At 51.8% G+C, this 57,671-nt stretch carries 47 protein-coding genes, 1 other RNA gene and 9 pseudogenes (2 of these 57 cut by a window edge); 15 read left to right on the top strand and 42 right to left on the bottom strand.

Annotation, left to right across the window (positions count from 1 at the left end; translation table 11 throughout):
• Positions 1–658: the 3' portion of an N-acetyl-gamma-glutamyl-phosphate reductase gene (gene argC, locus DO97_RS00560; RefSeq protein WP_036530259.1), read on the top strand. 401 nt of this gene lie to the left of the window's left edge; only the last 658 of its 1,059 coding nucleotides appear in the window; the start codon falls outside the window, past its left edge; the stop codon is at positions 656–658.
• Between the two features lie 5 nt (positions 659–663).
• Here argC and DO97_RS00555 read toward each other — a convergent pair whose 3' ends face one another.
• The 10 genes and pseudogenes from DO97_RS00555 to hpf all read right to left on the bottom strand — a co-directional run bounded on the left by DO97_RS00555 (position 664) and on the right by hpf (position 10,914).
• Positions 664–948, bottom strand: coding sequence for an RNA recognition motif domain-containing protein (locus tag DO97_RS00555; protein ID WP_036530258.1), 285 nt, complete (start codon positions 946–948; stop codon positions 664–666).
• Positions 949–1,252: 304 nt separating this feature from the next.
• Positions 1,253–2,485 (bottom strand): 4-hydroxy-3-methylbut-2-enyl diphosphate reductase, encoded by a 1,233-nt coding sequence (locus DO97_RS00550; RefSeq protein ID WP_036530257.1) that lies wholly within the window; start codon positions 2,483–2,485, stop codon positions 1,253–1,255.
• A 213-nt stretch (positions 2,486–2,698) separates the two neighbouring features.
• Positions 2,699–4,047, bottom strand: a pseudogene (locus tag DO97_RS30515) (ammonium transporter).
• Positions 4,048–4,361: 314 nt separating this feature from the next.
• A complete protein-coding gene (locus DO97_RS00540) occupies positions 4,362–5,930 on the bottom strand; it encodes an ammonium transporter (RefSeq protein ID WP_036530249.1) in 1,569 nt (522 codons plus the stop codon).
• 471 nt (positions 5,931–6,401) lie between these two features.
• On the bottom strand, positions 6,402–7,028 hold the full coding sequence (locus DO97_RS00535) for a DedA family protein (RefSeq protein ID WP_036530246.1): 627 nt from the start codon (positions 7,026–7,028) through the stop codon (positions 6,402–6,404).
• Positions 7,029–7,095: 67 nt separating this feature from the next.
• The gene (locus tag DO97_RS00530) at positions 7,096–7,593 is read right to left on the bottom strand and encodes an Npun_F5560 family protein (protein ID WP_052128197.1); all 498 of its coding nucleotides are present in this window, start codon (positions 7,591–7,593) and stop codon (positions 7,096–7,098) included.
• 203 nt (positions 7,594–7,796) lie between these two features.
• An RNA gene (ffs, locus tag DO97_RS21690) (signal recognition particle sRNA small type) lies at positions 7,797–7,893 on the bottom strand.
• Positions 7,894–8,025: 132 nt separating this feature from the next.
• A pseudogene (locus DO97_RS00525) lies at positions 8,026–8,916 on the bottom strand (FTR1 family iron permease); the annotation flags it as partial.
• 169 nt (positions 8,917–9,085) lie between these two features.
• The gene (gene psbO, locus DO97_RS00520; protein ID WP_036530244.1) at positions 9,086–9,913 is read right to left on the bottom strand and encodes a photosystem II manganese-stabilizing polypeptide; all 828 of its coding nucleotides are present in this window, start codon (positions 9,911–9,913) and stop codon (positions 9,086–9,088) included.
• Positions 9,914–10,278: 365 nt separating this feature from the next.
• A complete protein-coding gene (gene hpf, locus DO97_RS00515) occupies positions 10,279–10,914 on the bottom strand; it encodes a ribosome hibernation-promoting factor, HPF/YfiA family (protein WP_036530239.1) in 636 nt (211 codons plus the stop codon).
• Positions 10,915–11,074: 160 nt separating this feature from the next.
• Between hpf and lipB the strand changes: the two are divergent.
• A pseudogene (gene lipB / locus DO97_RS30510) lies at positions 11,075–11,798 on the top strand (lipoyl(octanoyl) transferase LipB).
• Here the strand turns inward: lipB and DO97_RS20395 are convergent.
• Entirely contained in the window at positions 11,757–12,635 is an 879-nt protein-coding gene (locus DO97_RS20395; protein WP_052128195.1) for a nucleotidyl cyclase domain-containing protein, read from the bottom strand. The pseudogene lipB and the gene DO97_RS20395 overlap by 42 nt on opposite strands.
• 134 nt (positions 12,636–12,769) lie before the next feature.
• Here DO97_RS20395 and DO97_RS00500 point away from each other — a divergent pair, with 134 nt between their 5' ends.
• On the top strand, positions 12,770–12,943 hold the full coding sequence (locus tag DO97_RS00500; RefSeq protein WP_036530236.1) for a PCP reductase family protein: 174 nt from the start codon (positions 12,770–12,772) through the stop codon (positions 12,941–12,943).
• A gap of 15 nt (positions 12,944–12,958) precedes the next feature.
• On the opposite strand, the gene DO97_RS00495 is transcribed toward DO97_RS00500, so the two are convergent.
• From DO97_RS00495 to DO97_RS24735, 6 genes are read right to left on the bottom strand one after another with little or no spacing between them, the layout of a single operon-like run.
• Positions 12,959–13,792 carry an SWIM zinc finger family protein gene (locus tag DO97_RS00495; protein ID WP_036530233.1) on the bottom strand — a complete coding sequence of 278 codons (834 nt, stop codon included), beginning with the start codon at positions 13,790–13,792 and terminating at the stop codon, positions 12,959–12,961.
• Positions 13,789–15,480 (bottom strand): DEAD/DEAH box helicase, encoded by a 1,692-nt coding sequence (locus DO97_RS25605; RefSeq protein ID WP_239651328.1) that lies wholly within the window; start codon positions 15,478–15,480, stop codon positions 13,789–13,791. The genes DO97_RS00495 and DO97_RS25605 overlap by 4 nt, the downstream gene beginning before the upstream one ends.
• Positions 15,425–15,961: an SNF2 helicase-associated domain-containing protein gene (locus DO97_RS25600; protein ID WP_239651327.1), complete on the bottom strand. Its 537-nt coding sequence runs from the start codon at positions 15,959–15,961 to the stop codon at positions 15,425–15,427. Before DO97_RS25600 ends, DO97_RS25605 begins: the two co-directional genes overlap by 56 nt.
• Positions 15,962–15,980: 19 nt before the next feature.
• Positions 15,981–16,310 carry a hypothetical protein gene (locus tag DO97_RS25595; RefSeq protein WP_239651326.1) on the bottom strand — a complete coding sequence of 110 codons (330 nt, stop codon included), beginning with the start codon at positions 16,308–16,310 and terminating at the stop codon, positions 15,981–15,983.
• Positions 16,300–16,758, bottom strand: coding sequence for a hypothetical protein (locus tag DO97_RS25590; protein WP_239651325.1), 459 nt, complete (start codon positions 16,756–16,758; stop codon positions 16,300–16,302). Before DO97_RS25590 ends, DO97_RS25595 begins: the two co-directional genes overlap by 11 nt.
• The gene (locus tag DO97_RS24735; protein ID WP_204368405.1) at positions 16,658–16,954 is read right to left on the bottom strand and encodes a hypothetical protein; all 297 of its coding nucleotides are present in this window, start codon (positions 16,952–16,954) and stop codon (positions 16,658–16,660) included. Before DO97_RS24735 ends, DO97_RS25590 begins: the two co-directional genes overlap by 101 nt.
• A 180-nt stretch (positions 16,955–17,134) precedes the next feature.
• Between DO97_RS24735 and DO97_RS23515 the strand changes: the two genes are divergently transcribed.
• From DO97_RS23515 to DO97_RS00475, 3 genes and pseudogenes are all read left to right on the top strand, one after another.
• Positions 17,135–17,320 (top strand): hypothetical protein, encoded by a 186-nt coding sequence (locus DO97_RS23515; RefSeq protein ID WP_156120366.1) that lies wholly within the window; start codon positions 17,135–17,137, stop codon positions 17,318–17,320.
• Between the two features lie 459 nt (positions 17,321–17,779).
• Positions 17,780–19,936, top strand: a pseudogene (locus tag DO97_RS30505) (polyribonucleotide nucleotidyltransferase).
• An 11-nt stretch (positions 19,937–19,947) separates the two neighbouring features.
• A complete protein-coding gene (locus DO97_RS00475; RefSeq protein WP_081980567.1) occupies positions 19,948–20,424 on the top strand; it encodes a pentapeptide repeat-containing protein in 477 nt (158 codons plus the stop codon).
• 12 nt (positions 20,425–20,436) lie between these two features.
• On the opposite strand, the gene DO97_RS27990 is transcribed toward DO97_RS00475, so the two are convergent.
• Both DO97_RS27990 and radA read right to left on the bottom strand, forming a co-directional pair.
• The gene (locus DO97_RS27990) at positions 20,437–20,712 is read right to left on the bottom strand and encodes a magnesium chelatase domain-containing protein (RefSeq protein WP_338038084.1); all 276 of its coding nucleotides are present in this window, start codon (positions 20,710–20,712) and stop codon (positions 20,437–20,439) included.
• Positions 20,663–21,853, bottom strand: coding sequence for a DNA repair protein RadA (gene radA, locus DO97_RS00470; protein ID WP_338038083.1), 1,191 nt, complete (start codon positions 21,851–21,853; stop codon positions 20,663–20,665). The genes DO97_RS27990 and radA overlap by 50 nt, the downstream gene beginning before the upstream one ends.
• 208 nt (positions 21,854–22,061) lie before the next feature.
• Here radA and rpaB point away from each other — a divergent pair, with 208 nt between their 5' ends.
• From rpaB to DO97_RS00445, 5 genes are all read left to right on the top strand, one after another.
• Positions 22,062–22,796 carry a response regulator transcription factor RpaB gene (rpaB, locus tag DO97_RS00465; RefSeq protein ID WP_036530227.1) on the top strand — a complete coding sequence of 245 codons (735 nt, stop codon included), beginning with the start codon at positions 22,062–22,064 and terminating at the stop codon, positions 22,794–22,796.
• A gap of 101 nt (positions 22,797–22,897) precedes the next feature.
• The gene (gene plsX, locus DO97_RS00460; protein WP_036530224.1) at positions 22,898–23,947 is read left to right on the top strand and encodes a phosphate acyltransferase PlsX; all 1,050 of its coding nucleotides are present in this window, start codon (positions 22,898–22,900) and stop codon (positions 23,945–23,947) included.
• A complete protein-coding gene (locus DO97_RS00455; protein ID WP_239651324.1) occupies positions 23,944–24,975 on the top strand; it encodes a beta-ketoacyl-ACP synthase III in 1,032 nt (343 codons plus the stop codon). The genes plsX and DO97_RS00455 overlap by 4 nt, the downstream gene beginning before the upstream one ends.
• 119 nt (positions 24,976–25,094) lie before the next feature.
• Entirely contained in the window at positions 25,095–26,000 is a 906-nt protein-coding gene (gene fabD, locus DO97_RS00450; protein WP_036530220.1) for an ACP S-malonyltransferase, read from the top strand.
• A gap of 17 nt (positions 26,001–26,017) precedes the next feature.
• Positions 26,018–26,656 carry a lysophospholipid acyltransferase family protein gene (locus DO97_RS00445; protein ID WP_036530219.1) on the top strand — a complete coding sequence of 213 codons (639 nt, stop codon included), beginning with the start codon at positions 26,018–26,020 and terminating at the stop codon, positions 26,654–26,656.
• 20 nt (positions 26,657–26,676) lie between these two features.
• On the opposite strand, the gene DO97_RS00440 is transcribed toward DO97_RS00445, so the two are convergent.
• Positions 26,677–26,976 (bottom strand): 30S ribosomal protein PSRP-3, encoded by a 300-nt coding sequence (locus tag DO97_RS00440; RefSeq protein WP_036530217.1) that lies wholly within the window; start codon positions 26,974–26,976, stop codon positions 26,677–26,679.
• 158 nt (positions 26,977–27,134) lie between these two features.
• Between DO97_RS00440 and DO97_RS00435 the strand changes: the two genes are divergently transcribed.
• Entirely contained in the window at positions 27,135–27,950 is an 816-nt protein-coding gene (locus tag DO97_RS00435; protein WP_036530214.1) for a TIGR01548 family HAD-type hydrolase, read from the top strand.
• Here DO97_RS00435 and infC read toward each other — a convergent pair.
• From infC to DO97_RS00355, 16 genes and pseudogenes are all read right to left on the bottom strand, one after another.
• Complete coding sequence (infC, locus tag DO97_RS00430) at positions 27,934–28,467, bottom strand: translation initiation factor IF-3 (protein ID WP_036530204.1); 534 nt, start codon at positions 28,465–28,467, stop codon at positions 27,934–27,936. The two genes, DO97_RS00435 and infC, sit on opposite strands and share 17 nt — an antisense overlap.
• 361 nt (positions 28,468–28,828) lie before the next feature.
• Positions 28,829–30,106 carry an ABC transporter substrate-binding protein gene (locus DO97_RS00425; protein WP_193365043.1) on the bottom strand — a complete coding sequence of 426 codons (1,278 nt, stop codon included), beginning with the start codon at positions 30,104–30,106 and terminating at the stop codon, positions 28,829–28,831.
• A 154-nt stretch (positions 30,107–30,260) separates the two neighbouring features.
• A complete protein-coding gene (gene psaD / locus DO97_RS00420; protein ID WP_036530202.1) occupies positions 30,261–30,680 on the bottom strand; it encodes a photosystem I reaction center subunit II PsaD in 420 nt (139 codons plus the stop codon).
• A gap of 115 nt (positions 30,681–30,795) precedes the next feature.
• The gene (locus tag DO97_RS00415; RefSeq protein WP_036530201.1) at positions 30,796–31,182 is read right to left on the bottom strand and encodes a Crp/Fnr family transcriptional regulator; all 387 of its coding nucleotides are present in this window, start codon (positions 31,180–31,182) and stop codon (positions 30,796–30,798) included.
• Between the two features lie 90 nt (positions 31,183–31,272).
• Complete coding sequence (locus DO97_RS00410) at positions 31,273–31,911, bottom strand: histidine phosphatase family protein (RefSeq protein ID WP_036530352.1); 639 nt, start codon at positions 31,909–31,911, stop codon at positions 31,273–31,275.
• Positions 31,912–32,088: 177 nt separating this feature from the next.
• Complete coding sequence (locus DO97_RS00405; RefSeq protein ID WP_036530350.1) at positions 32,089–34,557, bottom strand: glycogen/starch/alpha-glucan phosphorylase; 2,469 nt, start codon at positions 34,555–34,557, stop codon at positions 32,089–32,091.
• 85 nt (positions 34,558–34,642) lie between these two features.
• Entirely contained in the window at positions 34,643–35,509 is an 867-nt protein-coding gene (locus DO97_RS00400; protein ID WP_036530198.1) for a polyphosphate kinase 2 family protein, read from the bottom strand.
• A gap of 250 nt (positions 35,510–35,759) precedes the next feature.
• Positions 35,760–37,662, bottom strand: a pseudogene (gene dnaK / locus DO97_RS00395) (molecular chaperone DnaK).
• Positions 37,663–37,974: 312 nt separating this feature from the next.
• Positions 37,975–39,787, bottom strand: a pseudogene (locus DO97_RS00390) (aspartate kinase).
• Between the two features lie 99 nt (positions 39,788–39,886).
• A complete protein-coding gene (locus DO97_RS00385; protein WP_052128192.1) occupies positions 39,887–40,294 on the bottom strand; it encodes a hypothetical protein in 408 nt (135 codons plus the stop codon).
• A 127-nt stretch (positions 40,295–40,421) separates the two neighbouring features.
• Positions 40,422–41,050, bottom strand: a pseudogene (locus DO97_RS00380) (TMEM165/GDT1 family protein).
• Positions 41,051–41,390: 340 nt separating this feature from the next.
• Entirely contained in the window at positions 41,391–42,488 is a 1,098-nt protein-coding gene (gene cax, locus DO97_RS00375; RefSeq protein WP_036530346.1) for a calcium/proton exchanger, read from the bottom strand.
• 193 nt (positions 42,489–42,681) lie between these two features.
• Complete coding sequence (gene cax, locus DO97_RS00370) at positions 42,682–43,797, bottom strand: calcium/proton exchanger (protein WP_162182903.1); 1,116 nt, start codon at positions 43,795–43,797, stop codon at positions 42,682–42,684.
• A gap of 124 nt (positions 43,798–43,921) precedes the next feature.
• Positions 43,922–45,031: a calcium/proton exchanger gene (gene cax / locus DO97_RS00365; protein WP_036530343.1), complete on the bottom strand. Its 1,110-nt coding sequence runs from the start codon at positions 45,029–45,031 to the stop codon at positions 43,922–43,924.
• A gap of 478 nt (positions 45,032–45,509) precedes the next feature.
• Positions 45,510–45,962 carry a universal stress protein gene (locus DO97_RS00360; RefSeq protein WP_036530193.1) on the bottom strand — a complete coding sequence of 151 codons (453 nt, stop codon included), beginning with the start codon at positions 45,960–45,962 and terminating at the stop codon, positions 45,510–45,512.
• Between the two features lie 869 nt (positions 45,963–46,831).
• Positions 46,832–48,560, bottom strand: a pseudogene (locus tag DO97_RS00355) (succinate dehydrogenase/fumarate reductase flavoprotein subunit).
• On the opposite strand from DO97_RS00355, the gene DO97_RS27160 reads away from it, so the two are divergent.
• The gene (locus DO97_RS27160) at positions 48,559–48,687 is read left to right on the top strand and encodes a hypothetical protein (protein WP_275574905.1); all 129 of its coding nucleotides are present in this window, start codon (positions 48,559–48,561) and stop codon (positions 48,685–48,687) included. The pseudogene DO97_RS00355 and the gene DO97_RS27160 overlap by 2 nt on opposite strands.
• Positions 48,688–48,725: 38 nt before the next feature.
• On the opposite strand, the gene DO97_RS00350 is transcribed toward DO97_RS27160, so the two are convergent.
• On the bottom strand, positions 48,726–49,040 hold the full coding sequence (locus DO97_RS00350) for a hypothetical protein (RefSeq protein WP_036530189.1): 315 nt from the start codon (positions 49,038–49,040) through the stop codon (positions 48,726–48,728).
• Between the two features lie 316 nt (positions 49,041–49,356).
• On the opposite strand from DO97_RS00350, the gene DO97_RS00345 reads away from it, so the two are divergent.
• On the top strand, positions 49,357–49,893 hold the full coding sequence (locus DO97_RS00345) for a DUF2254 domain-containing protein (RefSeq protein ID WP_204368404.1): 537 nt from the start codon (positions 49,357–49,359) through the stop codon (positions 49,891–49,893).
• Positions 49,890–50,909, top strand: a complete 1,020-nt coding sequence (locus DO97_RS00340; RefSeq protein WP_036530184.1) for a hypothetical protein — start codon at positions 49,890–49,892, stop codon at positions 50,907–50,909. Before DO97_RS00345 ends, DO97_RS00340 begins: the two co-directional genes overlap by 4 nt.
• Here DO97_RS00340 and DO97_RS00335 read toward each other — a convergent pair.
• The 5 genes and pseudogenes from DO97_RS00335 to DO97_RS00315 form a co-directional block, all read right to left on the bottom strand.
• On the bottom strand, positions 50,875–52,218 hold the full coding sequence (locus DO97_RS00335) for an ATP synthase subunit B family protein (RefSeq protein ID WP_036530182.1): 1,344 nt from the start codon (positions 52,216–52,218) through the stop codon (positions 50,875–50,877). The genes DO97_RS00340 and DO97_RS00335 overlap by 35 nt on opposite strands.
• A gap of 247 nt (positions 52,219–52,465) precedes the next feature.
• A complete protein-coding gene (locus DO97_RS00330) occupies positions 52,466–53,743 on the bottom strand; it encodes a pentapeptide repeat-containing protein (protein WP_052128191.1) in 1,278 nt (425 codons plus the stop codon).
• Positions 53,744–54,107: 364 nt separating this feature from the next.
• A complete protein-coding gene (locus DO97_RS00325; RefSeq protein ID WP_239651321.1) occupies positions 54,108–54,479 on the bottom strand; it encodes a coiled-coil domain-containing protein in 372 nt (123 codons plus the stop codon).
• Positions 54,480–55,195: 716 nt separating this feature from the next.
• Positions 55,196–56,762, bottom strand: a pseudogene (locus tag DO97_RS00320) (pyruvate kinase).
• 68 nt (positions 56,763–56,830) lie between these two features.
• On the bottom strand, positions 56,831–57,671 hold the 3' portion of the coding sequence (locus DO97_RS00315; protein ID WP_052128190.1) for a CHAD domain-containing protein. The gene runs 206 nt beyond the window's last position; 841 of the gene's 1,047 nt are visible here — the last part of the coding sequence; its start codon lies off the right edge, out of view; it ends in the stop codon at positions 56,831–56,833.

Genomic DNA, 57,671 nt, shown 5'->3' with positions numbered 1-57,671 from the left:
TGGGTTACCCGAACTCTATCGGGAGCGCATTGCCGACACTCAACTCGTGGGGTGTCCGGGTTGCTACCCCACGGCCAGTCTGTTGGCGATCGCCCCCCTGCTAAAGCAGGGCTTGATTGCGTCTGAAAGTATTATTATTGACGCTAAATCCGGTGCTTCGGGGGGTGGTCGTCAGGCCAAAACTCAGCTACTCCTGGCAGAGGCTGATAATTCTCTGGGAGCCTATGGGGTTGCCCGCCATCGTCATACCCCCGAAATCGAACAGATTTGTAGTGATCTTGCGGGACATGATGTGTTGGTACAGTTCACACCACACTTAATTCCAATGGTGCGGGGCATTTTGGCAACCGTGTATGCCACGCTGCGCGATCCAGGACTGACCCGTGAAGATCTGTTTACTATTTATAGTGCTTTCTATCGGACAGCTGGTTGGGTAAAGATCCTCCCAGGGGGTATCTATCCTCAAACCAAATGGGCCGCTGGCACCAACCTATGCTACATCAGTGTTGAAGTTGATCCTCGTACAGGACGGGTGATCGTCCTGTCTGCCATTGACAACTTAATGAAAGGTCAGGCAAGTCAAGCCATTCAGTGCTTAAATATTCTGATGAATTGGGAAGAAAAATTAGGGCTACCCAATCTCTGCTTTTATCCCTAACCCCATCACTGGGCTCTCATGCCACCACGCTGCTCTCGGGGATTACTTTCTCGGGGCTTTGCCTTGTTCACCCGCAACTGCCGTCCCATCCACTCGGCTCCGTCTAACTCAGAAATCGCTTTGTCTTCATCAGCGTCTACCACCATTTCGACAAAGGCAAAACCCCGCATTCGTCCGGTTTCCCGATCAATTGGCAGTACAACTCGCTTGATGGCACCGTACTCGGCAAAGACGGCTTTGAGATCGTCTTCCGTAGCCTGATAGGACAGATTTCCAATGTAGATAGTCATGAGCGTCAATAGTCTGGAATAAGCGGCACAGAACTCAGTGAGCTTCAAGGTTTTAAGAACTATCAAGGGATATAGTCCAAGCATTGCTTGGTGGCCACAATCAGTTCATTTTCACAACTAAAAGTCAGTAACTATAGATACAGTATTTAGACCTTTACTGAAAATTATCAGAAACCAGCAAACTGAGTAGTCTGGTCATATCATATCCTGAGAGTTTCATAGCAGAAGATCATCTCCATTACAAAAACCAAGGAGATCGATGGATTTTTCTATTGATTTCTGTAAAGGTAAAGCGTGGCGATCTTCAAGCAAATACCGGGCTGGACTTAATCTCAAAGATTTTCTCGACAATCTCTTCGACAACCTTATCGGGCGTAGAGGCTCCTGACGTCACCCCGACCACAATTGCCCCACCCGGCAACCAGTTTTCCATCACTTCTAAGGATTGATTCAGGGGCTTGTGGGCAACCTGGTTCCCTGGACCAATCCGCTCTGAACTATCAATGTGATAGGAGGGAATGCCTCGCTCAATGGCAATTTCTTGCAGGTGGGTGGTGTTGGAAGAATTAAAGCCGCCCACCACCACCATTAAGTCTAAGGATTCTTCCACCAGCATTAACATCGCATCCTGACGTTCCTGGGTAGCATCACAAATGGTATTGAAACTCAGAAAGTGTTGGTTGAGGTTGGTAGGACCATACTTCCGCATCAGCGTATGCTCAAACAATTTACCAATTTGTTCGGTTTCACCTTTGAGCATGGTAGTTTGGTTGGCAATGCCAATCCGCTCTAGATGCTGATCCGGATCGAACCCCTCGGAACAGGCGCCCTGGAATTTGTCCAGAAATGTCTGGCGTTGGCGGAGCCGCTCTTCTGGATCTTCACTCCGCTGCAGGATGTAATTGCAGACGTATTCAGCCTCTTGCAAGTTTAGGATCACTAAATAGGTGCTCGCAAAGGAACTGGTGGCGATGGTTTCTTCGTGATTATACTTGCCGTGAATAATGGAGGTATAGGTGCCTTTTTTATGCTTCTCTACCGTATTCCAAACCTTAGAAACCCAGGGACAGGTGGTATCGACAATGGTGCAACCACGCTCGTGGAGGAGCTGCATTTCTGGAACACTGGCACCAAAGGCTGGCAAAATCACAACATCGCCTCCCGTGACAACGGAGAAGTCCTTATGCCCAGCCTCGACGGGAATAAATTCCACCTGCATCTCTCGCAAGTTTTGATTCACGGAGGGATTATGGATAATTTCGTTGGTAATCCAGATCCGCTGTCCTGGAAACTGCTGGCGGGTTTCATAGGCCATGGCGATCGCCCGTTCTACTCCCCAACAGAAGCCAAAGGACTCTGCCAGTCGAATGGTCACCTCTCCCCGTTGCAGGCGATAGTGGTGGGTGCGAATGTGTTGAATCAGACTACTTTGGTATTCTGACTGCAAAAGGTTTGTGACCTCTGCTTCCCGCCCAAACCCCTTGCGGTGGTAGTTCTCAGAATGGTGTAGGGATCGTTTAAAAGCTTTGGTATCCATCCGCTGATTGTTCCTGAGTGGGTCGCAACCCAGCGTTTTTCGCAGGGTTATGTGGGCTAAGTCTACTCAATCATAAAACGTCTCGCCCGTTTGGGAGCTGCCGGGATTTGCATCCCTGCCATAGATGTTCCGCGACCGAGATCAAAAAATCCTCTGAGACAACTGGCCTCAGAGGATTTCAATGGAGACAAATTCAACTCCTTGGGGCAGGGGTTAAGCCATGTCTATGTCTTGAGCATAAGCTTCTTCCCCATGCTCAGCAAAATCGAGGCCTAGTTGTTCCGCCTCCGGTTTGACTCGGAGACCAATGGTGACATCTAAAAGCTTGAGAATGATAAAGGTGCCCACACCTGCTAGGACGTAGGTGATCAAGACGGCAATAATCTGGGTCACAACTTGACCCGGATTGCCGGACAGCAACCCATCTCCGCCGGCCGCGTTGACTGCCTTGGTGGCAAACACACCGGTCAAGATCGCCCCAACCGTACCGCCAACTCCATGCACTGGGAAGGTATCTAAGGAGTCGTCAAATTGCAGCTTTGCCTTCAAACTCACGGCAAAGAAGCAGGCCGTGGAGGTGATAGCACCAATCAACAGAGCACCAATGGGGGTGACAAAACCACAGGCAGGAGTTACCCCCACCAACCCAGCAACAGCTCCAGTGGCAATGCCCACCGCTGATGGTTTACCCCGAAGCACCCACTCCAGAATGATCCACATCAGGGCAGCGGCAGCAGTAGCGGTATTGGTCGAGACAAAGGCGACCGTTGCCAAGGAACCAGAGGCCAAGGCACTGCCCGCATTAAAGCCAAACCAGCCAAACCACAAGAGCCCAGCCCCCAACAAAATAAAGGGAACATTATCGGGGGGGAGCCGTATTCCCCGGATAGGTTTTGCGAGGGCCAAGCACCCAAGCTGCCACGAGGGCCGACACCCCAGAACTAATGTGGACGACGGTACCACCAGCAAAATCTAGGGCACCCATGACCCCCGTACAAACCTAGGAAGCCACCCTTAGCCCATACCATATGAGCAATGATGCTATAGATGACGGTTGACCAAATGAGGACGAACCAGAAGTAAGCTTTGAAGCTAACCCGCTCGACAATTGCCCCAGAGATCAGAGCGGGGGTGATGATGGCAAACATTGCCTGGTAAATCATGAACGTCTGATGGGGAATCGTGGCAGCGTAGGAGACCACTGCCGCTGGTTCCGTGCCTTTGAGGTAGTCCGTGGTTTCTAACCCCACGCCATTGAGAAACAGCCACTCTAACCCACCAATAAAAGAGCTGCCAGGGGCAAAGGCTAGACTGTACCCCCACAAGATCCAAATTGTCCCCACAATTCCCATGAGGATAAAGCTCATCATCAAGGTGTTGAGGACATTGCGCGATCGCACAAATCCACCATAGAAGAAAGCCAAACCCGGCGTCATAATTAACACCAATGCAGCGCAGATCAACATGAAGGCGGTGTCTCCAGTTGACTGAGCTGCTGCTGCTGCATCGGCTGCGGCCTGCACTGGATCAACGGGTGCGTCGGCTGCGAGTGCCAAACCCATGGGGAAGCTGATGCACATACAAAGTGCGATCGCCCCAATCACTAGAACTTTTTTAACACGTGCTTATTGCCCTTCAGTGCTCAATGAGTTCTATAGAATTAGTTCTACAGATATCTTGTGCATTAGATTTGACCAATTCTTCACACTTGGCTTCTGTATCAGAAAGCACTAAAAATATTTGTCTTGATGATGAAGTTTCTAAATTCAACACCAGACACAACCCGAGAAAGTTGATCAAAATAGGGTTGCCTATTGGGTAAAGCAACCCTTGATTAACCAATCAAACTTCCCTGAAAGCTACATCAGAGAACTTTCTAGCTGATACCTGCGGGTCCAACTCCCGACTCTTTGAGGAATCCACTATAGGCTTCCATACCATGTTCCCCAATGTCTAGTCCCTCCAGCTCTTCTTGAGGTTCGACCCGAATCCCTAGGAAAGCCTTCAGCACCACCCAGAAAATAGTGGACAGCAGTACGGTGATGCCGCCTACTGCCAGAGAACCAATAAACTGATACCAAAGTTGAGTGAAACCACCTCCAAAGAACAGACCCGCCGCCGGGCCTAAACCTTCCCCATAGAGAGGGGTTCCAGGGCCAACCGCAAACAAGCCAACCGCAAGGGTACCCCACACACCATTGACTAAGTGAACAGAGGTAGCTCCCACTGGATCATCGAGCTTGATGCTATCAAAAAAGCCAACTGCAAACACGACCAGAACCCCTCCAATGGCACCAATAACGGCGGCAGACCCAAGACTGACAAAGGCACAGGGAGCGGTAATGGCCACCAGTCCGGCTAGAATCCCATTAATAATCATCGACAGATCAGGTTTTCCTAACACCAACCAGGCAGTAATCGTTGCCGCAACTCCACCAAACGCTGCCGCCGTATTGGTTGTCAGGGCAATATGGGCAATTAAGGAACCATCCCCAACCCCCATCGTTGAGCCGGGGTTAAATCCGAACCAGCCGAGCCAGAGAATGATGCAACCCAGGGTGGCAATGCTCATGTTGTGACCGGGCATGGCATTGGGGCTGCCGTTTGAGCTGTACTTGCCAATCCGGGGGCCAAGGAATGCAGCCCCCATCAAGGCAGACCAACCGCCAACGGCATGAACCACGGTCGATCCAGCAAAATCCCACATGCCCAACTTGGCGAGCCAACCTCCCCCCCAAATCCAGTGGCCAGTGATGGGGTAGGCAATACCCACTAACAGCAAGCTGAAGATCAAAAAGTCAACGAACTTAATCCGTTCCGCAACTGCTCCAGAAACGATGGTGGCAGCGGTGCCAGCAAACACCAATTGGAAGAAGAATTTGGCATTCAGCGGCACACCCGTCCAGCTAATGGCACTGTAGACACCTTGGTAGGCATCCCCCGTAGCAGGACTGTTGTCAGCTCCTGATAGGAAGAATAAACCCTGGGTGCCAATCCAGGGTGTGCCATCCCCGAACATCAGTCCCCAACCAATTACCCAGAAGGCAATCGTCGAGAGCGCGAACACAATCAGGTTTTTGGCCAGGACGTTAACGGCATTTTTCTGGCGACAGAAACCCGTTTCTAACATGCAGAAGCCAGCATTCATAAAGAACACCAGCATGGCAGTGATCATTACCCACATGGTGTCAAGGCCCACTTTTAGCCCGTTGGCCGTCTCATTCACCGATTCAATGGTTAGCTGTACAGTCTCAACCGGTGCTTGAGCCACCGCCGCATAGCCCCATCCCAACAGGATCAGTAAACCGAGGGGAATGCAAGCTTGCCAGCTCGGAGTTAAGCGCTCGGCATACCAACGGGGCGACAGCCACTGACTATCCCAACGTAAGGACGTCTGCCGACTTCGGCGCTTGGGTGAATTTTTTCTGAGTGTTTGATTCAACATCGCTAACAAATGATCCCTGATTCAGTTAAGTACATCCAACGGCTGTGTGATGGAGTAATCCGGTTCAACTCAGTCTGGCCACAAAGTCCAAAAAAGAACCCTGGCTTTTAAGCTCAACTCATCACCCGCAAGCCAGTCATCGTCGCAACTGTTTAGGCTGATTAACTTTGATGAGCCTTTTTGTTTAGATAGAGAAAATTAATCACGCTTCAGAATGATTGCATCAATTCTGAAGACTGTGATTCTGTATCAGTAGCTACGTTTTTTTGTTTTGCCAGGGAGGTCTGGCGCTGGAAATCCCCAAGTTTGGATCAGACTGGCCTGCTGAGTGCTGAGATTAGTCTGTTGATCAACCCCGATAAGTTCTGTCGTATCTAGCAATCTGTCAACTTTGAGTGGATGGTGAAAGAAGTTTACAGATGGTTATTTTTTCATGGGTTGATAATCCATCAAAAAATTCTTGGTAGACCATTAGAGATTATCGGGCTTGTGACGTCGCGACTCCATCCAGATAGGAACTAAGATCCAGGCAACAACAAGCAGCAATGCCAGGGCGGCAAATTTAGCCACCCAGGCAACTAATTCATCTAGGGGTATCAAATGCCCGACCAAAAAAGCCAGGGTCACCATGACCGTCGCCCAGATGGCTGCCCCAGCCGTGTTGCACAGCAGAAATTGGAAATAGGGCATTCGGGCAATTCCAGCCAAAGGACCCGCGAAAATGCGCAATAGGGCAACAAACCGCCCGAGAAAGACAGCCTTGGCAGCATTTTGACTGAATTGAGTTTTTGCTTGGTCTAGCTGAGATTCTGAAATCCGAAAGAAGCCACCGAGGCGCAGGAGAAACGGCCAGCCCGCATAGCGTCCAATCCAGTACCCACAGTTATCTCCCAGCACCGCTCCTGCGATCGCAACCACTAGCACCCAGGGATAATTCAACTCTCCGCTGCCCGCTAAAAACCCCCCCACGAGGGTTATGGTCTCGCCAGGGAGGGGAATGCCTGCATTCTCAAGTAGGATGCCTAGGAAAACAGCCCAGTAGCCATATTGATGGGCAAGTTCCTGGATTGTCTCCAGGGAGAAAAATTCCAAAGACATGCAAACCTTATAAAAATTAATACTGAATCTGATCTTGACGGCTTCAGGAAGGGGATGTCAATTGCCATCACGAACCAAGACCCGCAGAACTGAGTCGAGGAAACCGAGGTAAATCTACTTCCGTAGAGCGGCGACTTCTAACGGCCAGACGGTAACTGACACTCTGTAACTCCGAATGCAGTCGCCGATTTTCTCGCTGGAGCAGGGAAATTCTTTCCTTGACCACTTGCATCCGCTCCGTGAATTTGCGGCGGTAGATTTGGGGGAATTCCTGAATCACCTGCTCTAGCATTTGGCATCGCTCTGTGAGTTCCTGAACCGACTGCCGTAGCTGGTAAATCTCGCCGTTGTTGGGGGCTGTGACCTGCTCCTGGATAGCTGGGCCATCATGATCAGCTTCTCCAGAGCGGCAGGAACCGGTCATAAACTGGGAATTTCCCTTCACCATGCGGAACAGTTCTTGAGATAACTGCTGCACCAGCTGATCTCGGATTTGCAACTCCTCCTGGAGGTAGGCAATTTCTGCCAGCTGATCTGGAAAGTTTGGAGTGGTAATTTCAGTCACGCTCCCATCGCTCCCTAAGTAGTGCCCTGAAGCTTCCAACCTGGTATGTTTTACCGTGTCAAGGGGCAACAATTCAGGGTTTGCTCAGAACTGATGCAGCTAATCTACCACTTGTAACGTCCCATGACACCGATCGTTACACCGATGACAGGAGGGCGATTGCCGAGGATGAGGGATTAGCCATGTTGAGCCTTTAAAACAAAGGTGACCCGGAGTCCACGCCTATTGCAAGCATCCTGTATTGCTGCTACCTTCCGGTCCTGACAAAGTTTAGGCGTTGTAATCGCATAGATCCGAGCCACTCAAAGCATAACATGGCCTATCGATCGCTGCTGGGAGAAATCTCAGCAGATCACTTGGCGGCTGAGCCTGGGGAAGCCTTGACCTGGGGAGATCTTGCAGAGAACAACCCCAGCTTTCGCCCGGAGAGACTTTGAAAATAAGCCCCCCCACGGTTAACCAAAACAGTCCATAGGCCAGTGCTTGCAACAGGTACAGGTGCTGTGTATATCCCACCAGGGTATGGAGAATGATGCCGGGAAATTGGCGGTCTGGGAGTACAGCCGAAGTATCCCAAACCTGGGGGCCGAGAATGCAGGCAGCATTGTCTCTGGGGCGATCGCCCCAGAGACACCAGGCATCAGACCCCTGGAGTAGTTGAGAAGCCTGGAGCAGGGTCTGATCGAGATGGCGGAGCATGGAAATTACCAACCCCCCAATAATCAGCAGCAGAAAAACGCCCATGACCTGAAAAAACAAGCGGAGATTAATTTTGACACCGAGTTGAAACAGGAGGATACCGATGCCCACCGCCACCGCTAAACCACCCAAGGCTCCAAGAATCGGAAGGATACCTTCCTGGAATTGAGCGGCGATAAACACAACTGTCTCAAACCCTTCCCGGAGAACGGCGGTGCCGACAAGACCCAAAATTCCCCAGCCCGCCTGCTGGTGCTGCTGCAGGGCTGAGTCAACAACGGCCTCCACCTCCGCTTGCATTTGCCGCGCCTGTTGTGTCATCCAGATCAACATCCAACTCAGGAGGGCGATCGCCACCCCCTCGAATAGGGTTTTGAGCAGTAGTTGGAGTACAAGGGCATCGGGCTGATTGCCATTTCCCAATCGCTGCATCAGCCCCAGAAACAACACTCCCACCAACACACTGCCCAGGATCCCGATGCCGATGCCGCCATAGACCCAAGGGTACAAGCGACGTTGATTGGCTTTTTGCAGATAGGCGAGGACAATGCCCACCACCAGAGCCGCTTCCACCCCCTCCCGTAGGGTAATCAGAAACGTGGGTAAAACAGCACTGAAATTCATAGGGATAGTGGGGATGAGGGGGTTCCAAACAAAAAAAGGGGTTAAGTACCCCTTTTCTAACTCTTTTCTAACATCAAGTCCCATGACTTAGCAGACTTCAAACCCAACTGTCACCCCAGAAGCAGTTCGGTAACAGTGGTCGTCAAAGCTTTGCAAGTGGATCTAAAAATTAGCCGACCGCAGGTTCAATTCGGGCATAAAATGTCCCGCGAATTTTCACATCCAGGGGCTTCTTAGAACCCATGTCTGTCTCAGAGGGCTGGGTGCTTTCAAAGATACCGGCAATTTCTCCGGTTGCACTATTGACCTTGGCAATTTGCAGGGAGATTTTGCCCTTACCAATATCAAACTGCTTGATATTCTCACGGGTGAGCTCTGCATCATCTGTTCCGGGTAGCGCCACGGCGGATTCGTAGCCAGCCGAAAGACCCCGACCTTTTGGATCGAGGAAGTTGGAGGTGCGATAGGAGGGGACGCGGAATTCGCCTTCGAAATCAGTGGCGGTGCTGATGGTATCTAAACCGGGCTGGGTGGTTGCCACCAGACCCTTAATGGTGAAGAGGAAGGGAACCCGTTCCCCACCGGGCAGTTGCACTGTAATTGCTTGAAAATCAAAGCCATCTTCTTCTGTGAAGGTGAGGCTACCATCGGCGTTAGGGGTCAAAGACCCTTGAACTGATTCAATGGTGGAGGTCAACCGGGTCATCAGCCTCGTCGGGACAAACTCAGCCTGTTGGCGTTTATTCACCGATTCTTCTTTGACCAAAATTTCTGATGGCTGCAGGCACAAGCTGTTCAGGACATAGGATTGACCCTTATCAATGGGGATGGCAGTCCGCAGGGTGGCCTCCAACTGGGGGCAGTTGTTAGCCAGACCTGTGCCTCTAATCTGGTCGTAAGTTAGGGGAACATTCTTCGCATCAGCAGTACCTGCGAACAAGGTACAAAACCCTAAGCAAAATGCCAAAAATGCAGTGATGAAAGCGCGATACCTCATGATTAACCTCAAAATATGAATATAAATTCCCTGCCAGCACAACCCGTTATCTACCTCCAGAGAGCCAGATATCTTCAACCTCCTGATGCTGGAGAAGATTTACCTCAGACAAGCTGATCCAACTTCAGGGCAGGGGAATGCGATCGCCAGGGAGACTTGCTGAACCGCTCCCAGGTTGAATAAAAGCGTTTTGATTTCTGGAATGGTTCGACCAAGACCTCATCCAGCATTTTACAAAAAAATGACTCGAATACTTTTTATCTGCCAGATCCATCTGGAAGAATCTTGAGCGGTAGGGTGAGGTTGGGGGGTGAAGCAGCTGTATGACACTGAGTTCACCCTGGGGTTGAAGCAGCTTTTAGCATCTAAGCTTTGGCAGCTTTAGGGGCATCCGATACTGCCGTCAAGGGCGTTTTGCCATTTTTACCATGGACTCCGTTGCGGGGTTGGATGACACCGTAGCCGCCATGATTGCGTTCATAGATGACATTAATTTCCCCCGTCTCCATATTACGGAACATGTAGAAGTCATGGTCAACCAGCTCCAACTGTTCGAGGGCTTCTTCCAAGCTCATGGGAGGCATCGCGAAATATTTAGTCCGAACCACCTCTGAGGGTAACTCGGGGGTGCGATCGCCGATCAGAGTCGCATCGACCGTCCGTTGCTCCACCACCTCGCCTGTCTTAGCAGCAAGTTTCTTGCCGTTGCGTTTCTCCTTGTACTTGCGAAGTTGCCGGGAAATCTTGTCGGCGACCAGATCAATGCTGGCATAAAGGTTCTCGCTGCTCTCCTCGGCACGGATGACGCTACCATTTGCGTAAATGGTAACCTCAGCTGTTTGCTTGGGGTTAATGCGAGGATTGCGAGCGACGGACAGATGCACATCGACCTCCGTCGTCAGGTTTTGGAAGTGGTTGACGGCTTTCTCAATTTTCTGATGGACATACTCACGGATGGCATCGGTGATTTCAATGTTTTTGCCTTGGATAACCAGCTTCATTTAGTTGCCTCCCCTCAAACACTGAGTGATACCTTCACCCTAGCACTTTGTGTTTTGCACGACAGACCCCTTTAAAATCATTTGCATCCGTTGATAATTCTTGATTATAGGTCTGGAATTACTGACAAAGTTGGGCTAAATCTCGCTTGTATTTGCGGTAGTGTCTACTTTTTTTGACTCCTCTGAACCCCCGTGGCATCGTTGTTACCTCAGTACCCCCGGTCTGATTCCCTACCCGATCGCTTGGAGCTGGCAGCAGTATCTCGTGGCTCAACGGCGACAGCATCCGGAACTGGCGGATGTGCTGCTACTGCTAGAGCATCCGTCAGTGTATACCCTAGGACAGGGAGCGAGTCTCGATTTCTTGAAATTTGATCCAACCCAGTCATCGGAGACAGTGGTGCGGGTAGAGCGGGGGGGTAGAAGTTACCTATCACACCCCTGGACAGCTCGTAGGCTATCCGATCCTCAACCTCAACCGTTACCAGCAAGATCTGCACTGGTACCTGCGGCAGTTAGAGGCAGTCGTGATCAAAGTTCTGTCCCAGTTTGGGCTCAAGGGGAATCGCATTCCAGGGTTGACGGGGGTTTGGTTCGAAGGTTACAAAGTTGCGGCCATTGGCATTAAGGTCAGCCGTTGGATCACGATGCATGGCTTTGCTCTCAATGTCTGTCCTGACATGAGCGGGTTTCAGTGGATTGTGCCCTGTGGCTTGGTGAATCAGCCCGTCGGCAGCTTAGCGCAGTTCCTCCCAGGGATCACGGTGGCTGAGGTAATGCCAGCGGTGATCACAGCCTTTGCCGACGTGTTTGCGGTGTCAATGGTCGCCGCTCCCTCTGACCTATTGACTGCTGCGGGCGTAGTAGAACCCTGCAATCACTGAGAGCAGATACAGCAGCACACCGATGGCAAAACAAAGACTTCCAAGCAGTAGATCCTGTTCTAGGAGGTGGAGTTGCCCCAGGAGATAGTTCCAGTCATGGGTGACATTTTCGCCACCCAGCAGGGGCAGTGCCTGGAGCCGTGCATCTTTGATGTAAACCGAGACATCCATAAAGTTCTGAGCCGTCCAAAAGAGGGCGACAGCGGACGCAAAATGCTGACGGTGGATCAAAAAGTAACCTGTAAACATCAGTGGCAGGAGAATCTGCGTCAGGGAGCCACCCAGAAAATAGAGAAATTCACCGCCCAGGATAAACAGGACGTGTCCCCCTTCATGAATGAATAAATTCACCCCATGGAGAAACTGAAACGGGCCATCATAGCTCGGGTTCCAGGCTCCCATGAAACCATAGATCGCCAGCACCAGCATGAATACCAGTTTGGTGGGGTCAGGTCGAGTGTCGGTGGAGACGGCAAGTCCCCAGCGTTGCAGGTGCGATCGCCCTTGGGTTAACCACTGCGGCTCTGACGGCATTGAGGAAGGGGGCAGGAGGGCAATCCGCTCTGCCCATGGGGGTGCCTTACCCTGGATCTGTCGCCCCTGGATCTCGGCAATCTTCAGGGTGGGAATTTGGAGGTGTGTCAGCCCCCGGTGGACAAAGGCCACCCCGGAGCGTTGGTCAGGTACCTGATCTGCCTCCAGAATCACTTGCAGTTCCTCGCCTTGGTAACGAACGTGAGCCTTGACCCCCTGGGGTTGCAGCACCCGGTTCATCAATTGGGCGATCGCGGCAGCATCGCCCTGTTTCGCCTGTTGTCGGAGGTCTGGCTGCATCATAAGCCGCAGCTTTTCCCTTAATCTGGAAATATTACAGGCACTACGCTATCACACCCCAATCAGAGAAACGGGGGGGTGGCGATCAAATCCTGGAAGGGAGACTGCCCTGCACTGGCAATTCAGCATTCGGGAGGATGAAAATGGAGGATGAATTAAGGTGGACAGCCGCCGCCCAAGCCAAGATGAAAAATATTCCTTTTTTTGTGCGGACTCAGGCGCGGTTACGGATCGAGCAACTGGCACGGGAGTCGGATGGCATTGTGACAGCGGCGTTGGTGGAGCAAGCGCGACTGGAATTTGGCCAATGAGGAAGGAGGCACTCTCTAACTCTCCTTTGTCATCGCCAATTGTACCGCCCGTTGGCTGACGGCTTGATAAATCTTGCGCAGCTGTTCCATCACCGTCTGAGTAGCGATGGGGATGGGAACTGCGTTCCCGGTGATCTCTGGCTTCAGGGGGATGCTTCCCAGGACATCAAGCACTGTTTCAGGGGTGGGTGGCGGCGCTATGACCACCAGAGATGATTCCAGCTGCTGGTCATAGCGCCAAAAGTCTGCCAGATGCCAAGGGGGGGCAACCGCTGGCGTCGGGGAGGCTGCGATCGCGGGGGATTCGGGGTTGGCAAGACTGCGTAGCTGCCGCAGGGCTTCAATAATCTGGTCCTTGGTACGTCCCCGCAATTGGAACAGCACAAAGGGATCTTCACTGAAGCGATCGCCCAACAGATAGTAAACCGCGCCAATGTGCTTGCAGGGGTTGGCCTGATCGGGACAGGAGCACTTACTGTGAATTTCGGTCAGGGAAAAGGGAAATAGACTCAGCCCATTGGCTGCAAAAACGGCTTCAATGTTCTGGGGCATCTCCCCTGCTAGGAGCTTGGCCGAAAAAATCGCCTCCTGCCCCATGGTCTCAATCACATAGTTCCATTGCTCATTGGTAAAGGTATCCAGCCATAGGGACACCTGGTATTCAGGGTGTTCCCGCCCCCTGACCGTAGCCAGCACCTTGGCTCCCTGGAACTCAATGCCCAGAACATTCCCCTGTCTGGCGTAGTCACGGGCACGTTCAAGGCGCTTCTTAAAGCGATACCGAGCCAGCAGATCCAGCCATGCCTGTACCCACCATTCAGGGTTTGTCGATTGGTCGTAATGGTTCATCCTTTCTCCTCATCAATCACGGCACTGCGATCGAGCAATAAGAGCTGACGCAGTTGGTCAGTGTTTAATTCGGTGAGCCAGTCTTCTCCGGTGCCAATGACTTGTGCTGCCAATGCCTTCTTGCTTTCAATCAGATCATGAATCCGTTCCTCCAGGGTGCCGGTACACACAAACTTATGTACCTGTACATTTCGGGTTTGACCAATCCGGAAGACACGGTCAGTGGCCTGGTTCTCCACTGCCGGATTCCACCAGCGGTCAAAGTGAAACACATGGTTGGCGCGGGTGAGGTTGAGTCCCACCCCCCCAGCTTTCAAGGACAGGATAAAGAGTCTAGGCCCTTGGGGGTCGTGCTGGAAGCGATCGACCATCTCTTCTCGCTGTTTTTTGGAGCTGCCACCGTAGAGGAAGAGGGTGTCCCGATCGAAATGCTCCGCCAGGTAGACTTTCAGCAGCTTTCCCCATTCGGCAAATTGGGTGAAAATCAAGGCGCGATCGCCCTCGGCCAAGACCTCTTCCAGCATTTCTGCCAGACGTTGGAGCTTGCCAGAACGGAGGGGAGCCCCTACGGTTTTTTCCTGCAAAAATTGAGCGGGGTGATTGCAGATTTGCTTCAGCTTCACCAGCAGTCCCAGGATTAGCCCGCGTCGCTGAATGCCCTCGGCGGAGTCAATCTGGCGCAAAGACTGCTCAACCATTTGCTGGTAGAGTTGGGCTTGTTCAGTGGAAAGGCCACAGAAAACCGCCATTTCCTGCTTGTCCGGCAGGTCTTGAATAATCTCCCGATCGGTTTTGAGGCGGCGCAAAATAAAGGGTTGAACCAGCGATCGCAGGGTTTGTAAGGATGCGGTGTCCCCGTAACGCTCAATGGGAGTGGCAAAGCGGCGTTGAAAGAAATTACGAGGCCCCAAATACCCAGGATTGAGAAAATCTAAAATCGACCACAACTCCGAGAGGCGATTTTCCACGGGAGTGCCGGTGAGGGCCACTCGAAAGCCGCAGGAGAGTTGGCGCACGGCCTGTGCCTGCTTGGCCTCGGGGTTCTTAATGTTTTGGGCTTCGTCCAAAATCAGCCCTTGCCAGGTGACACTTTGCAGCTCTTTGAGGTCACGGGGCACTAAGGCATAGCTGGTAATCACCAAATCTCGGTTCTGCACCGCCTTGGTAAAGGTTTTGCTCTTCGCCCGCTTGTCGCCGTGGTGTACCAGGGTTTTCAGGGTGGGGGCAAACTTACGGACTTCGCGCTCCCAGTTCCCCAACACGGAGGTGGGACAGATCAGTAGGGTGGGTTGTTCCTGGGGGTGTTGTTCCTGGAGATACAACAGAAAGGCAATGGTTTCAATGGTTTTGCCCAACCCCATGTCATCGGCGAGACAGGCTCCCAGACCCCAGCGTTCCAAAAAGGCTAACCAACCCACCCCCTTGGCCTGGTAGGGGCGGAGCTCACCCCGGAAGTGCTGCGGGGGGGGCATCTCTGCGATCGCTTGGTTATCCGTTAAGGTCGTGAGCAGCTCCTGGACGACCCCGGAGGCGGCGAAACTGACCACGGGCAACTTTTCAATCACCTGGGTATCCCCCGTACTGATTCGCAGCACCTCTTCCAAGGACAGCGATCTCTGATGCTGACGACTGTCAAAAAAAAGCCTGGGCCGCTCGGATATCCTGGGGTCGTAGTTCCACCCATTCACCGCGAATCTCCACCAAGGGCGTTTTCAAGGCCACCAGCTGATCAAACTCGGCCTTGGAAAGACTGTGTCCGGCGAGGCATAACTCCCACTGGAAATTCAAGAGGCTCTGGAGTCCTAAGCGTTGGGTGGCCTGGGGACTGAAGGACTCAGCCTTGATCTTCAGCCCTAAGCGGTTTGCACCCCGCTCCTGATTGACTAAACTAGGCGGCAGAATCACCCCAAAGCCACTATCCTGTAACCGCCAGACAACCGCCTTGATAAACTCATAGACCTGGGAGGGATTGAGCCGGCACCCTTGGGGTCGCTGGGTTTTTAAACTTGGTTCAATGGGCGGAAACAGTCGGGAAGCTAACCCCAGACCCATGAGGAGTGTTTCTTGGGGATGCTCAATCCGTCGCCCCTGGTAGGTGAGCTGCTCCACCGGGTGATTCCAGATCGTGGTGGCACGCACCAGCATCTCTGGATCATCTGCTGCTTGCAAAGAGTACTCCAGGGTCCAGTCATCGGATGGGCTCCCCCCCCACGTCTGTGGGGGGCGGATGCAGGACAAAGCAGGCGCGAAATTGGTGGTGCTGGTTGGTCTGGAGGGGCGCAATCCAGGTGGTGAGGACGGTTTGCAAGGGGCAGAGGGTCTGGGTTTCTAGGCGCAGTTCCCCCGTGGGGGTTCCCAACGCCAGCAGCCATTGTTGCGCTAGACTGCGGCCTCCTGCTTTTGTGGGTAAACTCGGGGTCGGCAGATCGGCAACCACCGCTCGCACCTGGGTTTCGATCACCGATCGGAGAAAGGCAAGGAGCAGGGTATGGGGATCACAGATGAGTTCAATTGCCAAGGAACCCTCCCCCCGTCTCCATGGCAGATTGATAGGTACGGCAACTGACGGGCATCAGCCGTGCAAAACTATGGAGGCGGGCTTGATCCACCGCACTATCGAGCAGGGGTTGCCAACGGGCTACTGCGGTGTGGTTGTTGTCCCCTGGTTCCAGAAGTGGCAACACCTTTGCCCGTGCCAGCAAGTCCAGCCCCCACCGAGCCACGTGGGACCAGAATCGCAGATCCGTGCCCCAACCTGTTGCGTCTGGGGTCACAGCTCCGAGGGGCAGGCCATGGAGAAATTGCAGGGCAGTCAATGGCTCTAGACACAGTCCGAAGACTTGCCAAAGGTGGAGATAGGTATCCTCAGGCCATTCGGCAGTCGCGATCGCCGAATGAATCGGGACGGCGAGCAGATCCGAGCGAACTCGAGTCTTGATCTGGGGCATTTCCGTTGGTAAAGCCACAATTTGGTGGCCAGGGGGGTAGGGAAGATTGGGGTTGTTGGTGCAATTGCAACCAGTCGGTTAACTCTAGAACCGTCATCGCAAAGGGATGGGGCTGCACCGTATCGGGGATCGGGGTGGGCATGACTCTGCGCCAGGTTTCCCCCCAGAGGAATAGATAGCCCTGTGCCACCCAATTGCCATGTACAACTGCCATGCAAACATCTCACACGAAATTAAAACGTAGTCAAAGTCACCCTAAGTTCCTCATGGAACTGGGATGAACGGTGGGGGGATCTGGCAACCCAGCCCATAAGCCTGTCATGGCTATCGCCATAGCCCCTGAGCCTTTCTACGCCGGAATGCCACACCGCAGCCTTAGATGCAGGTTCAGAGGATGGGGGAAAAGCAGACTGCTGTCGTTAACGCCACCCGCTGTCAATGGATGTGTCCTCAGCCACCGCTGCCTCACCAGCGATCGCAAGAGCGATGTCGGTTGCGACCGCCGATGTTGCAAGCATCCTGGCAAGGCAAATACGTCAATAATGGGCAATCTGGGACTGTAGCGGCGATCTCGCACTGAATTCAGATCCAATCACTTATGAGGCTAATTTGATGCCGACAGAGAACTCAGCGTCCAACTGCCATACCATCGCTTGGGGGATGAACTTGCGGCCAGAATCACTGGCTTGAAGACATTGAAAACTGGGAGTGATATCCAGATTTAACTGAAAATATTGACTTACCCGCCTTCCCCTACCCATGGGACTCATAAGACTGGATCAGGTAGCTCCAAAATTAGCCCCCCTCGACTGATCCAGAAGCAGGGCATGACCTGAGAGATATCTCTATAGGGTCTAACTCTGTTTATTGTACCCCTTGCTGGGCTGAATCAGCGGCTGTCTGGGAAAGCAGTCATGGGGCAACAACAACCCTGGTAGCAATCCCAGGGCAGGGGTACTCAGCCAGCACAGGACTAGTGTATCAGTGCTACGATCGAACACAGAAAAAAGAGAACAACCGAAAAAGGATGCTACCCTGCATGGCAGAAATTGACAAGTCAATATCCATTGATGGAAGGGATATTCGACTCAGAATTGGTCTACTAGCTCCCCAGGCTGGTGGTTCGGTGCTCATTCAATCTGGGGATACAGCTGTTTTAGTGGCCGCAACACGAGCCCCTGGCCGAGAAGGCATTGAGTTTTTTACCGTTGACCGTTGACTATGAAGAACGTATGTATGCGGCGGGGCGCTTCCCCGGAGGGTTTCTGCGGCGAGAAGGACGGCCCCCTGAAAAAGCCATCCTGACAGGGCGGCTGATTGACCGTCCCCTGCGTCCCCTTTTCCCCAGCTGGTTGCGAGACGATCTTCAGGTGGTGGCTACCACCGTCTCCATGGATGAACAGGTACCCCCCGATATCCTAGCGGTTACGGGAGCCTCCCTGGCCGTGTTGCTGGCAAAAATTCCTTTCTACGGCCCCATGGCAGCTGTGCGTGTTGGGCTGGTGGGAGATGAATTTATCATTAACCCCACCTTTGCCGAAATTGAGGCAGGTGATCTGGATCTGGTGATTGCGGGTTCACCGGAGGGCGTGATCATGGTGGAAGCGGGTGCCAATCAGTTACCCGAAGCCGACATCATTGAAGCGATTGACTTTGGCTACGAAGTGGTACGGGATCTGATCCAAGTGCAGCGAGATCTGATCGCGGAACTGGGAATTGAAATTGTCCTTGAGGCACCACCCGTTGCCGATGCTCCTCTGGGAACCTTCCTGCAGCAGCGGGCGACGGAGCCAATTCAAGCGGTGCTGAAACAATTTGAACCCGATAAAACTGTCCGGGATGCGGCACTGGATGCAATTAAAGATGAAATTGCCCAAGCGATCGCCCAGTTGCCGGAAACCGATCCAGTGCGCCTAGCAACCACCACCAACGCCAAGGTCTTGGGGAATCAATTCAAGGATCTGACCAAAAACTTGATGCGTCGCCAGATCCTAGATGAAGGACGGCGGGTAGATGGGCGCACCCTGGATCAGGTACGGCCGATCTCAGCGCAGGTTGGGAGATTTTACCCAAACGGGTTCATGGCAGTGGGTTGTTCAATCGAGGATTGACCCAGGTGCTATCGGCGGTCACCCTGGGTTCACCGGGGGATGCCCAAGAACTGGATGACCTGCATCCAGATGAGCAAAAACGCTATATTCACCACTATAATTTTCCCCCTTACTCCGTGGGGGAAACCCGCCCCATGAGATCGCCGGGGCGGCGGGAAATCGGCCATGGAGCCCTAGCCGAGCGGGCCTTGATCCCGGTCTTGCCCTCCCAGACAGATTTTCCCTACGTGATTCGGGTGGTATCTGAGGTGCTCTCTTCCAATGGCTCCACCTCCATGGGTTCGGTCTGCGGATCGACCCTGGCTCTCATGGATGCAGGGGTTCCAATTACAAAGCCCGTCAGTGGAGCCGCCATGGGGTTGATTAAGGAAGGCGATGAAGTCCGTATTCTTACTGACATTCAGGGTATTGAAGATTTCCTGGGTGACATGGACTTTAAGGTTGCTGGCACCGATACGGGCATCACAGCCCTGCAACTGGATATGAAGCTCACGGGCTTGCCGTTGTCCGTGATTGCCCAAGCGATTCACCAGGCCAAACCCGGACGGATGCATATTCTGGAGAAGATGCTCAGCGCCATCGACCAACCGCGCCCAGAGATGTCTCCCTATGACCCCCCGCCTGCTAACGATTAAGATTGACCCGGATCAAATTGGCATGATTATTGGCCCCGGTGGCAAGACTATCAAGGGGATTACCGAAGAAACAGGGGCGAAGATTGACATTGAAGATACGGGCATCGTCACCATCTCAGCCGTAGATGGCGAGAAGGCCAAGCGGGCACGCAGTATTATTCAAGGGATGACCCGGAAGCTGAATGCCGGAGATGTCTATGTTGGTCGGATTACCCGGATTATCCAGATTGGAGCCTTTGTGGAATTCCTACCGGGCAAGGAAGGGATGATTCACAGTTTCCCAGTTGGCGGACTACCGGGTGGGCAAAAGTTGAGGATGAAGTGGCGGTGGACGATGAGGTGATCGTCAAAGTGCGTGAAGTTGACAGCAAAGGACGCATCAATCTCACCCGTCTCGGTATTCATCCCGATGAAGCCGTCGCCGCCCGCGAACTTGCGGCAAGTCTCTAGGACCTGCTGCTATGAACCGGATGCTGATGCTCCTATCCCTGTGGTTATCCGTCTCTCTCTGGGGGACGGTAGCAGATGCCTTCAATGCCAATGACATCCAACGACTGAGAACCCAACGGCAATGTCGGGGCTGTGATCTCAGTGGAGCCGATCTGAAGGGGATGGATCTCCAGGGGGTTGATCTAGACGCGGCCAATCTCAGTAAGGCCGATTTGAGTGGAGCCGACTTAAAGGCGGCGAATCTCCAACGGGCCAACCTCCAGCGGGCCAACCTGACTAAGGCGATCCTAGTGCAGACCTTACTGGTGAAAGCCAATCTTCGGCGGGCCAACCTCACGGAAGCCCAACTGACCAAGGCGAATCTCCGAGGTGCAAATCTGTTGGGTGTGGATGTCACGCGTGCAGATCTTCAGATGAGCTTTTATGACAGCACAACGATTCTGGATGGTACCTTTGACCCTGCTGCTCGGGGGATGAAGAAGTTCTAAAGAATCCTGACCCTAGGGATTTAGAGCCTGGGCGATCGCATCCACGACGCGCCCCACGGGGAGCAACTCTAGCTCTGCCGTTGCATAGCTCGTGCCCTTGGGAACGATCGCCCGTTGGAATCCCAGTTTGGCTGCTTCCTTTAGCCGGAGCTCCATTTGTGACACCGGGCGAATCTGTCCCCCGAGTCCAACTTCTCCGATCACCACCGTGCGCGGATTTACCACACGATCGCGAAAGCTAGCAACCACCGCGATCGCCACTCCTAAATCTGCGGCGGGTTCTTCCACACTCAAACCCCCCTGCGGAAGAAACATAAGCATCCAGTTTCGACAGCGGAATGCCCAAGCGTTTCTCGAGCACGGCGAGAATTTGTAGCAGGCGATTGTATTCAATCCCCGTTGCCGATCGCCGGGGGGAACCATAGCTGGTGGGGCTGACTAAGGCTTGCAATTCCACCACAATCGGACGGGTGCCCTCACAGGCAACAATGGTGGCGGTGCCAGATGTGACTTCATCCCGACTGCCCAAGAATAATTCCGATGGGTTGAGGACTTCTCGTAAGCCCTGATCCACCATTTCAAAGACGCCGATTTCGTGGGTGGCCCCAAAGCGATTCTTCACCGATCGCAGTAGCCGATGGCTGGCAAAGCGATCACCTTCAAAATAGAGCACCGTATCCACCAGGTGCTCCAGTACCTTCGGCCCCGCGATCGCTCCATCCTTGGTTACATGTCCCACAATCAACAGGGGAACATGGTGCTGCTTGGCAAATCGCATCAGCGCGGCGGTACATTCCCGCACTTGGGCCACGGAACCAGGAGCCGAGCTGAGGGCACTCCAGTACAGGGACTGAATACTGTCGATCACCCCCACCTGGGGGCGCAGCGACTCCAGCTCTTGAAGAATCGCCTCTAAGTCGATCTCCGGTAACAGGTAGAGGTTAGCGGCTGCCACGGCTAGACTTGAATCATCCCCCCGTGACTCAATTTGTAGCCGTTGGGCTCGCAGCTTCACCTGTTGCCCCGACTCTTCGGCACAGACATAGAGGACGCGATGGCGCTGGGACAGCTGTTGAGACACCTGTAAGAGCAGGGTGGATTTCCCAATCCCAGGGTCACCTCCTACTAACACCAGCGAACCGGGGACAATCCCCCCCCCGAGCACCCGATCCAATTCGGTATAGCCTGAAGACAGTCGGGCTTGGGGATGATCAACAATCTCAGAGAGCGTCAGAGCCAAGCGGGGGAGGGGATCTACGCTGGGCGATCGCCGGGTCGTCAAGGGCGATCGCTGGGTCGTGGTTGGCAGCGTCGATATCACCTGCTCCTGTAGGGTTCCCCAGGCACCGCAGGCGGGGCACTTGCCAAAATACTGGGGCGTTTCAGCCCCACAGTCATCGCAAATAAAGCGGGTTCGTGCCTTGGGCATCCTGACGGGGTTCAATGATTACAGAGATCTTAAGAATTAAAAACTTTAAGCTGGGTGTCAATGAGATTATAAACTGTAAAGAATATGCCGCAATTTACCTGATCATAAAAGCCTTAATCTCTGCAAGATTGAGCAGGTTTAACGAGTATCTTGGTCTCCCAGAACAAAAATAACTATCTCGAATTCCCAGGAAGGAGTGTTGAGTCCATTGGAAAATCACAAGGAGAAAATTCTAGTCGTCGATGATGAAGCAAGCATTCGTCGGATTCTAGAAACTCGTCTGTCGATGATTGGCTACGATGTGGTGACCGCAGCAGATGGTGAAGAAGCCTTAGAAACTTTTCGCAAAACCTCACCGAATTTAGTGGTGCTGGATGTGATGATGCCGAAGCTGGATGGGTACGGAGTCTGTCAAGAATTACGCAAAGAATCGGATGTCCCTATCATCATGCTGACGGCCCTGGGAGATGTTGCCGATCGCATCACCGGTCTTGAGTTAGGAGCCGATGACTATGTTGTCAAGCCCTTTTCCCCCAAGGAACTGGAAGCCCGGATTCGCTCGGTACTCCGGCGTGTAGAAAAGACGGGGAGTACGGGAATTCCAAGCTCTGGGGTGATCCATGTTAGCAGCCTCCGCATTGATACCAATAAACGCCAAGTCTATAAGGGGGATGAGCGCATCCGCCTGACTGGCATGGAGTTTAGTTTGCTGGAATTGCTGGTGAGTCGTTCGGGAGAGCCCTATTCCCGCGCTGAAATCCTCCAAGAGGTTTGGGGCTACACCCCTGAGCGCCATGTGGATACTCGGGTAGTTGACGTTCACATCTCTCGCTTGCGGGCCAAGTTAGAAGACGATCCCAGCAATCCGGAGTTGATTTTGACGGCGCGGGGGACTGGCTATATGTTCCAGCGAATTATTGAGCCAGGGGAAAAGAACGAATAACCCCTGTCTGGGGGGCAACTGCGATCGCCGAGATTGGGGAGAAGCTGATTCCGGTGAGGCGCATCTGGTAAAATTTCTTAGGTTTCTATTAAGATTACTCAATGAAATCAACCAGGGCGCGGATTGCGATCGATGCAATGGGCGGGGATCATGCCCCGGCTGAAGTAGTGGCGGGAGCGCTACGGGCACGGGAAGAACTGGATGTGGATATCCTACTGGTGGGCGATCCCCAGCAGATCCAGGCCAGTTTACCACCCCAGGCCAACGTTGCTGCCCTGCGCATTGTTCCTGCAGAAGGAACCATTGAAATGCACGAGGAGCCGTTGACTGGCTTGAAGCGAAAGCCCCAAGCCTCTATTAATGTGGCCATGAATTTGGTGAGGCAGCAACAGGCCGACGCTGTTGTCTCTGCGGGTCATTCGGGGGCAGCTATGGCTGCGGCGCTGTTACGCTTGGGACGGTTGTCTGGCATTGACCGACCTGCGATCGCCGTTGTCTTGCCAACTTTGATTGCAGGCAAGGCCGTGATGATTCTGGATGTGGGGGCCAATGTGGATTGCCGCCCCAAATTTTTAGAGCAGTTTGCCCTCATGGGCAGTGTCTATTCCCAATATGTCCTGGGTGTCGCTGACCCGAAGGTGGGGTTACTAAATATTGGGGAAGAAGCCTGTAAAGGCAACGACCTAGCGATCCGCACCCATCAGCTGCTCCAGGACAACCCGGTGATTCCCTTTATTGGCAATGCCGAGGGGCGAGATGTGCTCTCAGGTCAGTTCGATGTCATTGTCTGCGATGGCTTTGTTGGCAATGTGCTGCTGAAGTTTGCTGAAGCCGTGGGCAGTGTCGTCTTACAAATCCTCCGGGAGGAATTGCCCCAGGGGCTCCACGGTAAACTTGGAACCACCTTACTCAAACCCAACCTCCGGCGCATCAAGCAACGAATTGACCACGCCGAGCATGGCGGGGGGCTATTGCTCGGCGTCGCAGGGATTTGCATTATCAGCCATGGGAGTTCCCAGGCACCCTCAATCTTCAACGCCATCCGACTCGCCAAAGAGGCCGTTGATAACCGGGTCTTGGAGCGAATTCAGGCCTCCGACCCCCACACTCCCCAAGGGACGGTCAGCAGCGATGCAAGGGGTGAGGAGTGAGCAGCGATGCAGTCCCCCCCTCTGTCTTGACTCCATCGCCGTTTTTGGGTCTGGCCGTTACGGGAATAGGGGCAGCCGCCCCTGCACCTTCCCTGAGTAACGACCAGATGAGCCAGTTTGTTGACACCTCCGATGAGTGGATTCGCTCTCGGACAGGCATCTGCGATCGCCACCTCGCCGATGCCCATACCTCCTTAACCGATATCAGCACCCAAGCAGCCCAGGCTGCTTTAACCATGGCAGGGCTACAACCATCGGAGTTAGATTTAATCGTCCTTGCCACCTCAACCCCGGATGATTTATTTGGCAGTGCTTGCCAAATTCAGGCAGCCTTGGGGGCGAGTAATGCGGTGGCCTTTGATATGACAGCCGCCTGCTCTGGATTCGTCTTTGGCTTGGTGACAGCGGCTCAGTTTATCCGCACCGGGGTTTATCGCAATATCTTACTGATTGGGGCCGATATGCTCTCCCGCTGGGTAGACTGGTCCGACCGCCGCACCTGTATTTTATTCGGGGATGGGGCCGGAGCCGTTGTCCTGCAAGCGAATGATCGCGATCGCTTACTGGGGTTTGAATTACGCAGTGACGGCACCCAGAATCACTACTTAAACCTGGCCTACCAGGCTCAGCCTCAGGATTTAACGCCTGAGATCAGCGTCGCCCACGGCAGGTTTCATCCGATTACCATGAATGGCCAAGAGGTCTATCGGTTTGCGGTCAAGCGCGTCCCCGAAGTGATCGAGAAAGCCTTGTTTCGGGCGGGGTTAAGGGTTGAGCAGATCGACTGGTTCGTGCTCCATCAAGCCAACCAGCGGATTCTTGATGCCGTTGCCCAACGACTCCAGATACCTCCAGAGAAGGTAATTAGTAATCTAGCCCACTACGGCAATACCTCCGCCGCTTCCATTCCCCTCGCCCTGGATGCAAAGGTTCGCCAGGGTCAAGTGGGCTGTGGCGATACCATTGCGGTGGCTGGATTTGGGGCTGGGCTTACCTGGGGAGCCGCAATTTTTCAATGGGGGCGTTGAGTTTTCTGGACAAGACATCGGTGATTCTGGGGTCAAAACCAGATTAAATGAGATCAAACAGACCGGTTCTATCATTCGCATTGATTTCAGATCGTAATTTTGAGGAGTGTATTCAAACAATGGCTAAAACAGCATGGGTGTTTCCGGGTCAGGGATCTCAGTCTGTCGGCATGGGAATGGATCTCCTAGATCTGCCCACCGCTCGAGAGAAGTTCCAACAAGCTGAAGCAATTCTGGGATGGGCAGTGCCGGATCTCTGCCGGGGCGAAGATGCGCTGCTGTCGCGCACCCTTTATACCCAACCCTGTTTGTATGTCGTTTCCAGCATTCTGGTCGATCTTCTGCAACAGCAGGGGGAACAACCGGATCTCCTAGCGGGCCATAGCCTAGGGGAATACGTGGCCCTGTATGCCGCTCACGTTTTTGAGTTTGAGGTGGGTCTACGACTGGTCAAACGTCGGGCTGAACTCATGGATAGTGCCTCTGGGGGCATTATGTGTGCTCTCATTGGTTTCGATCGGGGACAACTTGAGGCGCAAATTCGCCAGACCCCCGACGTGGTCTTAGCCAATGACAACCATGAAAGCCAAGTCGTGATCTCTGGCACCGAGGAGGCTGTCGCAGGGGTGCTGTCCCAGGTAAAGGTGAAGCGGGCAGTGCGCCTGAACGTCAGTGGCGCTTTTCACTCCCCCTTGATGGCAGGGGCGGCTCAAGAATTCCACCAACGGTTAGCCGCAGCTCCCTTCACCGATGCCCAGGTGCCGGTGTTATCCAATGTGGAGCCTGTCCCCACCCTAGAAGCTGTGACCTTGAAGGAACGCTTGATGCAGCAGATGACTGGCTCAGTGCGTTGGCATGAAACCTCGCTGCGGCTGCCCGTGGAAGGGATCGAACGGGTGGTAGAAATTGGCCCTGGGAAGGTATTGACTGGTTTGGTCAAACGCACCTGCCCCCAGTTGTTGATGGAAAATATCCAAGGGATGGCTGATCTGGAATCCAGAGCAGCTGCCCTGGTCTCCGCCTAACCTGGCTGAGATCGCCCATGCCTAGGAGCCGGGAACCTCGAATTAGCCTCATGCTCTACCACTTGTTTAAGTGGTCAGTGGTGAGTCCGATGCTGCATCTGTACTTTCGGGGACGCCTCTATGGGGCGGAACAGGTTCCCCAGCAAGGGCCGCTGATTGTGGTGAGTAATCATGCCAGTGATTTTGACCCCCCAATGGTTTCCAATTGTGTGGGGCGGCCAGTTGCTTTTATGGCCAAGGCAGAGTTGTTTCAGGTGCCGATTTTGGGTCAGGCAATTCAGCTTTATGGTGCCTATCCGGTGAAGCGGGGAACGGGCGATCGCGGAGCGATTCGAGCAGCCTTGGCGATGCTGGAAAATGGCTGGGCCGTTGGGGTGTTTTTGACGGGCACCCGCACCGCCGATGGTGAGATTATAGACCCCAAGCCAGGAGCGGCTTGGATTGCTGCCAAGGCTCAGGCTCCCTTGCTACCCGTCAGTCTTTGGGGAACTCAGAAAATTCTGCGGCGGGGTCAACGATTCCCCCGACCCGTGCCGGTGACGGTTCGCATTGGTCAACCCATTGCTCCGCCACCTTCACTGGAACGAGCAGCGCTGGAATCGGTGACCCAGGAATGTGCTGCCGCAATTACGGCTTTGCACAATCTAGGACGTTAGGCCAGCAATTGCTTTAAGTATCAGGCGCTCCCCGTGAACGTCACTTCCGGGAACTTCGACTGGGCCTCTGCCATTGATTTCTTACGACCTTCTTCTTGCCAGTAGTTAATCACTTCCGTTCCCTTATTCAGCAATTCAATGCGATCAGCCTCTGCAATCCAATGCTTTGCCTCCAGCTCGTTTTTGAGTTGTTCCCAGGCATCATTGCGTGGCCAGAAAAAGTACGAGGTCAGGGGACTGGTGCCTTTGCCGACCACTTGATCCACCGCGATCGCAACATTCTCTTCCAGCCAGAGAACTTTAAGAATAAATTTTGACAATCACACCTCCAGGGCTGTCTCAGGCTGACACAAAAACTCTACAATCTCTCATGATACGCTACAGCGCTGGTAGACGACAAAAAACCGACGATACGGTAAGCTGTGATTCTTTCGTCAGATGCCCTGGATACGTGTTTTCATCCCCAATGACTCCTGAAATGCCACGAATCACCGCCGTTCGCGCCCTGGTTGTATTTGACATTGACGGTGTCGTGCGAGATGTCGGCGGTTCCTACCGTCGTGCCCTTGCCGATACCGTGGAACACTTTACAGCAGGAGCCTACCGTCCCTCCGCTGCTGAAATTGATGCCCTGAAGACAGAGGGAGTGTGGAACAACGACTGGCAGGCTTCCCTAGAACTGACAGCCCGCTACTTTGAGCAGCAGGGACACCTGCGAAACCAACTCAATCTCAATTACGAGCAGATGGTGGCGTTCTTCCAGTCCCGGTATCGAGGCCCAGATCCCCAAAACTGGACTGGCTATATTACCCAGGAGCCGCTGTTGCTGGAGCCTTCCTATCTGGAAAGCTTGAGGGCAGCTAGCATTCCTTGGGGCTTTTTCAGTGGTGCCACCCGTGGGTCTGCCACCTATGTTTTAGAAAAACGCTTGGGCCTTGTGCAGCCAGTGCTGATTGCCATGGAGGATGCTCCAGGTAAGCCTGATCCGACAGGCTTGTTGACGACAGTGCATCAGCTGGAGCAACGCGCTGGGGTCGAACCCTTACTCCCGGTCTTGTTCGCTGGAGATACCGTTGCGGATCTGTACACCATTAATCAAGCACGGGAACTCCATCCAGAACGTTGTTGGATCGGCGTAGGGATCTTACCACCCCACGTTCAGGAAAGCGCAGTAACCCGTGCTGACTATGGGGCTATTTTGCAAGCAGCAGGGGCGGCAATTGTTTTAGAGAACATCCAGCAACTGGGGCTGCGTCAAATTCAAATGTTGATTGCTGCTACTTCTTCGGGGTAAGCATCATCATCATATTGCGTCCTTCTTTCTTGGGAGCCTGTTGTACATCTGCCAGATCTTTGAGATCCGTGGCCATGCGTTTCAGCAGCTCCTCGGCTAAGTCACTGTGCTGAACTTCCCGGCCTCGAAACGTGATAGTTGCCTTGACCTTATCCCCAGCTTTTAAAAATCGCTCTGCCTGGTTAATGCGAACATTGTAGTCATGTTCCTCAATCTTGTAACGCATCTTCACTTCTTTGACATCAGCGGTATGCTGCTTCTTCTTGGCTTCCCGTGCTTTCTTTTCTTGCTCAAATTTGTACTTGCCATAATCAGTGATCCGACAAACCGGCGGATCAGCCTTGTCGCTGATCAGCACCAAATCCAGCTCCTTTTCCTCCGCGAGTCGCTGGGCTTCACGGGGAGGCATGATTCCTAACTGTCCACCTTCGGTATCAATGACTCGAACTTTAGGGAAACGAATATTACCGTTGATAGCAGGTAGATCGCGGTTTGGTTTTCTTTCAATCACAGACATCTAGAAATTTAACAAATGGCGAATAAAAAGTTGGAATTCAGGGGCAATGGGTTCTGCAATCACAGTGGATCAGAGCGCTGGCGATGAGGTGGCGAATTAACAACTGACTAGGCACATAAGGTAACAAGCCCTTGCATGATGACGCCAGTTCGGGGGCACAATCTCCAGACAGCCTGGAGAATCGCATTCCATCAGCGAGTTAACAGTCGAGAAAACCTCAACAGATTTCTGCCATTTACTCTAGCCTATCTATCCAGGATTAGTCTAATCATACACCGCCAACTCTGGGGGACTGGATCCAACGAGTAATGTTTTGTGATTTCGTTTTTTCCCAGCGTTCATTGCCCTGAGATCGCACTATCTAGAAGCTGGGTGAACTGAAAATTAAGTCCAGTCGTTGCTGTGCTGATTCTAATGCAGCTTCGGGTGTGGTTTGGTTCAGGAGGGTGGCTTCAATCGCCCGTCCCAGGTTTTCGGAAATGCGGTTGTACCCCGGTGCAATCGGTCGAGATCGCCCATGGGTTGCCTGGTTTAAAAATACCCTAACGGCGGGTTGCTGAGTCACAAATGCTTGATAGTCAGCACTCTGGCGGGACTTAAGATTCACGGGCAAATACCCAGTTTGGATCGCCCACTGGGTTTGAAACCCTTCACTGAGGACATACTCGGCAAACTGCCAGGCGGCTTGCTCCCGCACAGGGGTAGTTTTGAGAATAAACAAATTTTCACCTCCTACGGCGGTTGCTGGGGCAACGTCAAACGGAATTGGCAACACCCCAAAATCAACCCCGGTGGACTGAAGTTGCCCCAAGGTCCAAGGGCCGGAGAGTTGCATGGCCACCTTACCCGCTAAAAAGCTATCCAATTCGTAGCCCCGTTCCGGCTGGGAAAGGATAGCGGAACCGTCTTGGATCAGATCTTGCCAGAACCCGAGAGCTGCGATCGCCCCTGGATTGACTAATTGGGGTAGCCCCCCCGCCAGCAACTCTCCGTGGGCACTCCAGAGAAAGGGCAACCAGGTAAACACTGTCCATTCTCCCTTGCCCAAGGGCAGGAGGATTCCATGTTGATCGACGCGACCATCGCCATTGGTATCACGGGTGAGTTGACGGGCTACCTGGCGAAATTCGGCCCAGGTGGTGGGCAGTTGGGTCACCCCTGTGGCTTGGAACAAGCTGGGGCGATAGAACACTCCGACATTATTGGTGCCAAAGGGGACGGACCAGAGTTGTTGCTTCAACTCCATGGAGGCAAACAGGGCTGGATCAATTTGCGATCGCAGCGGCGAGTTTGCCAACTGCTGATCCAGGGGCACAATCGCATTAAGTTCCCACAACTGTCCCGTCAACATCGGGGCAAACCAGAGGAGGTCGGGGGCGGCATTGCCGACGACCGCCGCCAAAATTTTAGGTAATTGCTGATCGGCCTGTCCCACATACAACGCCTCGACCTGAATCGTGGGGTGTTCTCGATTAAACTGATCCACCAACCGTTGCAACACATCCCGATTCGGGGGTGGATTCACCCCATGCCAGAGCGTCAGGTGCAGCACACCCGTGTCTAGCGGCTTTGCGAGCCACAAGGGCTGGCAGCCCGCCAGCAGCAGGAGCGCTGTGATTGCCAGGAACAGCCCCCCCATCAATGCCTTGAACTGTCTCCAACCAATCCCCATGCTTTCACCCTCGCTTGCGACGGATCGCTGCTGTTCATGACGGATACCAATCCAATCCATGAAAAAAGGGCAGAGTGTCTGCCCTTATCAATGCAATGCTTCAAGTTTTTAGGAATCAACCCTAGGCGCTGTAGGGTGTGTTGCCACTAAATTTCAGGGTCACAGGTTCTGGATTCCGACCAATATTGCGATCCTTCTTACCAGCAAATTCACGACCCGCATTTACTTTCTCAGGGAAGACGCCATCCTTGGGATGGAGATACTCCACATCTCCACCGGGGAAGATGCGATAAATTTTATAATCAGTGATCTTAAATTTCCGGAGTTGAGTTCCCAGGGCGAGGCATTGTTCCTTGCGAGCTAAGGGGAGAAGATTCTCGCCTTCCTGCATGGTTGCAGCGCCACCTGTGGGCATTTCAAATACTTGTGCTTTGGGGCTAGTCCAGGTGATGGCGTACTTTTCTTCAACATCTGCATTTGTCAATAGGCCACCTGTGCTACCACCAAACAAAGGAGGTTGTCCAGTCAGGGTTTCTGCCATAGATATCACTCTCAACGTTTCTTCGGCATCCTACCACTGAGCGGTTGCCCTCCTCAGTATTTTGTCAGGAAGCTTTACAGTTTTTATCATCAGATACAGACTGTATAGCTAGGGGTCAGACGCTGGACTCAGCAAGTTGATGCTTTAACTTCAGGAGGCGATCGGAGTAACTGCGGATGACTTCAAGGGCAAACATAGGGGTTTCCTGGACGGCAAACAGGAAGTGAGAACGATTCATGGTGGTGAGCTTGCAATCGGTTTTTGCCAAGGCAGTTGATCCCCGCAGTCCCTCTGGGTGCACCAGTGCCCCCTCGCCGAAGAGATCCCCCGCACCGATGATCTCGACGCTTTTGCCATGGAGCTGCAGCTCCACTTCCCCCTCAATAATGCCGTAGACAAGTTCACCCGGTTGGCCAATGTCAAAAATGATCTCCCCCGCCGTAAAGGCGTGGATACCGAGTTTATCCCCATAAACTTCGAAAACTTTTGTCGGTTCTAGCATGGTTGGGGGGCTCCAGTGGTTGGAATGTTCATGATCATGATGGTAAGTAACGGGGATTGCATCCCCCTGAAAAGTGGCTGGGTTAACGAACTAGGTACCGGGCAAATTCCGCAGCTCCTCGCTCATGTAGGAGCGATCGCCCAAAACTTGTAACAAGGGGCCATGGAGGGCAAACTTGACGACACTGATTGAAGCAGCGGGCATATCGATGCGATCACGGTACCGCCCGAGGTCAATGCCCAGCAAACTACATAAAATCACCCGGATCGTCGCCTTGTGGGAGACCACTAAAACATTGCCAGTGGTATATTTGCTTTCAATTTCTGTGATCACAGGCATGACTCGGCTGGCAATTTGCACGGCGGTTTCACCGTCCGTGGGGGGGTTCCACGCCGGTTCTGTTAGCCAGTGCACATAGTCTGCCGCATATTCAGCTTTGACGAAGTCCGTGGTTTGACCTTCCCACTGACCATAGTGAATTTCCTTGAGGCCATCCTGGAGTTGCATCTCGATTCCCACGGCCTCACACAGGGGCTTGGCAGTGGCAATGGTTCGCTGCATCGGGCTGACATAGACAGCAGCCCAGGGCAAGCTTTGGTAAGCAGCGGCAAAGGCCGCAGCCATCTGACGGCCTGCGGGGGTGAGTTGAGGATCGAGGGCTCCGCAGTAACCTCCCGTGCGGCTATATTCTGTTTCTCCATGGCGCAGTAAGTAGAGCTTGAGATTCATAGGCATTCTCCCGACAGGTGATGGGTACTGACGGCATTTCCTGGAAGTATTCTGGCAGGTTCCTCCCGGAAGGCTTTGTTAACTAGCAGACTTGACAATTTGGTCAATCCATTCGATCTGCACACCTGCCATTGCTTCCAGTTCCCAACCCCTGGTTGCTGACACCGAAGGGATGGCTTAAATTTTGACGGGCTTCACCTGCCAGATATCCTGACAATAGTCGCGAATGGAGCGATCGGAGGAAAATTTGCCGATTCTGGCTACATTGAGAATCGACATCCGTGTCCATTGGTCGGGGTCACCATAGGCACTGCCCACCCGATCCTGGCAGTCCACATAGGCTTGATAGTCTGCTAACAGCATGTAGTCATCCCGCCCCAGGAGGGCATCAATGATGGGTTGAAACAGCTGGGTATCTCCCTGGGATAAATTGCCACTGGCCATGCGATCTATTACCGCTCTCAGCGCTGGATTGCTGTGGTAGTAGTCCCAAGGATTATAGCCTCGGGTCTTAAATCCATAGACCTCCTCGGCGGTGAGACCAAACAAAAAGAAGTTTTCAGCCCCGACTTCCTCTCGAATTTCAACATTGGCACCATCCAGGGTGCCAATGGTCAAAGCCCCATTCATCGAGAATTTCATGTTTCCTGTTCCAGAGGCTTCCTTCCCAGCGGTGGAAATTTGTTCCGAGAGATCCGCTGCCGGATAGACCCGCTGGCCAAACTTCACACTGTAGTTGGGCAAAAATACCACCTTGAGGCGATCGCCCACCACTGGATCGTGGTTCACAACCTCACCCACCGCATTAATCAGCTTGATGATGAGCTTTGCCATGAAGTACCCTGGTGCAGCCTTACCACCAAAGATAAAGGTGCGCGGTGTGATCTCTAAACCAGGATGTTGTTTCAGGCGATTGTAGAGGGTAAGAATGTGTAAAACATTGAGGTGCTGGCGTTTGTACTCATGGATGCGCTTCACCTGGATATCGAATAAAGAGGCAGAATCCACCTGCACCCCGGTTTCTGCCTGAATATAGGTGGCTAGATCCTGCTTGATCGCCTGCTTAATCTGCCGCCACTCTCGACAAAATTCTGGATCATCAACAAATGCCTCCAACTGCTGAAGATCTTCAAGGTGCTTGATCCAACTATCGCCAATTTTTTGGGTAATCAGATGGCTCAAGCGAGGGTTGCTCAGCACCATCCACCGCCGGGGGGTGACTCCATTGGTTTTGTTACTAAACTTCTCAGGGCAAAACTCGTAAAAGTCACGCAGCACGTCCTGCTGTAACAACTTCGTGTGCAGGGCGGCGACGCCATTGATGGCATGACTGCCCACCGACGCTAAGTTCGCCATCCGTACCGACTTTTCAGCCCCTTCTTGAATCAGAGACAGTCGGGACAGTCGCTCCGGATCACCAGGAAATTTCTCCCTCACCTCAGCCATAAACCGCCAGTTAATTTCGTAAATAATTTCCAGGTGGCGGGGTAATAATTTGCCGAATAGGGAGATAGACCAGCGCTCCAGGGCTTCGGGGAGCAGGGTGTGGTTGGTGTAGGCAAAGGTTTTTTGAGTAATCGACCACGCCTGATTCCAATCCATGGCATGTTCATCCACCAACAGTCGCATCAGTTCGGCAACCCCAATGGAAGGATGGGTGTCATTCAGCTGCACCGCAAACTTCTCATGGAGCTTTTCCAGGGGTAAATCCTGCCGGATCAGAATCCGAATCATGTCTTGGAGGGCGCAGGAGACAAAGAAGTATTGCTGTTGCAGTCGCAGCTTCTTGCCCTGGAGGGGATCATCATTGGGGTAGAGCACCTTGGAGATGTTCTCGGAGATCACCTTGTCATTGACGGCACCGTAGTAGTCCCCGCGATTAAATTTCTCAAAGTCAAAGGATTCGGTTGCCTCTGCGGTCCACAACCGCAGGGTGTTGGCCGTGTCTGTGCGATACCCCAGGATCGGCGTATCGTAGGGGATGCCGGAGACCACTAGCTCGGGAATCCAGTTCACTTGGTAGCGACCCTCGCTATCGGTGATCGCTTCGGTATGCCCGCCGAACTTGACTTGGACGCTCCATTCCGGACGGACAATTTCCCACGGATTGCCATAGCGCAGCCATTTATCGGTAATTTCGACCTGCCAGCCATCCCGAATTTCCTGGTCAAAGATGCCAAACTCGTAGCGAATGCCATAGCCCAAGGTGGGAATTTCTAAGGTAGCCAGGGAGTCCAGGTAACAGGCGGCCAACCGCCCCAGTCCCCCGTTCCCCAGACCGGGCTCCTCTTCCTGTTCCAAAAGTTCTTCCAGGTTGAGCCCAAAGCTTGCCACCACTTGCTGCGCTAGGTCATAGATTCCCAGATTGATCAAGTTATTGCCCAGATGGGGCCCCATCAGGAACTCAGCAGAGAGATAGACAACCGTACGGGAACCCTGGCTTGTATAGTGTTCTGCCGTTTTGAGCCAGCGTTGCAGCATGCGATCTCGCACCGTATAAGCCAGCGCCATGTAGTAATCGTTGAGGGTGGCGATTTTGGGAAACTTCCCCTGGATGTAGAACAGGTTATCTGCCATTGCCCGCTTCAGGGTCTCGACGCTTAGCCCGGTGCGGTCATCTTCTACCAAAACGTCTCTCGTCTGCATTAGGTTGCCTCAGGTGTTGCTCATGGGAGTCTGAAGAAGTGGCGTCTGGAATGAACTCGGGTGCTGTTCAGCAAGGTTTTGAATATTACTTCTCCTGCTCCAGCATGGCTTTCGCCTCTAGGAGTTGCTGCCGATGCTCCTCACTAACGGCAGGATAGTGCAAGTCGAGAGCCTTGAGCTTGCTACAAATAATGTCTGCTACCGCCAGACGAGTAAACCACTTGTGGTCAGCAGGAATAATATACCAGGGTGCCCACTCGGTACTGGTATGACTGAACACTTCTTCGTAGGCGTCCATGTAGTCAGACCAGAAGGTTCGTTCTAGGGCATCGCTGGCTGAAAACTTCCAATTTTTTTCTGGTTGTTCAATCCGATCTAAAAACCGCTGCTTCTGTTCTGCCTTCGAGAGGTTGAGGAAAAACTTCAAGACAACAATGCCATTATTCACCAGGTATTGCTCAAACTGTTGAATCTCAGTAAACCGCTGCTGCCATAACCTTTTTGACGGGACACCCTGGGGAAGTTGCTGACGGGCTAACAGTTCTGGATGTACCCGCACCACCAATACCTCTTCGTAGTAGGAACGGTTAAAGATACCAATCCGCCCTCGTTCGGGCAGGGCTTTCATTGATCGCCACAGGTAGTCGTGATCGAGTTCTTCAGCGGAGGGCGCTTTAAAACTAAACACCTGGCAGCCTTGGGGATTCACCCCCGACATCACATGCTTAATCGTGCCATCTTTCCCCGCTGTATCCATTGCCTGAAAAATCATCAGCAGGGCATGGGTATTTTGGGCATACAACATATCCTGATAGGCCGCTAAGGTCTGAATATCCTCTTGGAGTTTACCTTCAGCCTCAGCTTTCCCTGAATAGGCTCCGACGAAGTCCGGGTCGTAGTCCTTAAGATGAACGGTTGAGCCTGGTTTGACCAGGAAAGGGGTATGGTCCATTTCCAGAGGGTATTTTGTGCTGCCATTCCAGTGAAGCATTTCTGGCCGATCAATGCCGTATTCGTGGGCATAGAGGCAGTTCTCAAGGGGGATATTGCATGGTGCCCTTTTCCTGGTATAAAGCTTTGTGGCTATAGCAGCAGCGATCACTCAACACCTCCCCTATTAAAAAACGGGAGGGGCAGTCCGATAAAAACTGCATCCTCCCTGGTTTCCTCTACAAGAAACAACTCAAATGTGGATAGGGAACCTACTTGGTTTCTGAGAACTCCGCATCAATGACATCATCACCGCTCCCCTCAGCGGTTGAGGAGCCAGGAGCTGCCCCCTCCCCATCCGCAGTTGGCCCACCAGCCTGTTGATAGAGGTTGGCACTAATACCGTAGAGCGCCTGCTGGAGATCGGTGGTCAGCGTCTTGATGCGCTCGTCGTCTTCCTTGGCAATGGCATCTCGCAGGTCTTTGACCAGCCCTTCTACCTTGGATTTGTCATCGGCGGGAACTTTGTCACCCAGTTCTTTAATTTGCTTCTCTGCCTGATAAGCCAGGGAGTCAGCCTGGTTCTTGCGTTCGATTTTCTCCCGCCGTTCTTTGTCATCGGTGGCATGCTGTTCAGCATCCCGAACCATCCGCTCCACGTCATCCTTCGGCAAGGTCGATGCCCCGGTAATACTAATCGACTGCTCTTTGCCCGTGCCTTTATCCTTGGCCGTCACATTGAGAATGCCGTTGGCATCAATATCAAAGGTGACTTCAATTTGAGGCACCCCCCGAGGTGCTGGGGGAATGCCATCCAGTCGGAAGGTACCCAAGCTCTTGTTATCCGTGGACATTTCCCGCTCCCCTTGCAGAATGTGGATTTCCACATTGCTTTGGCCGTCCACCGCAGTTGAGAAAACTTCGGACTTCTTGGTGGGGATGGTGGTGTTACGGGGAATAATCTTGGTCATCACACCGCCCAGGGTTTCGACTCCTAAAGACAGGGGGCTGACATCCAGTAACAGGATATCCTTAACCTCACCGGCCAATACCCCTGCTTGAATGGCGGCTCCGACCGCCACAACTTCATCCGGGTTCACCGTCTGGTTTGGTTCTTTGTCCAGCACTCGCTTTACCAGTTCCAGCACTGCCGGAATCCGGGTGGAGCCACCCACCATCACAACTTCGTCGATGTTGCTTTTGTCTAACTTGGCATCCCGCAAAGCATTCTCGACGGGTACTCGGCAACGGTCAATCAGATCGGAGCACAGTTCTTCAAACTTGGCACGGGTCAGGGTTGTATCCAGGTGCTTGGGGCCATCCTGAGTGGCGGTGATAAAGGGAAGGTTAATCTCGGTCTGGGTGACGCTCGACAGTTCGATTTTGGCTTTTTCCGCCGCTTCGGTGAGGCGTTGTAACGCCTGCTTATCTTTCCGCAGATCGATTCCTTCCGATTTGCGGAATTCTTCAGCTAGGTAGTCCACAATCTTTTTGTCGAAGTCGTCCCCACCCAGGTGGGTATCCCCAGAGGTTGCCAAGACTTCAAACACACCGTCGCCCACTTCCAGAATGGAAACGTCGAAGGTGCCTCCCCCCAAATCGAAGACCAAAATGGTTTCGTTGCTCTTTTTAATCCAAACCGTAGGCCAAAGAAGCAGCCGTCGGCTCGTTAATGATTCGCAGTACTTCAATCCCAGCAATGCGTCCGGCATCTTTTGTCGCTTGACGCTGGGAGTCATTAAAATAGGCGGGAACCGTGATTACAGCTTGGGTAACGGTTTCACCTAGATATTTACTGGCATCCTCCACCAGCTTCCGCAGCACCTGGGATGAAATTTCTTCCGGTGCAAATTGCTTGCCAGCGGCTGGACAATCTAGCTTGACATTGCCACTGATATTGAGGGTTTTATAGGAAACTTCCGTGGCTTCGTGGGTGACTTCATCAAAGCGACGACCAATGAACCGTTTCACCGAGTAGAAGGTGTTCTCAGGGTTCATGACGGCTTGGCGCTTGGCAATTTGACCTACAAGGCGATCGCCATTCTTGGTAAATGCCACAACGGAAGGCGTGGTGCGAAACCCTTCTGCATTCGCGATGACGGTAGGCTTGCCACCCTCCATAACCGCAACACACGAATTTGTTGTGCCTAAATCAATTCCAACTACTTTTGCCATAGGGTTCGGCTCCAATCAACGATAAATACATCTGGCATATCGACTTTGCCAATTCACTTTAGGAGTGAGGCGGTGGCTGTAGCCAATGCTGAAGTCAGCGGGTCGCGAGGACAGCAGTCACTCAAGGAAGAAAGTTTGCCGTGCTGCACGCTGGGACAGTCCAGTACACCCCTCTATACTGAACGGGTTGAGGCTCTCTGATGAAGGGGGATTTACCGAACCTACGAAGGGGCGGTTCACCCCGAGTCAGGAAATCGAGCCTGGGATCTTCCCCATAGAGGGGTATTGCACGACTGCTTGAGGATTCCCCGGCTAAGCCGGGATTTGAATCGACTGACAACCAGAGAGATCAAAGGCAGCATGAATCACTTTCAGGGCTTGCACGCCCTGTGTTTGCGGTACCACACAGCTAATCTTAATTTCCGAGGTGGCAATCATCTGGATATTGATCTGTTCCCGAGCTAAGGCCGCAAACATCCGGGCAGCCACCCCCGGTTGACCTACCATCCCGGCACCGACAATGCTAACTTTAGCGATCGCGGTATCGACTCTGACCTCTCCCCATCCAAGGTTGGGAGCTGCTGCGATCAGTACTTGACGGGCGGATTCCCCATCCATTTGCGCCACTGTACAGGCAATATCTCGGGTGTGAAGGCCCTGAACTACCCGACAGCGTTGGGACTGGATAATCATATCAACGCTGATGTTGGCGGAGGCCAACAGTTGAAAAACCTCAGCCGCCATGCCTGGACGATCAGGAATGGCGTGAATGGCCAGTTGAGCCTGATTCAGATCTAACGCTACGCCACGGACGGGTGCCATCGGATCCACGGGGTCGGGGGGCTGATGCAGAGACGTGGGGGAGGAATGCACCTCGAAGTCCCAACAGAGACTGCGAATGGCGCGATCGCAGTCGGCGGCATCGATCACACAACTCACTTTCACCTCGGAGGTCGAGATCATCTGAATATTAATGCCAGCCGCTGCCAGGGTTTTAAACATTTGGGCGGCTACCCCCGGACGACCAATCATCCCTGCCCCAGCAATGCTGATCTTGGCAATCTGGGCATCAACCATCACCTCAGGAAGCTCCAGGGTTCGGTCAGGGGGAGCCAGCGCTGGAAGAATGGCCGCCGCCACCGCTTCCGCCCGTTTGAGGGAAGGCCGCGTCACGGTAAAGGCAATGTCATTGGTATTGCCCTCATGAATCGACTGGATAATCAAATCGACATCCAGGTTTTGGGAGGCAATTTCACCAAAAAGTCGGGCGGCCACCCCTGGGCGATCGGGAACCCGGAGCAGCGCCACCTTGGCTTGATTGGTATCAAACTCAACCCCGTCAACGGGACGGGCAATTTCCAACCCATCCAAGGAGCGGGGTTGGGGCAGGGGAGAAACCACCTTCGTACCGGGATCCTCAGTCCAACTGGAGCGCACCACCAGTTGCACCCCATAGTTCCGGGCAATTTCTACTGCCCTGGGATGCAGCACCTTGGCTCCTAGGCTAGCTAATTCCAGCATTTCATCACTGGTGATCTCGGCCATGAGTTGTGCATCTGGTACTAAGCGGGGATCAGTGGTGAGAATTCCCGGAACATCGGTATAAATCTCACAGAGATCGGCACTCAGCGCAGCAGCTAAGGCAACGGCGGAGGTGTCCGATCCGCCCCGTCCCAGGGTGGTAATTTCCAGGTCATCGGCACTAGACACCCCTTGAAAACCCGCCACCACCACCACTTGACCGTCCTTGAGGTGACGATTCAGTCGTTCAGTTTCAATGCGCAAAATCCGGGCACGGGTATGTTCGGCTTCTGTGACAATTCCCACTTGGGCTCCCGTCAGGGAAATCGCAGGCTGGCCTACTTTCTGCAACGCCATACTCAACAGGGCAATGGTCACCTGCTCCCCCCGTCGAGAGCAGCATATCCATCTCGCGGCGACTGGGGCTATCTGAAATCGCATGGGCCAATGTTACCAGCCCATCAGTGGTCTTACCCATGGCCGAGACCACCACCACCACTGAGTTCCCCGCTGCTACCGTGCGCTGTACCCGCTGGGCCACCGCTTGAATGCGCTCGACTGTGCCGACGGAGCTGCCACCATATTTTTGAACGATCAGTGCCATAGGCCCGGAATTGGGAAGGTTGACGGGGGAACTAGTGGGTGTTGCGTTTAAAATCCTAGCCTTTGTTCGGGGGGGAAGTGCTGAATCCGTCGAGGAAATTTAACGGATCGCGCCCATGGGTGTTGATCTGGGGGGATCGGTCTGGGTCGGCATTCGCTGCTCACTGCTGGGATCTCCCCGCAATCCTGGAGACGGCTTGCCAAACCACCATGATTTTTCAGCCGGGGATAGCTCCACGGAATAGAGGGTGAGAATTAGCGGCTGCCCCGTACTGCCACAGCCCAGAATTTCCACGCTGTAGGAGGGATGGTCACGAGTGGCCATGTCGAGGATGAAGCGCCGACCCACTCTGCGCCAACTGGGTTCTTTGCCGCCCCATTCCAGGCGACAACAGGGCCAGGGGAGTTGCTCCCGATCGAACAGGCGACAACAAGATCCCACCACCCGATAGCTAAAATGGCAACCGGGGCTGGAGAGGATATGTCCAGAGGGAAACAAATCGGCCATGCAAGTCAGATCATTCTCTTCAACAAGGGACAGGGGTGATCACAGAGCGGTTCCCAGTCTGTTTGAGAGCAGAGGCTCAACTCTCTGGGGATTCTAACGCTCTGGCATCGAGGCGTGGGGAACTGGGCTAGTGCCCCTCCAACCAGGCAATTATCCCAAAGATGAGGAAGAGTAGTCCCCCCAAAAAAGTCACGACCCGCTCAGAAATCCGTCCGGCAATCAGCCGCCCACAGCCAACGGCGATCGCAGCACAAATGCTATGACCCAAAATCGCTCCTAAGGTTACACCCCAGGGATTCTGAGCCACAGCCAGGGCAATGGTGGCAAATTGGGTGCGATCGCCCCATTCCAGTAAAAAAGTCAGAGAAAAGGCTTCCCAGATAATCGCCCACTGGGTTTGCCCTTGGGGAAGCTGGGCATCGGCTTGGGCAACGACGGCTTCAGCCTCAGTCACTTCTGCCAACTCGGCCATTGCAGACATCTGCTGGGCATCATAGAGGAGCTTTAGTCCAAACCCCAGGAATAGAGCTACCTCTGCGTAATGAATGTAAGTTTGAAAGGTGGGGGGCAAGGCAGCAACCGAAATGGCCGGCAAACACTGAGATCAGGGTCATGGCCGCTAAGGCAACCACCGCTCCCAGAAAAACCCAGGCGGCGAGGATGGCGAGTTGCCAAGACGACCACGACGAAAAAAGTCTTATCCCCTAGCTCGAAGAGGGTAATCGTAATCAAAGCAGCGGTAAAAGCAGTCAGCATCAAACTCAGAAGCTCCAAGAGGGGTGAGGGCGACTGAGTGAGCTTGATGGAAGCTTGCATACTTCACCAAGCTCACAACAGTCTGTGAACTTAGTGAAGGTCTCGCTTACAAATCTTGAATGAGCCCTCAGGCTAATGAAAAGATTGACTTGTCACCAGAACCAGGCTAGAAAAGGGTTTCTTCGGGTGTGAAACTACAATTTTCATCGCCAGTATGTTGATACTGATGGGCTGGTGATTGAACCAGCAGCTACTCCCCTTCAGGTAGGAATCATTATACCCAAATATTCTGGGTTGGGCGCAGGTTTCAGGGCGGTCTAGGAAGCTGGCGGTGGACAACTTAAGGGTGGAGGTAAAAAGCAGTCCCCAGCATGATGTAAGTCATCAAGAGTAGGACACCTTCGAGCCAGTTCGACCGTCCATCGGTGCTGACCGAGTTGGTCATGACCACAGTGATCCCCAAAGCCATTACCGTGAAGATGTCAAAACCGAGATTCATCGGTTGCCCCATCAACCATCCTGCGAGCACAAGCAGGGGAGCAACAAACAGCGCAATTTGCAGGCTCGAACCCAGCGCTACGGAGATCGATAAATCGACCTTGTTTTTCAGGGCACAGATCCCACAGGTAATATATTCAACGGCGGCTCCAAAGATGGGCAGGATGATCACCCCAATAAATCGCTCCGTTAGACCTAAACTGGCAATTGAAGTTTCTAGGCTCCCTACCAAGGCTTCGGAAACCAACACCAAGACAATACTGGTTGCTAAGAGTAATCCCATGTGAAACCATAAATTGTAATTCTCGCCCCTGGCTTCGCTACCGTAACTTTCTGGCTCAGCATCTTCCTCTAGCTCATACATATAGCGATGAGTTTTCATGGAGAAAAGCAGCATTAAGGCATAGAAGGTCAACAATAAAAATGCGGCGACATAGGAAAACTTGTTGGTCAGCGTGAGACCAAAAGTATTAGAAGTTAAGTTGAGTGCCGCGGGTGTCAAGAGAAAGACCACGGCTAAGTTTAAGGAGCTTGAATTAATTCGCGCTACGGTTGTTCGGGAAAGGTTGGTTTCTTCCCGGTACTTACGAAATCGTAAGCCTGCCAGCAAAAAAGAGATCCCCAAACCAATCAGGAGGTTGGCAATGATTGACCCTGCAAGACTCGCTTTGACCACATCGATCAATCCCCGTTGGAGGGCTACCAATGAAACCACAATCTCTGTGACGTTGCCAAAGGTAACATTAAGTAACCCCCCTAAAAATGGCCCAATTTCATTTGCGATCGCCTCCGTAAAATTAGCAATCCAGGCAGCCAGGGGAATAATTGCCAGTCCAGCTGTGGTAAAAATGAAGATTGGTTCAGCCTGTAACCAGTTCAATGTCAGGCAGATGGGCACAAAGATCAGCATTCGGAGGAGAAATGTATCTTTGCGGGACATCAGTTGCTTGGGTTTGCCAACGGGGGAACTTTGATCCCGAGAACTAGTTCTGGCTGACATGCATCGGTCTCCGAGAATTTTAGAAAATCAAGAGTTGAGATCGGTGGGAGATCGCAGTATTCCCATAAAAATACTTACCACAAGATCAATCCCAGATGTGTTGAAAAATGACGTAACACTTCTGACAGGAGTGCTATGTTGAAAGGTGATCATAGAAAAACAAGACCCCAATAATTCCATACAAGATCAGCATTTGGAGTCCATTTAGCCAGTTACACCTTCCATCCTGAGAGATCTGAGCCATAATCAGCACACTGCTTAACAAGGCAGCAATTTCAGCAGGAGTAAACAGGAGACTTACTGGCTTGCCCATGACGACGGAGCTGAGTACGAGCACTGGAACGACAAGTAAGGCAACCTGGGAGGCTGCATTCAGACCAATCTCAAAGCTCAGATCCATTTTGTTTTTCAACGCCACTGAGACAGCACTAAATAGTGCCCCGACATTGCCAATGACGCCAATTACAATGATGCCAACGAACATTTGCGTCCATCCAAGGCTGGCCGTAATCGAATCAATGCTATCTGAAATAAAATCAGATAAAAAAGCAATTAAGAGGCTAGAGATAGCGAGAACTCCCATTGATTGAGAAAGGCTCCAATCAGGCTGAACTTTCTCGGGCATTGGGGTATCTAGATGATGCCATTCCGGGGTGGTTATTTCCACCCTAAATTGAGCAAGGGCGTAGACAATACTGCCACCATAGGCCATGAGCAGAAATAAGCAAGTCCAAATAGAAACACCTTCCAAGACTTGACGAGCTTCTACATCACTCCCAAAAGCAACGAAATGGGCATAAACCGATGGCAAGAGCACGGCGAAGGTCGCAAGCATCAATCCAGCAGCGGCATCCTTTGCCCGTTCTAGGGGAAATTTAACGATGCCGTAGCGGTAGCCGCCAGCCATGATGGCAGCACCAACCACAACTAGCATGTTGCTAATGATCGCACCTGTCCAGGTAGCTTTTGCCAGGGATTCTAAGCCTTTAGACACGGCAATGAGGCCAAAAATTAGTTCCGGTAAATTACTAAAGGCCGCATTCATCATCCCGCCCCAGGTTGAGCCAACCCTAGCAGCCAACTGTTCTGTTGCATTCCCGAGCCAATAGGCAACAATGATCAGCCCTAAGCAAGAGGTGAAGAATAAGTATATTTCATTTTTGAAATAGGGAATGTATGCGATCGCAAAACTAATGGGAAGGAAAATAATCAGCCAGTTAATATTAGGTTTCATTAGGGTGCTAGCCATGAAATTAGGAGAAATTTCCTGGCTATCTACCTTGATTAATGATTTACCATTTTGCAGATCAGACTTAACTTTCATGGCTTACATTAACTGAGACTGTTTGGATTTTCTTGAAGGATATTTTTAGCTAGCTCGCTAAAGATGGATGCAGAAGAAAAGCAGAAGCTAACATGATATAGGTCATCAACAGCAAGATACCTTCTAGCCAATTAGAACGGCTGTCTGTGGTCACTGAATTTGTCATGATGACTGCAATCCCGAGTCCCATAACTGTAAAGTTGTCAAAGTCTAGATTCATCGGCTTGCCTAGTAATAGCCCCGTAAAAACTAGAATTGGGGTCACAAACATCGCAATTTGTAGACTTGACCCAATCGCCACCGAGGAGGCCAAGTTGACCTTATTCTTTGCCCCGCAAATACCGCAGGTAATGATTTCTACGGCAGCGCCAAACAGGGGAATGAGAATAACACCGGTAAACAGTTCCGTTAAACCTGTGGTTGCGATCGCTTTTTCTAAACTACTCACCAGCACCTCAGAGACAAACAGCAGTACAATTGTTGTCCCCAAAAGTAGACCTATATGGAGCTTGAGTCCGTAAAGTCCCCTGGCTTCACTGCCATAGCTCTCAGGCTCAGCATCTTCATCCACTCCGTAAAGATGATTATGAGTTTTCATGGAGAACAATAACATCAGAACATAGCCAATCAGTAATAAGGCCGATGCGGTGTAAGAAAAGGCATTGGTTGTTTCCAGATGTAACTTCATAGAAGTCACTTCAATAGCGGTGGGTGCGACCAGAAAAACAACAACCAGATTTAAGAGGGACGCATTGACACGGGCAACAGCGCTCAGATTATCTGTATTCAGGGGTGAGCTTCGCTTCTGAGTCCGTAAGCCCCCTAGAAATAGGGCCAAACCTAGCCCCAGGAGGAGGTTGGCAATGATAGATCCCATTAAACTGGCTTTCACGACCTCAATCATTCCAGCTTGAAGCGCCACCATGGAAACAATGACTTCAGTGGCGTTACCAAAGGTGGCATTAAGCAATCCACCGAAGGTTGGTCCAATGCGAGTTGCGATCGCTTCAGTAAAGTTGGCAATCCAAGCGGCTAAGGGAATAATGGCAACCCCTGCTGTGATAAAGACAATTAAAGGATTGACATCCAGCCGACTCAATATCATACAGATAGGCACAAACACCAGCATCCTTAGCAGCAAGGCGTCTTTACGGGACATGGAGCTGGGTGAAGATCTGTTGATGAGATGAGTTTTTGTACGATTAGCGCGATTCGGTGGTGAAACTGCCATGGTGATAGCTCCAGAAAACTGATTGTTTGGCGATAAAGTTCAATCAGTTATTGATGTAGATGGTAGCAATTGCTACTAGAATATTTGAATATTTCAGAATGCCCCAAGGGCAAGGGATTAAAAAGCAGTTAATTTGAGATATAAAAACTATTCGAATTGGAATTGCATTCCCTTCAGATATAGCAGTCATAAGTCACTTGTCAACTTTAATTCTTTCTGGAAAAAGATTTTAGGCTGATTTAGTTTACAAATCATTTAAGATTGCTATACTAGTCAGCTGAAAACAGAATTCTCCAGAAGCTGCAAGACTCTAACCCTCTGAATCTTGGAAGACAGATAGCAAAATTTTTAGCGTCGATACTGCTGCTGTGAGCAACCAAGTTACTGGGGGATATCGAGGAGTGACCTAAGTAAAACCCTGCACCACCAACACAGAGCATGGAGCATGGTGAAACACATAGTTGCTGATGCTACCTAACAGCAACTCACTCATTCCTGACAGCCCCCGCCTTCCCATGACAATGAGATCAGCTCCCCAGGCTTTAGCCGTATCACAGATAATGTGACCAGGTCTCCCTAAGTCTTGGGAATATTCAGTCGGTACACCAATAGCAATCGCCTCAGTAGTCATGGCTTGAAGAAATTCTTGATCGGGTTTTTTCCGCGCTTGCCACTGTTGTTTTTGCTCTGGAGGATTCCTCAGCGTCAAAGGATAAGAGTTGTCACTTTCTTCCACTGCTAAAACATGCAGGAGTTTTAGATTTGCACCCGTGGCTTGAGCTAGGTAAAGTGCTGACTTGAATATATGGTGACCCATCTCATCAGGATGATTCACTGAAACTAGTATTTTACGGATCATAGCAATTTCCTCCTAGTTGTTAGAGTCCAGATGCCTAATGTCCATGAGAAATGATGATTATTCTGCCAGTCTTTGGCAACGGTGTAGATACTGAAAGGAATAAAACTGGCAGTCCACATAGGATCAGAACCCATGGCTCGTTGCGGAGTGATCTTCTGGAGTGATTTCAATTATTTGAGTCCACAATTGCTTTAATGTTTCTCTCTCATAGGTAACATTCAGGTTGTCAATGCCTGAAAATATTATGCCTATGTTGAATTAATTATTACGGCAATAATCGTTGCATTTACCTCGGAGAATCAATCATAAAAGTCTGGATTAACTAATAGCTTTGATGTGGTTAAACGGTATCTTCAGAGACGGGAATCTAATTTCCGCAAACTGATTGAATCATTGATTTTTACGCTCCACTCTTACTATTTTTTACTCAAAATTAAAATTTTCTGGAGGATGAGATCGACCAGAAAATTAACTAAACCTATGTTGAAGTTAGTTGATCACGAGATGTCATCAACTCTTTGAAAGACGCTGATATACCAATAGGCACTTTGCAAGTGCACCATTAAACTGCGTTAATGGTTGCACATTAACATGTTTTCTTGTGTTGCACAGTACACATGCTAGGAGCATACGATCACCCTGTGTCTTAGCCATGGACTTGTGGTGAACTTTGTATGTCCAGCGATCTGCGAGGGCGAAGTAGGTTGCCAATCCTTACCTTAGGAGGAATCTTTAACTGACGGGCGATCCCGACTTCTGCTCAGCCATTGAAGGATCGTCCTGCCGTCTGGAACGGCACCCTTTGCCAGGGTTCTATCTTAGCGCGTAGAACCCCAACCCATGGGGGGTACCTCAGTGGTACAGGTGTGTCAATATTTGCGCTCTTGAGGTGAAAACAGTGTCATGATTACGGGCAAGTACTCCACCTTAATTCCCATTGCTGAGTAGGTCGCCAGAGTGTGCTGCAAGAAGTTTTGATCATCCCGTTGGGGATAATCTTCCCGGTAATGGGCACCCCGACTCTCTTGGCGATGAAGCGCCGATGTCAGAATGATCTCACCGACTGCCATGAGATTTCGTAACTCTAGAGCCTCAATCAGTTCGGTATTCCAGCAACTGCCGCTGTCATCAAGGAAAATTTGGCCATACTGCTGCTGCAATTGCTGCAACAACTCCAGACCCGTTTGCATCTTCGCGGCGGTACGAAACACCCCACAGTACTCGGTCATACAGTCTTGAAACGCCTGCCGCACCTGAGCAATGCGATATACACCGGGTTGCTCCAACAGGGCTTGTAATTCCTGCTGTGACTGGGAGAGATAATAGGCTTCATCCACCTCGGGGAGCTGACGCTGCCTCACATACTGAGCGATCGCTGCGCCCGTTCTCCGCCCATAGACCACACACTCGAGCAGTGAATTACTCCCGAGCCGATTGGCTCCATGCACCGAAACACAGGCTGCTTCCCCCGCTGCGAAAAACCCCTCCACCAGCCCGTCCACACTGGATCGCACCCGTCCCTCGGTATTGACCGGAATCCCCCCCGATGGAGTAGTGAATTGTCGGTCGCACGGGAATCGGCTGGGTGACAGCATCAATCCCCACGAGGCGATGGGCCTCTTCCCAGCAAAAGGGCACCCGACTCATGATTTTTTCCGCCCCCATATGGCGCAAATCAAGATGGACAAACGGGCCACCGGCACTGCCATCCCCCTGAATGCCTCGCCCTGCTTGAATTTCTCGCGTGATTGCCCGAGAGGTAATATCCCGAGGTGCCAGTTCCATGCGGCTAGGGGCATAGGTTGCCATAAAGCGATCGCCGTCACTATTGGTCAGGTAGGCTCCTTCCCCCCGCACGGCTTCTGAGATCAGCACCCCCACTGGATACAGCCCCGTGGGGTGGAACTGGACAAACTCCATATCCTCAAGGGGTAGACCTGCTAAAGCCGTCATTGCCAGACCATCTCCGGTGGAGGCAAAGTCATTAGAGGTGGTGTTAAAGACCCGTCCATAGCCCCCCGTGGCAAACATCACCGCTTTAGCCCGCACCACCTCGATCTGTCCATCCAGGAGATGGTACATGACGATGCCTTTGGCCTCCCCTTCTTTGAGGATCAGCTTCAACACATACCACTCCTCATAAATCTGAATCTTGTAGCGGATCAGATTCCCAACTAGTTCATGGAGAATGGCATGCCCTGTTTTATCGGCGGCATAACAGGTACGGTTGTGGGAGTGGCCTCCGAAGGCTCGCTGAGCAATCCGGCCATCGGGTAACCGTGAGAACAACACCCCCATATGCTCTAGATCAATTACTACATCCGGGGCTTCTTGGGTCAGAATTGCCACTGCATCCTGATCGGCGAGATAATCAGACCCCTTAACGGTGTCAAAGGCATGGGCTTCCCAGCTATCACTAGTATCGACATTCCTCAGGGTTGCGGCAATGCCACCTTGGGCTGCCACCGAATGGGAACGAATCGGATGAGTTTTGGCAACCATCGCCACCTGGAGATCGGGAGCTAGACGAGCAATTTCCACAGCAGCTCGTGAACCAGCGAGACCGCCCCCGACAATGATGACATCGTGTTCTATCATGCTTGTACTCGGCGCTCAATCCCCTGAGTCTACCCTGAGCCAACAAAAATTCCCCACCAATGGGCAGGGATTTCCTCAGACGGATGTGATCATCATTGGTGTCGCTACGCCTCGGTTACTAGACTGACCTCCGGCCATCGCCAGCACAACGCACCACCCATTTACTTAGCTACTAGCCTGGGCAGGTCGGGGGGGCACAACGCTTGGGGGCTGCACCGATTGCGGTCGGGTGGCTGGCACGACTTCCGTCATTTCAATGTGGTTGAGGAGGGTGGTGACAAATGCAAACAGCAAGAACGGTAGGGAAAGTACGAGAATCAGCCCTACTGTAGCCAAGGCATAGATCGGGCGACTGGCTCCCATCATCGCCATTGCCGAGGCTAGGCTCAGAAATATCACAATTAACCAAATAATAATCTGACCGTAGATATCACCAAAGGTTAGAGTACAGGCGAAACGATACTTCTGGATGTTATTCATAGCTGCAGCTGCATGTGACTGTAAACCTCTAACTTAGAAACAGCCCCTGACTTTGGGGAGTTTTCTCAATCTTTTGCAAGGAGGCGCAAAATAACTTCGCAACTTCATGAACTTGTTTAACATTTCATTGATAGGGTAGCCAGTGAATGGATGCATTATCCAAGTGGGTGTCTGGTGATGGCAGGGTGGGCAGACTTGATGTACAAAATACTCGGTTACTAAAGGTAGGTAGATAGCGTGGGCCAGAAAACAGCGGGGAAATTCCAATGGAGAGGGTTTCGCATCTCCCCCCGGTGCTTCCCTATTGAGGTTGCCAGTGAGTGTTTGGATTTTAGCAGCAGGCTTGCTGTTGTTGACAGTGCTGCGGGTGATGGGAGCTGCCCTGCTGTGGGCGGTGGTGCCCGACCAAATCCACGATCCGAGTGCCTTGCAAGGATTCATCGGCACATTGGCACAGGTGTTGTCTGGGGTGTTGGGGTTCACGATCTCAGTTGTTGCGATTGTGGTGCAACTCAGTGCAGATCGGTTTACTCCCAAGGTGACGGAGCTGTTTCTCCGGGAGAAGACTAATTTTTTCATGATCTTATTTTTGATCATTGCTAATTTAGTCAGTGTCTGGACATCTCTAGTTTTTAGTGTGTTAGAGAAACCAGTCTTGTTAATTCTAATAAATCTTATTTTGGGAACACTTTCTTTTCTGATTTTAATCCCTTATTTTATTTTGTTTTTAATTTCCTACGTCCTGCTTCGATTATTCGCAAAATTGAACAACAAGTTTGTCAATCTATTGCTAGCTCTACCCATTGCACTCGGAGCGAGACAAAAATTCCTCCCATTCATGATCAATGCTTGACTGCTCTGGATGAGATTAAGGGAATTGCCACGAGTGCAATTCATCAGCGAGAAGGGCCGATCATGTTGGATGCCCTCAATAGTTTAAAGGTTTGTGCTTTATTCTATGCAGGCTTAAAGTTGCGATTACCTGATGGCTGGTATAAGCTCACCGAGCCTATTTGCCGAGATCCTGATTTTGTTTCGGTGGACAATGTGATGCTGGCGGAAATTCAGAAGCAGAAAATTTGGATGGAATTAAAAATTTTTCGCCTGTATCAGGCAATTTTTACCGATTCCCTCAATGACTTCCGAGGTGCTTGTTACATGGTTGCCATCCATACCCGAGAGATGGCCGAGCAAGCACTAAAGTGCCAGCGTTCGGAAATTGTCTATCTGGCGATTAAGTTTTTTAATACCTACCTGCGGGCGGTGATTAACGCCCGCGATATTAGGACTGGTTACAATATTATTAAGCAATATCGGCTGATTGCTGAAGCGGCACTCCAACATCAGGATGAAGCGGTAGTTCTGGAAATCGCCCAGTATTTTCGTTATTACAGTCTGACGGCTTATAAGGCTGGCTTACTGTTTTTAACTGAAACTTTTGCCTTTGATTTATTGTTACTGGCACAGTCCTGCTGCAAAGCTAAATCAACGATGAATCAGAATATTCTGGAAATTTTTCTGAGAATTGATCAAGATGCAGAGAGTGAGCAGCAGGAAAGTACCCTCAGGGGTGTGCGCAAGTCTCAAGCTAAATTGGCGGCATTCTATTTAATGTGCGGGGATCTCCCCTTGGCAAGGATCATTTATCAAGACATGAACAACGAACCCAATACCCGCCTCAAAATTATTCAAGATGAACTTCAGTCCTCTAGGCCTGATTTCTGGGAATTTACGGATCGAGGGGAAGATTTTTACTATGTTGAACCGAGTCTGCGACCATTCTTGATGGAGTTTTTTAGTTGGTTTGACATCTCACCAACTTCCCAATATCCATCTAAGGAGGGTCAGCTGAACCTGGCTCCGAACTAGCTTGGTCTAATCGGCGTTGCCACTCTTCATCGATCCGTGCTGATTGATCCACTTCTTGTTCTAAAAGATCCCGGTCGGTGGTGTAGATGGCGTCTTCCTGATGGATGACGGTTTCGCTGGCAAATTGTTTGGCATCCTTCAGTTTTTTCCGCAGGGCATCGTCGGCTTCTGTCAGGGCGATCGCCCGTTGCTGACGCTGGGAATTTCGGACTTCAAGGGCATGATTACGGCGCTGCAGCCAGAGGAATCGCAGGAGGGGGACTGCCAGGAATGCCACCCCATACCCTAATAGCACCCAATAGATGGACTGGACAAAGGCCACGAATGCCCCCGCTGCCACGACTAAATCACCCTGCTGAAGGAGTGAACCCAGCACCAGTGCCGCAACGAGATTCAATCCCCCCAAACCCGCTGCCCCTAGTTTTTGCCAGCTACTCGCCTGACTAAACTCCCAGCGATATTCCTCTAAGTAGGTGGCGACTGACCGAGATTGACGTTCAGTGGCGGTTGTCTGCAATTCTGGAAAGTGATAGATGAACCCACCCTCAGCGGTGACTTCGGGTCGTCCCTGAAATCGGATCAGTACTGGCAACATATAGCTTTCAAATTCCAGGTCATGTCCGGCACCCAAGGTATCCAGGTAGGGGGTGATCTGCTCGGCAATCACTGCGCCACGATGCTTCCGAATCACAGCTGCGATCGCTTGCCAGCGACGATCGGCTAAATCAGCATTGGGATTACCATCCCCAAATAAGAAGGAAAAAATTGCCTCCAGAAAGTTCATCCCGGAGCCGCGATGGGCTCGAGTCCGCTGGCGTTGGTGCCCGTGGTAGCCATAATTCGGGTAGAAGACCCAGAAGAAGTCAGGACTGATCCAGTTGAGGGGGAGCATCATTGAGCCACCGGATCGATTGCTGCGTTCTTCTTGATCGCGATTCCCCTGACTGGCACTGGCAGCTAGCAACAGCATTACAATAGCAATCAAAATGATGGCAATTGAGGCAATTAGCAAAATCCCGAAGGAGATGCGAATCAAGTAAAATAAGATTCCCCAAATCCGGAGTCCCCATTCCTGGAGACGCAATTGCCAGAACTTGTTGCGGAGGATGGCTCGGAAGTTGCTGGGAAACTGATAAACCAGATCCCCCGATTCTGCAACTTGGAGATTGCCCCCGGCATCGCTCGCGAGGGCCAGTAAGCCCTGCTCTGTGGTGTTGATGTCCAATCCCGCTTGGGTTGCGACATCCCCAACCGTGACCCGTCCCCCGAGCTGTTGCACGGCTTGCATGATGGCAGGATTGGGAGTCATAGCTCATTCACTCTCGTAGATTCTCTTGGGTGATCAAAAACTGAGGTGATTCCCCCGCTTTATTTTTGCACTTCCAACCCCATCAGGATAGTGATTGTGTCCTACCGTGACTTCGTTGTGTTCAGCTAGATTGAGTCCTCGCCTGACTTTTTAACTGTGGGTCTGGAGCCAGCCTGGGGTTTTTATCATCGAATCAGTCGATAAGCACAGCCAATAGTGGAGCCTGGGAATGTCCTGCTTGCCAGACCTAACGACCCAGTTGGTTGGGGATGCCTTCACACCCCCCTGGGATGGTGCTACGAGTCTTGGAACCACCCCAGGCACAGCAGTAATAGCGTTGCTCTTCAGACATCTTCCGGACGCTGGTGAAGTCTGCATTTTCCACAACCGCCCCTGTGTAAGCTCCGGTTTCATAGTCTGGTGGGTGGGTGCGGCTGCGGGGGCTAGCCTCCTTCAGGTTGCCATAAAAAAGTCGGGCACCCTCTAGATCAGTTCCCTGCAAACTGGCGTTAAAGAGAATGGTACGGGCTAAATTGGCTTTCACTAGATCACACTGATTGAGATTGGCTTCTATCAGATTGGAGTCACTGAGATCGGTCCAGCGTAAATCGTTGTAAGACAGATCTGCCTTGGCCAACATGACTCGCAAATCAATCACCCGAATGCCATGCAATCGGTCTTCGGCATAGCCCCCGGTTCCATCCAGAATTGGGCGACCCAATCGGCGATCGCGCTTCAGGGGGGTGAGGAGTCGGGAGTGGGAGAGAAATCGGAGAATTTTAGCCTTGCCATTGCCATCCACACTACTGAGAATCGCAGCGGTGCGTCCCTCTGCGATCGCCCGTTCCAGCGGCCAATCCTCTAGCAGTCCTTCATCATCCATCACTAGGTCAGAGATGCCCTGAAAGTAGGTATCAATCGTCTGCTGCTGGGTAATACGGTTCTGTTGGGTCGTAAGCTCTTTCTCAATGATGTACTGTCGCCAAGCCACCCACAGTGCCAGCAAAGCAATCAAGATCTGGCCGACCGCCCCAATAATGCCCTCGCCAATGGCCCCAATGGCATCCCAGTTCAGCTCGGTATATTGCTGACCCAGCCATTGCAAGTGCCCCCTGAAATGCTGGTAACCGACGAATGACAACAAGACACCCACAATTGCTACGGGAATCGTGTTCTGCTGCTGGGTCACCATGGCGATGAATACCCAGACAAGGGGGCGCCACAGCACTTTGAGGGCGACCAACAGATTCACCAACATCCCAGCGCCGATCACCCATTGGTTATCTAACACCAGCCCCAACAGCAACACCAACGAGGCAATGACAATCATCAAGGAAGCTGTGGGTCGCCAAGTTGTTAATCCCACCAAGGGTAAAGATCCTGCAGTCTCAGCAGGGCGGGGTAAGTCTAGCCCGCTGGCTGGGATCGCGGTTACGGTTGCGAGGCTGTTATTGCTGACAACGGGGGGCAAACCGGATGGGGGGACATCCCCTTGCGGGGGAGGGGCATTGGTATCAAGGGGCATAGGCGGTCTCCAGGAATACACTACAGCTCACTTTAGTTAGTTTCTCTGATGAGAAAGGTGATCAACTTAGCGATGCTCGGAGAGCAGTCTTTGACCATTGACCTTGTCTCAAAAAAGTGGCTAGGTAAATTAAGCTACTATCTGATGATCTAGCATAAGCTACTCATTCCCCTCAAACTGGACTGGGCAAAATCATCCAATCGTCGAGTAGATTCGTTATCGGTTGTAAGACACCTGAATCTACTCCGCTAGGACGGTTCGGGCAATGGCTCTGGCAGAGAACGTCATGGGATCGATCAACTCGGTTTTGAAGGTACCCAAAAAGCTTTCAGCAACACATCCGGGTACTAATCCGGGTAAACAGCTAAATCCTTCCAGATGGGAAGAATGCCAGCTTTGATAAAAAGCCAATAACGGCTAGAGAGAGCGTGACAACAAACCCCCACAGTCGGGTATCTTGTGCCCTTAACTGCACTTTGATATCAGCAAATTGAGTCTCTGTACTCTTCTTAAGATCTGCTATTTGAGTCTCTGTACTCTTCTTAAGATCTGCTATTTGGGTGTCAAGAGATTTAAACCGATTGTCGATACTATTAAAACGCTCATCAGTACGAGCGATATAGACATCTACTTTCTTGTCTAGAGCTTGCAGACCAGACTGTAAGCCATCTAGCTTGCTGTCTACCTTTACTAACAAATCACGGATCTCTCTCGCCTCTGAATCAACGGCCTGCATTTGCATCACCTCTCTTCTTAGGGTCACGGGTTGGTTTCTGCGACTGGGGAGATGCGATGTTCGGAGAGCGGTCTTTGACCATCGCTGGTTCATTTGCATCAGCCATCAGCTCCCGCCTAGCAGCCTCACCGATTACCTTTCGGAGCCATACACTCATGTTGGGTAGTGATCGAACTACTACGTCCACATCTTGCGACAATCGAACTTGCACACACTTTTTTAGCTAAAGGAATGTCGTCAGCATCAAGCCGTTTAAACTGACGCGCGATGAACAACGCTGTGATTTTAGGGCTGGGATTTCCTTTGGGCATTTTTAGCCATACTGACTGCTAATTTATTTTATCCCGGTATTAAGCCGAAAATATAGGGATAGAACAAACTTGTTGGACAATCCCATGCTACAAATACTACAAGGAAAACAATGACGAATACATTAATTTATCACGTAACTACAGGCATAAGAATTTGTATAAGGGTTGAGCCACCCACTCAACTAGCGTCGTTATATAGCCACCAAAATACTGATGAGCAATCAGGATGCAGTTCGTCAAGGATCTGCCCATAGCAGTTCTTCCTCACATGCGGTACATTCTGACTTAAGCATCCAAGCATCTGAATCCAGAAGAGTTTTGGGATACTGGCTTCTAAATTCTAACCAAGGAGCTGTAACTAATTCATTGGGGAATTGCTATTTTGTCGCTCCCGAAAGAGGTGATCTACCAGGAGTGTAATGCTCGGAGCTGGGGTGTTTTTTTCATCTGGTGGGCTTCCATGCGAGTTAGGACATCATCCAAAATGGTGATGGCTTCGGCAATAAATGGTCCTTTGTTTAACATCACACACTCAGCCCGTTCAGCCATGGCGGCATCTGTCATCTCTCCACGGGAAGGGGCTCCATTCTTGACCAGACTTTCTAGCACTTGCGTTGCCCAGATCACAGGAACATGCGCTGCTTCGCAAAGCCAGAGAATTTCTTCCTGAATCTCTGTCAACCGTTGATATCCAATTTCAACGGCTAAGTCGCCTCTGGCAATCATGACACCAAAGGATTGTTTACCTGCTGCATAAATAATTAATTCTGGGAGATTACTAACCGCGATCGCGGTTTCAATTTTGGCCACGATTGCAGGTCGAGATCGCCGTTCCCCAGAGCGCTGATCCAATTCTTGTTGAAGTAGCTCCATATCGGCAGGTCGCTGTACAAAAGAGTAACCAATAATCTCTGCATGAGCGGCAACAAAATCCAGATCCGATAAATCTTTCGCGGTGAGTGGGTTGAGTGGCAAAATTGTGTTGGGAAAATTTAACCCCTTTTCGGGCCGCAGTTTGATCCCCTTGGGGCTGGCATGGGTGACTTGTAATAACAGTCCGAGTTGCCCATCGGGCAAGGGGTATTGGGTGTCAACCACCCGTGTCCGAATCTTGCCATCATCAATATAAACCGGTGTGTCAACAACAAGTAAATCGAGAATTTCAGGAACCGTACAGCACGTTTGAAAGTTGTCTACAGGGGATGGGATGGCCTCATCTGACACAATTTCATTGCCGAGTTCAGACTTGCACCGCGACAGCAGGATATGATCTCCTCGAAACACCCGGGTTTTATTAAGGGGGGCAAGGACTGATCCGGTGCGGATTTTAGGGCCTGCTAAATCCATCATGACTTTACAACTCGTGCCGTTCTCCTGCTCTGCTCGACGAATATGGTCAATCATGCACTTCCAGGTCTCTGGATCATCGTGGGCGCAGTTGATGCGGACGCAGTTTGACCCCCCGTCGGACAATTTCTCGCACTAACCCATAGTCAGTGGCAGCCTCCGTGGGTAAGGTGACCATAATTCTGACCCGACGATGGGAGAGGGTGGGGCCAAATAATTCCTCGGTGTGCTGCCGTAGTAAACGATTGCCCTCAAAAAAAGATGCGATCGGGGGGCGGTGGAGCTGCTCAGTAGTGGCTTGGCCGCAAATGACGGCCAGGGTGGCAATAACGGCCTCAAGATTAGGCATGACTCGGGCTTCAATTCGCCCCAATGAGGATAAGCCCCAAGGCATGAGTGCGGCTTGCAGATCGCGAAGGTCATGGCGACGTAAGGCAAGATATTGAGCTAGATTCAGGGCACTAGAAAGAAACTCAGGCCGCTGAATCTGCGATCGCCACTGGTTAAAGGTAGCTGCTCCTTCAGTTTCCACAGTTTGGCGCAGGCTTTGCAGCGTCGATAGCAAGACCTGGGGACTGGATAGATCAATCGGTGCGTCACTGGTGTCTAAAATTTGACTAATCATGTAAAAAACTCCTGAATCGATGTGCTCTCCGGATTTGATCAATCGGTTTCAAGATTCCAGAGTTTTTTTCAGATTTCAACGGTTTTATGCAGCTGTTTTGCTGTTTTTGCGGCTCTTTTACCTGTTTGGGAAGATGCTGGTGTTAATTGCCGGGGTGTGGTGAGCAGCGATCGCAAGGATTGACGAACGTCTGAACAGAGATAATGCTGTTGGAGCGGTTGCCAGGTTTGCCAAAATGTGGCTTGTTGCTGTTGCAGGATCTGGTTGACGGTGGGCAACACTGTTGATAAATCCCCCTTCAAGGTAGATGCTAAAAACTGAAGCAAGACTTCATGATCTTGAAGCTGACCTAGAACATCCTGGATAGTCCTAAATTCCTCAATTCGTTGCAGGTAGGAGGCTTCATAAAAATCTGAAAAGAACTCTGCCTGGTAGCGAACGCCCTTCATTTGCTTCCGCAGGTCATGAAGAACGTCAGAAAATTGCTCCAATTGCAGATTTAACTCCGCAGAATTTTCAATCGATAATAGCGTCACCTTCCCCGCCTGAATAGTTGTTCCCACTAACCACCCTGGATGGAGAAAGAGTTGGCAGATTAATGGCAGCAGCAGATCGGGCAAAATTTCTCGGACGGATAAAGCCCCCATCAGAGTAAAGGTCGGCTGGTCGATCCAAACTTGGATGGCTTGCTTTAATTTATGATAGCGATCGCCATTCAGGGTTTCCTGCAAATGCAGAAAGCTTTCCCCACGGGTTTGTTGCAAATGCTTCAAAACCTCATCAAAATTTGACCGTTCTGGCCTTTGCAACAAAGGTTGATAGTGAGTTACCAACTCGTATTGCAATACATCTAAGTCTCGGGTTTTCCCCAATCTCTTGGCAATTTTCCCAATCGATCCATCGCTCACC

This window comes from Neosynechococcus sphagnicola sy1 (assembly GCF_000775285.1).
GTDB lineage: Bacteria > Cyanobacteriota > Cyanobacteriia > Neosynechococcales > Neosynechococcaceae > Neosynechococcus > Neosynechococcus sphagnicola.
The sequence above is the reverse complement of the archived record's forward strand: the minus strand, read 5'-3'. Positions and strand labels throughout refer to the sequence as shown.

Excerpts from the sequence above, each read along its gene's own strand:
- DO97_RS00555 (WP_036530258.1), bottom strand. The coding sequence starts at position 948 with ATGACTATCTACATTGGAAATCTGTCCTATCAGGCTACGGAAGACGAT.
- DO97_RS00550 (WP_036530257.1), bottom strand. The coding sequence starts at position 2,485 with ATGGATACCAAAGCTTTTAAACGATCCCTACACCATTCTGAGAACTAC.
- DO97_RS00540 (WP_036530249.1), bottom strand. The coding sequence starts at position 5,930 with ATGTTGAATCAAACACTCAGAAAAAATTCACCCAAGCGCCGAAGTCGG.
- DO97_RS00535 (WP_036530246.1), bottom strand. The coding sequence starts at position 7,028 with ATGTCTTTGGAATTTTTCTCCCTGGAGACAATCCAGGAACTTGCCCAT.
- psbO (WP_036530244.1), bottom strand. The coding sequence starts at position 9,913 with ATGAGGTATCGCGCTTTCATCACTGCATTTTTGGCATTTTGCTTAGGG.
- hpf (WP_036530239.1), bottom strand. The coding sequence starts at position 10,914 with ATGAAGCTGGTTATCCAAGGCAAAAACATTGAAATCACCGATGCCATC.
- DO97_RS20395 (WP_052128195.1), bottom strand. The coding sequence starts at position 12,635 with ATGATGCAGCCAGACCTCCGACAACAGGCGAAACAGGGCGATGCTGCC.
- DO97_RS00500 (WP_036530236.1), top strand. The coding sequence starts at position 12,770 with ATGAAAATGGAGGATGAATTAAGGTGGACAGCCGCCGCCCAAGCCAAG.
- DO97_RS00495 (WP_036530233.1), bottom strand. The coding sequence starts at position 13,792 with ATGAACCATTACGACCAATCGACAAACCCTGAATGGTGGGTACAGGCA.
- DO97_RS24735 (WP_204368405.1), bottom strand. The coding sequence starts at position 16,954 with ATGGCAGTTGTACATGGCAATTGGGTGGCACAGGGCTATCTATTCCTC.
- DO97_RS23515 (WP_156120366.1), top strand. The coding sequence starts at position 17,135 with ATGGGGGAAAAGCAGACTGCTGTCGTTAACGCCACCCGCTGTCAATGG.
- DO97_RS00475 (WP_081980567.1), top strand. The coding sequence starts at position 19,948 with ATGAACCGGATGCTGATGCTCCTATCCCTGTGGTTATCCGTCTCTCTC.
- radA (WP_338038083.1), bottom strand. The coding sequence starts at position 21,853 with ATGCCCAAGGCACGAACCCGCTTTATTTGCGATGACTGTGGGGCTGAA.
- plsX (WP_036530224.1), top strand. The coding sequence starts at position 22,898 with ATGAAATCAACCAGGGCGCGGATTGCGATCGATGCAATGGGCGGGGAT.
- fabD (WP_036530220.1), top strand. The coding sequence starts at position 25,095 with ATGGCTAAAACAGCATGGGTGTTTCCGGGTCAGGGATCTCAGTCTGTC.
- DO97_RS00445 (WP_036530219.1), top strand. The coding sequence starts at position 26,018 with ATGCCTAGGAGCCGGGAACCTCGAATTAGCCTCATGCTCTACCACTTG.
- DO97_RS00435 (WP_036530214.1), top strand. The coding sequence starts at position 27,135 with ATGCCACGAATCACCGCCGTTCGCGCCCTGGTTGTATTTGACATTGAC.
- infC (WP_036530204.1), bottom strand. The coding sequence starts at position 28,467 with ATGTCTGTGATTGAAAGAAAACCAAACCGCGATCTACCTGCTATCAAC.
- DO97_RS00425 (WP_193365043.1), bottom strand. The coding sequence starts at position 30,106 with ATGGGGGGGCTGTTCCTGGCAATCACAGCGCTCCTGCTGCTGGCGGGC.
- psaD (WP_036530202.1), bottom strand. The coding sequence starts at position 30,680 with ATGGCAGAAACCCTGACTGGACAACCTCCTTTGTTTGGTGGTAGCACA.
- DO97_RS00415 (WP_036530201.1), bottom strand. The coding sequence starts at position 31,182 with ATGCTAGAACCGACAAAAGTTTTCGAAGTTTATGGGGATAAACTCGGT.
- DO97_RS00410 (WP_036530352.1), bottom strand. The coding sequence starts at position 31,911 with ATGAATCTCAAGCTCTACTTACTGCGCCATGGAGAAACAGAATATAGC.
- DO97_RS00405 (WP_036530350.1), bottom strand. The coding sequence starts at position 34,557 with ATGCAGACGAGAGACGTTTTGGTAGAAGATGACCGCACCGGGCTAAGC.
- DO97_RS00400 (WP_036530198.1), bottom strand. The coding sequence starts at position 35,509 with ATGGACCATACCCCTTTCCTGGTCAAACCAGGCTCAACCGTTCATCTT.
- DO97_RS00385 (WP_052128192.1), bottom strand. The coding sequence starts at position 40,294 with ATGGCCGATTTGTTTCCCTCTGGACATATCCTCTCCAGCCCCGGTTGC.
- cax (WP_036530346.1), bottom strand. The coding sequence starts at position 42,488 with ATGTCCCGCAAAGATACATTTCTCCTCCGAATGCTGATCTTTGTGCCC.
- cax (WP_162182903.1), bottom strand. The coding sequence starts at position 43,797 with ATGGCTAGCACCCTAATGAAACCTAATATTAACTGGCTGATTATTTTC.
- cax (WP_036530343.1), bottom strand. The coding sequence starts at position 45,031 with ATGTCCCGTAAAGACGCCTTGCTGCTAAGGATGCTGGTGTTTGTGCCT.
- DO97_RS00360 (WP_036530193.1), bottom strand. The coding sequence starts at position 45,962 with ATGATCCGTAAAATACTAGTTTCAGTGAATCATCCTGATGAGATGGGT.
- DO97_RS27160 (WP_275574905.1), top strand. The coding sequence starts at position 48,559 with ATGCTTGTACTCGGCGCTCAATCCCCTGAGTCTACCCTGAGCCAACAA.
- DO97_RS00350 (WP_036530189.1), bottom strand. The coding sequence starts at position 49,040 with ATGAATAACATCCAGAAGTATCGTTTCGCCTGTACTCTAACCTTTGGT.
- DO97_RS00335 (WP_036530182.1), bottom strand. The coding sequence starts at position 52,218 with ATGACTCCCAATCCTGCCATCATGCAAGCCGTGCAACAGCTCGGGGGA.
- DO97_RS00330 (WP_052128191.1), bottom strand. The coding sequence starts at position 53,743 with ATGCCCCTTGATACCAATGCCCCTCCCCCGCAAGGGGATGTCCCCCCA.
- DO97_RS00325 (WP_239651321.1), bottom strand. The coding sequence starts at position 54,479 with ATGCAGGCCGTTGATTCAGAGGCGAGAGAGATCCGTGATTTGTTAGTA.